The organism is Streptomyces sp. NBC_01260, assembly GCF_036226405.1.
GTDB lineage: Bacteria > Actinomycetota > Actinomycetes > Streptomycetales > Streptomycetaceae > Streptomyces > Streptomyces laculatispora.
On record NZ_CP108464.1, the window covers coordinates 8,240,955 to 8,296,657 of the forward strand.

The window sequence follows — 55,703 nt, forward strand, 5'->3', positions numbered from 1 at the left end:
GTTCAAGGACATCAGCGACCGGCTCACCGCCTACGTCAGCCCGTACGACCCGCAGACCTGGCGGGGGCCGAAGGACGCGATGGCCCAGGAGTTCTACTGCTGGGAGCGCGACACCCCGGCCTGACGAGCCTGACGACGCGGATCGCCCCGGGCCCGGCCTTGCGGCCGGGCCCGGGGCGATCCGCGTGCTGCCCGGAACGGGGGAGTCAGCCCGGGACCACGCATTCGAACGCGTGGAGGTAGGGGTTGACCGGCCGGATCTCGCCGATGAGCAGCCCGGCCTCCGACAGCCGGTCGACCAGACTCTGCCGGGTGTGCTTGGCACCGCCGACGTTCAGGAGCAGCAGCAGGTCCATGGCGGTGGTGAACCGCATCGAGGGGGTGTCGTCGATGAGGTTCTCGATGACGACGAGCCGGGCCCCCGGACGCGCCGCCGCGACGACGCTGCGCAACGCCCGGCGGGTGCTGTCGTCGTCCCACTCCAGGATGTTCTTGATGATGTAGAGGTCGGCCGCCACCGGGATGCCCTCACGGCAGTCCCCGGCCACGATGGACGCCCGGCCGGCGAGCGAGCCGCCGTCCCGCAGGCGTTCGTCGGCCCGCGCCACCACCCCCGGCAGATCCATCAGGGTGCCGCTCGCCGACGGGTGCTTCTCCAGCAGGCTCGCCAGTACGTGCCCCTGACCGCCGCCGATGTCGGCGACCACGGACACCCCGGTGAGGTCGAGGAGCGCGGCGACGTCCAGCGCGGACTGCACGCTGGACGTGGTCATGGCCCGGTTGAACACCTGGGCCGACTCGTGCGCGTCCTGGTGGAGGTAGTCGAAGAACTCCTTGCCGTGCACGTCCTCGAAGACGTTGCGGCCGGAGCGCACCGCGTCCTCCAGCCGCGGCCAGACGTCCCAGGTCCAGGGCTCGGTGCACCACAGCGAGATGTACCGGAGGCTGTTCGGGTCGTCCTCGCGCAGCAGTCGCGACATGTCGGTGTGGGTGAACGCGCCGTCCGCGGTCTCGGTGAAGACGCCGTAGCAGGACAGGGCGCGCAGCAGCCGCTGCAGCGGCTCGGGTTCGGTCTTCACCACCGCGGCCAGCTCGGCGGCGGTGGCGGGTGTCTCGCCCAGCGCGTCGGCGACACCGAGCCGGCACGCGGCGCGCACGGCCGCGGCGCAGGCGGCGCCGAACACGATCTCGCGCAGCCGCATCGCCGGCTGGGGGGTGGCAGCGGGCGGGATGGGAGTGGTGGCGGGGATGGGGGTGGTACTCAGGGTGGTCATACCGTCTCGCTTCTCCTCGTACGGGGGTGCACCGGTCAGCACATTCCGGCCGGTGCGGACGTCGTGCAGACGTTGCCGGTGAAGTTGTTGCCCGTGCCGGTGTCCTCGTTGGCGAGGTCGGCCGGCCGGTTGCCCGTGACCACGTTGCCGCTGATGGTGTTGTCGGTGTTCTTCGCTCCGACGAAGCTCTTGAACAGGACGACACCGCCCGAGAGCGGGGTGGCACCCACGTTGTCCCGGATCACGTTGGAACGCACCTCGGTGGTCTCGGCGCCGGTGAGGACGATTCCGGAGCCCTGGAGCGCGGGCAGCCGGGCGGTGGCGGCGCAGAACTTGTTGTTCCCGGTGACCCGGTTGGACCGGATGGTCATGGCGCCGGCCTTGGGCGTTCCCTCGTCGCCCACGACGAACACGCCGCTGCAGTTGGCGGTGAAGGTGTTGTCGCGGACGGTCATGTTCCGCACACGCCGTGCGGTGAGCCCGATCCGGTTGCCGGTCAGTGTGTTGCCCCGGATCTGAGTGCCCAGGGTGTTGGTGGCGCCGCCCTCCTCGTCGACGCTGTTGGCGACGAAGATGCCCGCGTCGCCGTTGTCGCGGGCGGTGTTGTCGCGGATGCCGGAACGGGTGGAGCGCTGCTGGGCGATGCCCCAGGTGCCGTTGGACCCGGAAGTCACGTCGCGGATGTCCAGCCGGTCGGTCCAGGAGGCCCAGACACCGTTCTTGGCGAACCCGGCGACGGTCAGGGACCGGACGGAGACGTCGTGCACGGTGTGCTGGGCCGTGCCCAGGACGCAGACGCCGTTGCCGGCCTTCGCGCACGCGTTGTCCGGCTGCGCGCGGCTCGTGCCCGGCACGATGACCGTACGGTCCCCGGAGCCGCGCAGGGTCAGGCCCGGTGTGCTGATCAGCACGCTCTCGCGGTAGGTGCCGGGCTGGACGACGATGGTGTCACCGGGCTTCGCGGAGTCCACCGCTGCCTGGATCGACTGGCCCGGATACACCACATGGCCGCCGGCGGCAGCGGCCGAGACGGACGGCACGGCCGCGCCCAGTCCGGCGGCCGAGACGGCTGCGATGCCCACGAGGCATTCGAAGTGTCGTTTCCTCATGAGCCGAAGCTATGGGCGATCACCCCCCGATGCCACGCAGGGTGACCGGTTGAGCGCGTGACGTGCCCGAATGGCTTACGTCATGCCCCGCGGCCCGTGTCCGCCGCGGACGCGGGGCCGCGCACTCGGGTGATACCGGCGACGGGCGCCGCGCCCGTCTCAGCCGTCGGACGGGCGGACGGGTGCGACGACCGAGCGGGCCCACCGGTAGTCCGCCTTGCCGCTGGGGGAGCGCCGGATCTGCGGGGCGATCACCAGGTGCCGTGGGATCTTGTAGCCGGCCAGCCGTGTCCGGCAGTGCGCCTGGACGTCATCCAGCGAGGGTGCCTCGGCGCCCTCGCGCAGCTGCACCACGGCGGCGACCTGGCTGCCCCAGCGCTCGTCGGGCGCCCCGGCGACCAGCGCGTCGTACACGTCCGGATGGGCCTTGAGGGCCTGCTCGACCTCCTCCGGATACACCTTCTCGCCCCCGGTGTTGATGCACTGCGATCCCCGGCCGAGCACCGTGACGATGCCGTCGGCGTCGACGGTCGCCATGTCGCCGAGCAGCACCCACCGCTCCTCGCCCTTGTGGAAGAACGTCTCCGCGGTCTTGCGCGGGTCGTTGTAGTAGCCGAGCGGCACATGACCGCGCTGCGCGATCCGCCCCGGCACGCCCGGCTCCACCGGCTCATAGGTCGCCGGATCGACCACCGCCGTACGGGAGTTCATCCGCAGCCGGAAGCCGTTCCTCGGCCCGGAGTCGGCCGTCGCGGTGCCGTTGAAACCGGACTCGGAGGAGCCGAAGTTGTTCAGCAGCATCACATTCGGCACGAGCGCCTGGAACTCCGCCCGCACCGAGTCGGACATGACCGCGCCCGAGCTGGAGACGGAGAACATCGACGAGCAGTCGGTGTCCTTCAGCGGTCCCTTCAGTGCGTCGATCAGCGGGCGCAGCATCGCGTCGCCGACCAGCGACACACTGGTGACCTTCTCCTTCTCGATCGTGCGAAGCACCTCGTGCGGCACGAACTTGCGGTGCACCACGATCCGCTGCCCGAAGTTGAAACCGATGAACGCGGTGAGCGTCGAGGTGCCGTGCATCAGCGGGGGAGTGGGGAAGAAGGTGATGCCCTCGCCGCCCGCGGCCACCCGTTCGGCCAGCTCCTGCGGGGTCTTCACCGGCTCGCCGGTCGGCGCGCCGCCGCCGAGGCCGGAGAAGAAGAGGTCCTCCTGGCGCCACATCACCCCCTTGGGCATGCCCGTGGTGCCGCCCGTGTAGATGATGAACTGGTCGTCGGGTGACCGGGGTGCGAAGCCGCGCCCCGGATCCCCGGCGGCCTCGGCCGCCGCGAACGCGACGGCATCCGGGCCCGGCGCACCCTTCGCGGGCGCGCCCACCCGGATGAGGTGGCGGAGCTTCGGCGCCTGCGGCGCGGCGGCCGCGACGCGCTCGTCGAACTCGGCGTCGAAGACGAGCGCCGCCAGGTCCGCGTCCTGGTAGAGGTAGACCAGCTCTTCCTCCACGTACCGGTAGTTGACGTTGACCGGGACGATGCGCGCCTTCAGGCAGGCCAGGACCGTCTGGAGGTACTCGATGCCGTTGTACAGGTGCAGGCCCAGATGCTCGCCGGGGCCGATCCCGGCCTCGATCAGATGATGGGCGATGCGGTTCGCGGCGGCGTCGAGCTCCGCGTAGGTGAGCCTGCGCTCGGCGCCCGTTCCGGGATGGTCGAGGTAGACGAGCGCCTCGCGTTCCGGGACAGCGTCGACCACCGATTCGAACAGGTCGGCAAGGTTGTACTCCACCGTTCCTCCTGACCCCGGTTGGTGAGTGGCTCGGCGTCATTAGAGCGCCGACCGCCACAAGTGGGAAGGGGGCCCGTGAAGAAATCTGACTGCCTGTCAGGAAACTATTGAACTGCCTCCCCAACTACTGCAACCTGTTCTAGCCTTGAGACGGGAGACAGACCATGGGCGGTACGGAACACCTCACCGTGCAGCGCGAAGGCGCCACACTGGTGCTCACCTTGAACAGGCCGCAGAGCAAGAACGCGCTCTCGCTGCCGATGCTCGTCGGCCTGTACGACGGCTGGCTGGCCGCGGACGCGGACGAGGAGATCCGCTCCGTCGTCCTCACCGGCGCCGGCGGCTGCTTCTGCGCCGGCATGGACCTCAAGGCCCTCGCCGGGGACGGCATGGACGGCGAGCAGTACCGGGACCGGATGACGGCCGACCCCGACCTGCACTGGAAGGCCATGCTGCGCCACCACCGCCCGCGCAAACCGGTCATCGCCGCCGTCGAGGGGCACTGCGTGGCGGGCGGCACCGAGATCCTGCAGGGCACCGACATCCGCATCGCCGGCGAGAGCGCCACCTTCGGCCTCTTCGAGGTCAGGCGCGGGCTCTTCCCCATCGGCGGCTCGACCGTTCGGCTGCCCCGCCAGATCGCCCGGACCCACGCGCTCGAAATGCTGCTCACCGGCCGGCCGTACGACGCCGGGGAAGCGGCCCGGATCGGACTGATCGGCCGGGTCGTCCCCGACGGCACCGCACTGGAGGCGGCCCTCGCCGTCGCCGAACAGATCAACGCCTGCGGCCCGCTCGCCGTCGAAGAGGTCAAGGCATCGGTGTACGAGACAGCGGAGATGACCGAGACCGACGGCCTCGCCGCCGAACTGAAGCGCGGCTGGCCCGTCTTCGCCACCGCCGACGCCAAGGAGGGCGCCCGCGCCTTCGCCGAGAAGCGCCCGCCCGTCTACCGGCGGGCCTGAACCAAGGAGGCAACCGTGCCCGACGTCCTCAGCGCACCGCTGGTGGTCGAATTCCCCTTCACCCGCTCCCTCGGCCCGGTCCAGAGCGCCTTCCTCACCGGACTGCGCGAACGTACCGTGCTCGGCGTACGGACCGGTGACGGCAAGATCCTGGTCCCGCCCGTCGAGTACGACCCCGTCACCGCGGAGGAGATCCACGACCTGGTGGAGGTCGCCGCCACCGGCACGGTCACCACCTGGGCCTGGAACCCGCGGCCCCGCCGCGACCAGCCCCTGGACACCCCCTTCGCCTGGGTGCTCGTACGGCTCGACGGGGCCGACACCGCACTCCTCCACGTCCTGGACGCACCCGGACCCGAAGCCGTCCGCACCGGCATGCGCGTACGCGTCCGCTGGGCCGAGGCCCGCACCGGCGCCATCACGGACATCGCCTGCTTCGAGCCGCACGAGAGCGAGCCCGGCGAACCCGTCCCGCACGAAGGCGAGTTCGCCGACCCCGTCACCGGCATCGTCACCCCCGCCCGCCTCGACTACACCTACACCCCGGGCCGCGCCCAGAGCGCCTACCTCGAGGCGTTGGAGGGCCGGCGCGTCGTCGGCGAGCGCTGCCCGTCCTGCCGCAAGGTGTACGTACCGCCCCGCGGCGCCTGCCCCACCTGTGGCGTCGCCACCGACGAACGGGTCGAGGTCGGACCGCGCGGCACGGTCACCACCTACTGCGTCGTCAACATCAAGGCGAAGAACCTCGACATCGAGGTTCCCTACGTCTACGCGCACATCGCCCTGGACGGCGCCGACCTCGCCCTGCACGCACGGATCGGCGGCATCCCGTACGACCAGGTGCGGATGGGCCTGCGCGTCGAGCCCGTATGGACCGAGGGCAGCCGCCACCCCGACCACTACCGGCCGACCGGCGAACCGGACGCCGACTACGACGTGTACAAGGAGCTGGTCTAGATGCGGGACGTAGCGATCGTCGCCTTCGCGCAGACCGACCACCTGCGGCGCACCGACGAACTCTCCGAAGTCGAGATGCTGATGCCCGTCCTGCACCAGGTCCTCGACACGACCGGCCTCAGGACCAGCGACATCGGCTTCACCTGCTCCGGCTCCAGCGACTACCTGGCGGGCCGCGCCTTCTCCTTCACCATGGCGCTCGACGGCGTGGGCGCGCACCCGCCGATCTCCGAGTCCCATGTGGAGATGGACGGGGCCTGGGCCCTGTACGAGGCCTGGGTGAAGATCCAGACCGGTGAGGCGGACACCGCACTCGTCTACGCGTACGGGAAGTCCTCACCCGGCCAGGTGCGCGACGTACTCACCCGGCAGCTCGACCCGTACTACACCGCCCCCCTGTGGCCCGACTCCGTCGCGCTCGCCGCACTCCAGGCCCAGGCGCTCATCGACGCGGGCGACACCGACGAGGCCGCGCTCGCGGCCCTCGCCGCCCGCAGCCGCGAGGCCGCGTCGGACAACCCGCACGCCCAGCTCAGCGGCGCCGTGCCGGCCGGTGACTACCTCGTGCGGCCGCTGCGCACCGGCGACTGCCCGCCCATCGGCGACGGCGCCGCCGCCGTGATCCTCGCCGCCGGGGACACCGCGCGGGCGCTGTGCGAGCGGCCCGCCTGGATCCGCGGCATCGACCACCGCATCGAGGCCCACGGCCTCGGGGTGCGCGAGCTCACCGAGTCCCCGTCGACCCGGCTCGCCGCCGAACGGGCCGGGGTCTTCGAACGGCCCGTCGACACCGCCGAACTGCACGCCCCGTTCAGCTCCCAGGAAGTGGTGCTGCGCAAGGCGCTCGGGCTCGACGACCGGGTCCGGGTGAACCCGTCGGGCGGCGCGCTCGCCGCCAACCCGCTGATGGCCGCGGGGCTGATCCGGCTCGGTGAGGCCGCCGCCCGCATCCACCGCGGCGAGTCCGACCGGGCGCTCGCCCACGCCACGTCCGGCCCCTGCCTCCAGCAGAACCTGGTCGCCGTCCTCGAAGGGGAGAGCACTCATGCCTAAGGAACCCGTGGCCGTCGTCGGCATCGGCCAGACCAAGCACGTCGCCGCCCGCCGCGACGTCTCCCTCGCCGGACTCGTCCGCGAGGCCGCCGTCCGCGCCCTCCAGGACGCCGCGCTGACCTGGGCGGACATCGACGCCGTGGTCATCGGAAAGGCCCCCGACTTCTTCGAGGGCGTGATGATGCCGGAGCTCTACCTCGCCGACGCCCTCGGCGCGGTCGGCAAACCGATGCTGCGGGTCCACACGGCCGGATCCGTCGGCGGCTCGACGGCGCTCGTCGCCGCCAACCTCGTCGCCGCACGCGTGCACCGCACCGTCCTCACCCTCGCCTTCGAGAAGCAGTCGGAGTCCAACGCGATGTGGGGCCTCTCGCTGCCCATCCCGTTCCAGCAGCCGCTGCTGGCCGGTGCGGGCGGCTTCTTCGCCCCGCATGTGCGTGCCTACATGCGGCGCACCGGGGCGCCCGACACCGTCGGCTCCCTCGTCGCCTACAAGGACCGGCGCAACGCGCTGAAGAACCCGTACGCGCACATCCATGACCCGGACATCACCCTGGAGAAGGTCCAGTCCGCACCGATGCTCTGGGACCCCATCCGCTACTCCGAGACGTGCCCGTCCTCGGACGGGGCCTGTGCGATGATCCTCACCGACCGCACCGGCGCGGACCGTTCGCCGCATCCGCCCGCCTGGGTGCACGGGGGCGCGATGCGCAGCGAACCGACCCTCTTCGCGGGCAAGGACTTCGTCTCGCCGCAGGCCGGCAAGGACTGCGCGGCCGATGTCTACCGGCAGGCCGGGATCAGCGACCCGCGCCGGGAGATCGACGCCGTCGAGATGTACGTCCCGTTCTCCTGGTACGAGCCGATGTGGCTGGAGAACCTCGGCTTCGCCGACGAGGGCGAGGGCTGGAAGCTCACCGAGGCCGGAGTCACCGAACTCGACGGCGACCTGCCGGTGAACCCCTCGGGCGGGGTGCTGTCCACCAATCCCATCGGCGCCTCCGGAATGATCCGCTTCGCCGAGGCGGCTCTCCAGGTGCGCGGACGGGCGGGGGAGCACCAGGTGGACGGCGCACGCCGGGCGCTCGGCCACGCCTACGGCGGCGGGGCGCAGTTCTTCTCGATGTGGCTGGTCGGGGCCGAACCGCCCACGCGCTGACCGCACCCCTCCCGGACGGGCCGCACCACCGCGGCCCGTCCGGGACCGGTACTGCTCACGGCCACAGCAGCTCGCGCACCCAACCACCAGGATGGGAGCGGTAGTTGAGCCGGGTGTGCCTACGCTGCGGATCTCCCTGCCAGAATTCCACGCTCTGCGGCCGCACGGTGTGCAGCGTCCAGTCCGGCGGTACGAGATCCGGCTCCCGCTCCAGGCGTTCCAGCGACCGCCGTACCGCCGCGTCGCGCTCGGCGGGACCACTCAGCGGGCTGCTCTGCCGGCCGGTCAGCGTCTCCGCCCTCGCCCCCGCTCCACGGGCCCGGAAGTCGGCGGCGCTCAGTTCGGCGCTCTCCGCGACCACCGGGCCGCGCACCCGGACCTGCCGGGCCAGCGGTGACCAGTAGAAGGTGAGCGCGGCATAGGGCCGGGCCGCGAGATCGCGTCCCTTGACGCCGCCCGAGTCCGAGGCGAACTGCCAGCCCTGGGCGGTGACGTCCTTGAGGATGAGGGTGCGGGCCGTCGGATTCCCGTCCGCGCCCGCCGTGGAGAGGGTCATCGCGTGCGGCTCCCGGACCCCGGCATCCAGTGCGTGCAGCAGCCACTGGGTGAACAGCTCGGCCGGGTCCTCCGGCGCCGCCCGCGGATCGAACACGGGCAACTCACCCTCGAACACCTCGATGTCGCGCAGCAGCTTCCGCAATCCGGTCATGCCGTCCTCCCTCGCGGTGCCCCCGGACCGCACACCCGGCAGGAGCGGTCTTCGGCTAATGGTAGGGCGTGACGCTACCATTAGCGTGTGACCGACAGTCGCATGACCAACAGCCGTGAGCCCGACAGCCGGCTCGCGCTCGACCTCGCCCTCACCATCCGCCACGACGGGCGGGGCGGCGTCGCCGACGACCTGGACAGCCCGGCCGGCCTGACCCGCTGGGTCCGTGATCGGCCCGCCCTGCTCGGCCGGGTCGCGGCCCCCGACCTCTGGACGGCCGACGGCGCGGACCTCGCCGCCGTACGGTCCTTGCGCGCCGCCGCGCGAGCGCTCTTCGCCCGCGCCGTGCGCCCCGGCGAGCCGAGCCCCGCCGACGCCGCACGGCTGATCCCCGTCGAGGCGGCGCTCGGCCGGCTGAACGAGGCGGCCGCCGCCGTTCCCGCCGCGCCGCGCCTGGACTGGCCGCGGGACGGCGAACCCGTCGTCCGTGACCACCCTGCCGGGGGCTCGGCCGCGGACGCGCTCCCCGCCGCGCTCGCCCGCGCCGTCATCGGATTCCTGACCGGGCCCGACCGTACGGCCCTGCGGGCCTGCCACGCCCCTCGCTGCGTGCGCTACTTCGTCAAGGAGCACCCGCGCCAGGAGTGGTGCAAGCCCTCCTGCGGCAACCGCGCCCGCGTCGCACGCCATCACGAGCGACACCGCACGCCGTAGGTAGCGTGGGGGTGTGACCGCCGAGAGTGATCTTCGAACCCTGCTGAGCGACCTGCGCCCGGAGCTGCACCCCGGCCGCTACGTCTTCGCGACCGTGCCCGACGGCGTGGTGCCCGCCGAAGCCGCCCCCGTCGTCACGGTCAGTGAGACCGAGGGGCTCACGCTGGTGCTCCCCGAGGCCCAGGCCGTGGCGGCCGGACTGGACCACTCCTACCCGGCGGGCTGGATCACGCTCCGTGTGCACTCCTCGCTGGACGCCGTGGGGCTGACCGCCGCGGTGTCCCTCGCCCTCACCGACGCGGGGATCAGCTGCAATGTGGTGGCCGGATTCCACCATGACCACCTCTTCGTCCCGCACGGCCGCGCCGCCGAGGCCGTCGCCGTACTGGAGACGCTGGCCTCGGAGTCGGACGCGGGGTGACAGGATGCCGGAGGATCACCGTGTGCCGGGGAACGGCCGCGTACCCGTCCGGCGTAGCGGGACATCCGGGCGGGCGTGCGCCTCCGGCGCCGTCCGGGCCCCTGTGGGCCCGGCTCCGCGACGTGAGCCCGGCCACGTAACATGTCTCCATGTCCTTCCTCCGCCGCCGTAGCGCCGCCACACCCGCGGGCCCCGACTTCGACGTCCTGGCCATGGACCCGGGGGACTGGCCCGGCAACCTCGGCGCCGGTCTGCTGCCCGCCCCCGACGGGAGCTGTCAGGGCGTCTTCCTCCGCTACGACCTGTTCGGCGGCCGCGGCCCCGCGATGATCATCGGCAATCTCCCGGAGGGCTCGCCCGCCCGCGAGACCGAGGAGGGCCAGGTCCCCTTCGAGGTGGCCCAGCTGCTGCTCGCGCTGGAGAACGACGAGCCGGTCGAGGTCACCGGGACCGAGGACATGCCCGTGATGCAGGGCGACAACCTGCTGATCGTCCGCCGGGTCAAGCTCTCCGAGAGCCGGATCGCCTGTGTCCAGTTCGACCGCAGCGACGGCGTGCTCGTCACCATCGCCAGCTGGGACCGTCCGATCACCGACGATCTTTACACCCTCCTGAAGCCGCTGCCCGCGGAGCTCTTCCAGCAGGGCTGAGCCGCACGCGCGGCCGGCCCGCCGCGCGGCCCGCGCTGTCCGGCCCGGTGGCGGCACTTCCGTCCAAGTACACACGGCCTCTGTCCAAGAGGCCGCTTTGTCATGCGTCTTGTCCTGGGAGTCGTCGGACCTCTAGCGTCGTTCGGCATGACATCCGGGATGACGCGACGCACCACAGTGAAGACAGCGATCGGCGCAACAGGGGCTCTGGCGCTGGGAGTTCCGGCTCTCGCCGGCACGGCAGCCGCCGTCGGTACCTCCGATGAATCGGCGAAGCTGAGAGGCAAGAAGGCGCTACCGAACCCGGTACTCCACTACCTCGCCCCCGCCGCCGGCTGGGAGCGCGAATCCCTGCCCATCGGGGGCGGGGCCCTCGGTGCGAGCGTCCATGGCACGCTCGCCACCGAACGTCTCACCTTCAACGAGAAGACCTTGTGGTCCGGCGGACCCGGCTCGGCCGAGGGATACGACTTCGGGAACTGGACCGCCCCCAGGCCCGACGCTCTCGCCGACGTCCGCAGGCGCCTCGACAGCGAGGGCGCCCTCGGCCCCGACGCCGTGGCCGCCGAACTCGGACAGGGGCGCCGCGGCTACGGCGCCTACCAGGTCTTCGGGGACCTGCTCCTCGACGTGCCGGGCGCCCCGGCCGCCCCCGACGCCTCCTACCGACGCAGCCTGGACCTGCGCACCGCACTCGCGACCGTCGGCTACACCCGGGAAGGGGCCGCCCACAGCAGGGAGTACTTCGTCTCGCACCCGGGCGGGGTCATCGGCGGACGGCTCACGGCGGACCGGCCGGGACGGGTGACCTTCACCCTGCGCTACACCTCGCCGCGCAGCGACTTCACCGCCTCCGCCGCCGGGGACCGGCTCACCGTCCGCGGAGCGCTCAAGGACAACGGGCTCCGCTTCGAGGCCCAGATCCGGGTCCGCACCAAGGGCGGCACCCTCACCGCCGGCGCCGACGGCAGCCTCACCGTCACCGGCGCCGACAGCGCCTGGTTCTTCCTCGCCGCGGGCACCGACTACGCGGACACCTATCCGGCCTACCGGGGCGCTGACCCGCACGCCAAGGTAACCGCCGCCGTCGACGCCGCGGCCGGCACCACGTACGAACGCGTCCGCGACACCCACACGAGCGACCACCGCGCCCTCTTCGACCGGGTGGCGCTCGACATCGGCCAGCAACTGCCCGACCTGCCCACCGACCAGCTGCTCAGCGGGTACACCGGAGGCAGCAGCCCCGCCGACCGGGCCCTGGAGGCGCTCTTCTTCCAGTACGGGCGCTACCTGCTGATCGCCTCCTCGCGCGAGGGTTCGCTGCCCGCCAACCTCCAGGGCGTCTGGAACAACTCCACGACCCCGCCCTGGTCGGCCGACTACCACAGCAACATCAACCTCCAGATGAACTACTGGCTCGCCGAGGTCACCAACCTCGCCGAGACCACCGCTCCCTACGACCGCTACATCGAGGCCATGCGCGAGCCGGGCCGCAGGACGGCGAAGGAGATGTTCGGGACCGCCGGCTGGGTCGTGCACAACGAGACCAACCCGTACGGCTTCACCGGTGTCCACGACTACTCCACCGCGTTCTGGTTCCCCGAGGCCGCCGCCTGGCTCACCCAGCAGATGTACGAGCACTACCGGTTCAGCGGCTCCACCGCCTATCTGCGCTCCACCGCCTATCCGGCGATGAAGGAGGCCGCGGAATTCTGGCTGGCCAATCTGCGCACCGACCCGCGTGACGGACTCCTCGTCGTCACCCCGAGCTACTCACCCGAGCACGGGGACTTCACCGCCGGTGCCGCGATGTCCCAGCAGATCGTCCACGACCTCCTCACCAGCACCCTGGAGGCCGCCCGCACCCTCGGCGACGCGGCAGCCTTCCGCGGCAGGCTGGAGACGGCCCTGGACCAGCTCGACCCCGGCCTGCGGATCGGCTCCTGGGGCCAGCTCCAGGAGTGGAAGGCCGACCGGGACGACCCGGCCGACGACCACCGTCATGTCTCCCACCTCTTCGGCCTCCACCCCGGCCGGCAGATCGAGGCCGGCAGCGGCTGGGCCGAAGCGGCCAAGGTCTCCCTCGGCGCCCGCGGCGACGGCGGCACCGGCTGGTCCAAGGCCTGGAAGATCAACTTCTGGGCGCGGCTGGGCGACGGCGACCACGCCCACAAGATGCTCTCGGAGCAGCTGAAGAACTCCACCCTGCCCAACCTCTGGGACACCCACCCGCCGTTCCAGATCGACGGGAACTTCGGTGCCGCCTCGGGCGTCGCGGAGATGCTGCTGCAGAGCCAGCACGACACCGTCGAGATCCTCCCCGCGCTCCCGGCCGGCTGGCCGGACGGATCGGTGCGCGGCCTGCGCGCCCGGGGCGGATTCACCGTCGACATCGAGTGGGCCGCGGGGACGGCCCGCCGTGTGGTGCTCAAGGCGAGCCGCACCCGCGAGGTGACCGTCAGCGGCACCCTGTTCGCCGGCGGCGAGAAGACCTTCAGGGCGCGTGCCGGAAAGAGCTACACCCTGACCCCCGAGAGCTGAGCGAACAGCGAGGTCACCCGAGCCGCAGAGGTACCGGGCCCCGTGGGACCACTCAGGTGCCACGGGGCCGCCGTGCCCCGCCGCAGATCCTCCTCGCGGTAGCGCCGGCAGCCCCGGTGCCAGATCAGGATGCCCGCGAGCCAGTGCTTCAGCTCCCGCACATAGCCCGCGAGGATCTCCCTCGCCTCGTCGTCCAGGTCGAAGTCGTCGTACAGCAAGGGAAGTTCGTGCTCCGCGACATGCAGGAACTGCCGCAGTCGCGACTTCATCAGGTCGTACACGAGCCGCATCCCGGTCGGATAGTCCACCCCGAAGAAGTTCTGCACCACCAGGACGCCGTTGTGCACCTCACCCTCGTACTCGATCTCCTTCTGGTACGAGAACAGGTCGTTGAGCAGTGCGGCATAGTCCGCTGCGGCGTTCTCCAGGGAGCGCAGCGGGCCACTGGCGTAGATCTCCGCGGGCACCTTCCTGCCGTGCCCGAGCCGGCACAGACTCATCGTCAGATCCGAACCGAAGGTCATGCGCCGCATCTCGACATAGTCCACCGGATCGGGAATCCGGTTCTGCGCCTGGTTCGCCAGCTCCCACACCCAGCTCGCCGTCATGTCCTCGATGCAGGTGCGGAAGGCGCGCCTGCCGCTGTCATCCATCGGCGCCGCCGTGCGCTCCCACAGATCGGCGAGCCCGCGCTCCAGCGCGTTCACCGGCTCGGGCGCCGCCGCCCCGTCCAGCGGCATGAACTGCGACAGGCGCGCATTGGCCACCTTGGCCCCGGTGAGGTCACGGGCCCGCCCGTGCACCACCGGGAACCAGTCGTCGCCGTAGGTCCCCCAGGCCAGCCACTGCGAGGACAGGTCGAGCTCGTCCGGGGTGGCGTCAGGGTGAATCCCGGCCGCGCACAGCGGCAGGTCGATCGCCAGCAGCCGTTCCTCGTCCCAGATGTGCGAGCCCGGCACCCCCGGCTGCGCCTCCAGGATGCCCATGCGGGACGACCAGCCGACGAGCCGCACCCGGGCCCCGGCCAGATGCGGACTGAGCGTCGTGCCGAACGGCAGGTCGAAGTCGGGCAGCAGGGACGGGCCGACGTGCTGGTAGGGCAGATAGGTGTGGCTCCGCAGCCTGGCCGACTCCGACCGGGGAGTGAACCGGATCGACGCGGCCGCCATACCGAACCCCGGAGTCGCCTGCTGGGCCCCTCCGTCGTTCATGTAGCGGCTGGAGCGCATGTGCCACTCATGGCCGCCGGACTGCCAGTCCTGGAGGCCCTTGACATAGGCCAGGACCGCTGCGGTCTGCGCGGGATCCAGCCCCTTCTCGGAGCAGAGCGGACCGAGTTCGGTGAGCGCGGTGTTCTCGAACTGCTGGAGCCGCGACGTCAGCAGATCGTTCACCGCCTCGGCGGCCTCCTGTGTCGAGCAGCCCAGGAAGTGCTCAAGGACCAGCACACCGTTGCTGTTCTCGCCCTCGTCCTCGACCTCACGCTGGTAAGAGAAGAGGTCGTTGCGCAGATGGACACCGTCGGAGAAGGCGTCGCGCAGCACTCGCAGCGCCCGCTCACCGGCCACAGCGTCGGGTACCTCGGCGCCGGCCGCGTACTCCACCAGCCCTGCCGACCACGGGGCACCGCCCACCTTGCGGCGCATCTCGATGTACTCGACGGGGTTCGCGATGCGGCCCTCGTCGATGTTCGAGAGCTCCCACATCGACTCGTTGAGCAGGTTCTTCGTCGCCTCGGCGAACCGTGCCCGCCATCCGTCGGACATGCCCGGCACGGTCCGCGCCCACAGATCGGCCAGCCCGGCTTCCACCGGGTTCACCGGCTCGGGCGTCGGCGCACCGCGCTCCATCGGCATGAAGGCGGGCAGCCGGTCCAGATACCGCTTACCGCCCTTGCGGTCCGGGGTGCGCTTGAACAGCTCCAGGAAGTGGTCGTCGAAGAAGAAGACCCACACGTACCAGTCGGTCACCAGCGACAACGCCTCGGCCGAGCAGTCGGGGTGGGTGTACGCGCACAGCAGCGCGTAGTCGTGGGAGTCGAGGTCCTTCTCCTCCCAGATACCCGATCCCTCCAGCATCCCTATGGTCCGCGCCCACACCTTGGTGTGCTGTCGGGCCTCCTCGACATGAGGATTGAGCCGCGCCGGATACGGAACATAGAAGTCCGGCAGGGTGAAGGGCTGAGCCATGTGCGTCCGGCCTTTCCGAGAGCCTTCCGCGTGAGCGTCACGCGGTTCGGTCGTGTCCGCGCGAGCACTACCCTTCGGCCGTTCGGGGCACGCACAACCGCGATTAGTCACACAAGAAGTGCGCTCGTTCGAGGAGTGTTCCGCCGTTTCGCCGGCAGGCCGGCGGCTCCGTAAAACTCAGGTAACGCGGCACCGCCAGAAAGCCGTTGCCCATTGCCCTTCGCAGGTCAGCGACCCTGCCAGTGGTCTGGTCCACTGGCTCGACCCGCGGCCACCGCAGCGCTCTTGACGTGCTCTCACCTCAGGTCACAGAGTGTGCGCGCACAGCGGAACGCAGAGATCGGAACACGAACACCTCGCGATACGAACGGCTCAGAACACGCACAGCTCCAAGAAGGGTTGTCATGACGTCCAAGCAGAGGACCGGACTCGCGGTCGCGTTCACCACCGTCGGCGCGCTGAGTCTCGCGCTGCTCAGCCCCGGGGCGCAGGCCGGCGCGGACGGGGTGCGGCCGGAATGTCCGCGCGGCCTCGGATGCGACTGGGTCCCGGCCGCCTACCAGCAGACCGGCGACCCGGCCGACAAGGAGACGTACGGCAACTACGACACGGCGGACCGGCCGCACAGCAACAAGATCAAATTCATTGTCCTCCATGACACCGAGGAGGACTTCGACACCACCCTGAAGATCTTCCAGAACCCGCTGAAGCAGACCTCGGCCCACTACGTGGTGCGCTCCGGCGACGGCCACGTCACCCAGATGGTGAAGAACAAGGACGTCGCCTGGCAGGCCGGGAACTGGTACGTCAACTCCAACTCCATCGGCATCGAGCAGGAGGGCGTCGCCGTCGACGGCGCCAAGTGGTACACCCCCGAGATGTACCGCTCGACGGCCGCACTGGTGCGCTACCTCGCCGCCAAGTACGACATCCCGCTCGACCGCCAGCACATCATCGGCCACGACGGGGTGCCGCCCACCAGCGCCGCCGGCGCCGCGGGCATGCACTGGGACCCGGGCACCTACTGGGACTGGAACCGCTTCATGGCGCTGCTCGGCAGGCCCACTGTGCCGACAGCCCGCAAGAGCAGCGAACTCATCACCGTAAGCCCGCGGTTCAAGGACAACAAGCAGGCCTTCCGCGACTGCGAGAAGGGCGTCGATCTGCCCGTGCAGGGCTCCAGCGCCGTCCCGCTCCACACGGAGCCCGCCACCGACGCACCGCTCTTCTCCGACCCGGGGCTGCATCCGGACGGTTCGCCCGGCACCAACTGCGCCGCCGACTGGGGGAGCAAGATCAGCGCCACTCAGCAGGCCGTCGTCGCCGGTCACGCGCCCGGCTGGACGGCGATCTGGTGGTCCGGCCGGAAGGCCTGGTTCGAGACCCCCGCCCGCACCCGCACCACCACCCCCACCGCGGGCCATGTCGTCAGGCCGAAGGCGGGCAGGGCCGAGGTGCCGGTGTACGGCGTGGCGTACCCGGACAAGTCCGAGTACCCCGCCGGCTTCGCGGACCAGCGGGTGGGCACGCCGCTCCAGTACACGATCAAGGCCGGCCAGTCCTACCCCGGCGGTGGGGAGGCGCCCACCGGGTTCTTCTACGCCCCGACGATCGATGCCTCCTACCCGCTGGACCACTCGTTCTTCCGGGGCAAGGAGAAGTACGTGACGGTCCAGATCGGCCATCGCATCGCCTTTGTGAAGGCTGCCGACGTGGACATCGTCCGCACGCACTGACGACGCGCCCGTCCGGCGGCGGGCGCGTCCTCAGTGCGCTGCGGGTCCGGTGTGTCGGCACCGGACCCGCAGCGCGCATCCCCGGTGGAGGGTCAGCGAGTGCCGACCGCGGCTCGTACGGCCCGCCGGGCCATCGCGCAGTCGTCGTGCAGCCGGCGCAGCAGCAGACGCTGCTCCTCACCCGACGACAGTGCGCCCGGCCGGTCCTGACCGGTTCTGGGGCCCGCGGTGTCCCGTATGGCCCGCTGCACGGCCGTCTCGTACGTACGGATCTCCCGTGTCAGTACGAGCATCAGGTTGACCAGGAACGCGTCCCGCGCCGCCGGGCCCGTGACCTGAGCGAGCTGGCTGATCTGACGCCGGGCCACCGGCGCGTCACCCAGCACGGCCCACAGCGTCGCCAGGTCGTATCCCGGCAGATACCAGCCGGCATGTTCCCAGTCGACCAGTACCGGGCCGGTGGGCGACAGCAGGATGTTGGAGAGCAGTGCGTCACCGTGACAGAACTGCCCCATCCCCTGGCGGCCGCCCGCGTGGGCCAGACCGTGGAGGAGCTTCTGCAGGTCACCCAGATCACGGTCGGTGAACAGACCCAGCTCGTGGTAGCGCGAGATGCGCGCCGCGTAGTCCAGCGGGGCGTCGAAGAGACCGGCCGGCGGCCGCCAGGCGTTGACCCGGCTGACCGCGCCGAGCACCGCCCGCAGGTCGGCCCGCGGCGGCGCCTCCGACGGATGCCTGGTCAGCGCCGCAACCCGGCCGGGCATCCGTTCGATGACCAGGGTGCAGTTCTCCGGGTCCGCCGCGATGAGCCGGGGAACCCGTACCGGCGGGCGGTGCCGGACGAACGCCCGGTATGCCGCTATTTCGTGGCGGAACCGCTCCGACCACGCCGGCGAGTGGTCCAGTAAGCACTTGGCGACCGCGGTCGTACGTCCGGTGGAACCGACGAGCAGTACCGAACGGCCGCTGCGCCGCAGCACCTGGACCGGATTGAACTCCGGGCAGATCCGGTGCACCGAGGCGATGGCCATCCTCAGCTGCGCGCCCTGGGGACCCGACAGGTCGAGTCTTCCGCTGAGCGATTGAGTGCCTGGCCCCGCCATGCGCCGGGCCCGACCCATGCCGGGCGCCGGCACTGCGGCGCGGGGGTCGAGATACGGCCCGCCGCCCGCCCCGAGGGGACGGAGCGGCCGGGGCGGGGCGGACACGGAGGACGATGCTGTGTACATGGGCGAGACAGATCCCTTCGTGCGCCGACAAGTTGCGTGCGCCGCCCCGGCCGGCGACCGTTCGGCACCCTGGGGAGTACCTAGGGCTGCCGGGCGGGGTGGCGCTTTCCTACCTGACACCGGAGCGCGGGTGGCAGACCATGTGGCGGACCCTGGCGAACCCTGGCGAATAGTCGCAGGGCATCTGACAGGGGGTTACTGTCAACACAGCCGAGAACCTGGGGGCTTGACGTGACCGGAGAACCCAACACCCGCCTGTCGGACCTGTTCGGCCTTGCCGGCTGGTCCAAGGGCGAACTCGCGAGAATGGTGAACAGGCAGGCGGCGGCCATGGGCCACCCCCAGCTCGCCACCGACACCTCGCGGGTGAGGCGCTGGATCGATATGGGGGAGTCCCCCCGTGATCCTGTGCCCAAAGTGCTGGAAGTCCTGTTCACCGAGCGGCTCGGTCGTGTCGTGACCATCGAGGACCTCGGGTTCGGCCGGCGCGGGCGTGTGGGGAAACGGCGAGAGACCGGGACGGAAGACAATCCCGACCAACTCCCCTGGGCGCCCGAGCGGACGGCAGCGGTCCTCACCGAATTCACGGGAATGGACCTCATGCTCAACCGACGCGGCTTGGTGAGCGCGAGCGCCGCGCTCGCCGCCGGCTCCACCATCGCCGGCCCCATGCACGACTGGCTGCACACCGACCCCGTACTGGCGGCCGACGCCCCACGCATCGACGACCCCGTGCACGCGGACCCAGCCGGTTTCGACCGGTACGAGGCCGCGCCCATCGGTTCGGAGGAGATCGAGGCGCTGGAACGGTCCGTGGAGGTGTTCCGCGCCTGGGACGCCTCCCGGGGCGGCGGCCTCCAGCGCAAGGCCGTGGTGGGCCAGCTCAACGAGGTGGGCGGCATGCTGGCCTACCGCCACCCCGACCATCTGCAGCGCCGCCTCTGGGGCGTGGCTGCCAACCTCGCCGTACTCGCGGGGTGGATGTCCCACGACATCGGCCTCGAACCAACGGCCCAGAAGTACTTCGTGATCGCGGCTCACGCGGCGCGCGAGGGCGGCGACCGGCCGCGCGCGGGCGAGGCCCTGTCCAGGGCGGCCCGCCAGATGGTCCACCTGGGCCGTCCGGACGACGCGCTCGACCTCATGAAGCTCGCCCAGTCCGGCTCGGGAGACATGGTCCTGCCGCGCACCCAGGCGATGCTGCACACCATCGAGGCCTGGGCACAGGCCTCCATGGGACGGGGCCAGGCCATGCGGCGCACCCTCGGCAGGGCCGAGGAACTCTTCATCTCGGACAAGGGCGATGTCCCACCCCCCAGTTGGATGCAGATGTTCGACGAGGCGGATCTGCACGGGATGCAGGCACTGGCGTTCCGCACACTGGCCGAGCACGAACCCTCGGCGGCCGCCACGGCCCAGCGCCACGCGAAGCAGGCACTCGAACTGCGGGTCAACGGGCGCCAGCGGTCCAAGATCTTCGACTACATCTCGCTCGCCTCGGCATGCTTCATCGCCGACGACCCCGAGCAGGCAGACCGCTACGCCCGGCTCGCCCTGGTGACGATGGGGGAGACCTCCTCGCACCGCACCTGGGACCGGCTGCGCGAGATGTACCGGCTGACGGGCCAGTTCGCCGGCTACGCGAAGATCGAGGACCTGCGCGAGGAGATCGAGCGCTCGCTGCCGCAGAGTTCCCTCATCAAACAGCGGACCAGGAGTTCCGAGATCTGACCCCAGGGCGCCACCAGGAAGAGGCGCCGTTCCTCAACACCTGTCCGGACAGCGCACCATGGGCCGCCGGGCGTTCTCGTACCAGTGCCGTGTGTTCTCCGTGTGCCCTTGCCTCCGCGCGCGGTGTGTCTGTGCCCTATGCCCCGATGCGGGCGATCAGCACACATGCGTCGTCCAGTCGCCGGGTGCCGCCGAACTCCTCGGCGACGGTCCGTACACAGTCCTGTGCCGTGCGGGCCTCGGCGAAGCGCGGCGCAAGTCCGAGCAGTGCTTCCGTGCCCGGACGGAGGCCGTTGCGCCCGTCGTTGGTCCGGGCCAGTCCATCGGTGTGGAGCACCAGTACATCGCCGGGCAGCAGGTGCGCCTCGTCCTGCTCGTAGGCGATCCCGGAGGCCGCTCCGAGCAGTACGCCGTCGGGCTGAGGGAGCGGGCGCCCGGTTCCGTCGCGGAACAGCAGCGGTGCGGGGTGTCCGGCCTGCGCCCAGTCCAGGGTGCGGGTCCCGGGGTCGAATCGGCAGCACACCGCGCTGCCGAGAGCGGGCTGGATCGATGTCTCCAGCAGCTGGTTCAGATGCCCCATCAGGGCCCCGGGGTCGATGCCGGCCACCGCCATGCCGCGCAGCGCACCGAGGATCATCGCCATGGCCGATGTGGCCTGGATGCCGTGACCGGTCAGATCGCCGACCGTGAGCAGCATCCTGCCGTCCGGCAGCTCCATGGCGTCGTACCAGCCGCCGCCGATCAGGTCGTTGGACTCGGAGGGCAGGTAGTGGGCCGCGATGTCCAGCGCTCCGGGCCCCTGGTCCGGGAGGCGCAGCGAACCTCGCCACGGCGGGAGCACGGCCTCGTGCAGCTCGACCGCGAGCCGGCGTTCCGTCCGGTCGATGTGCTGCTGACGACGGAGCGAGTCATGGGTGCGGTGCACCACCTGCTGGCTGCGCCGCAGCTCGCTGACGTCGCGCAGGACCGCCCACATGGAAGCGGTGCAGCCGTCCGCGTCGAGGACGGGCTCGCCCGTCATGTGCAGCGTCCGCGTCCCCCCGTCGGGGCGCTGGATCCGGAACTCGCCGTCTATCGGCTTCCCGTCGACCAGGCAGTCCGTCACCAGCGCGGTGAGTACGGCCTGGTCCTCGGGGAACAGCACGGAAGGGAGATCATCCAAGGAGAGCGGTCCGGCCTGTGCGGTCCGGCCGAAGATCTGGAGCAGTTCGTCGGACCAGCTGACCGCGTCCGTCAGCAGATTCCACTCGGCGCTGCCCACCCGGCCGATCAGCGAACCCGCGCGCTCCTCGTCGGCGGTCTCCTGACCTGCTCCCAGCGACAGCTCGGCCACGAGCTGTTCCGCGGCCTCCGGCGGCAGACCCTCCTTGAGCTGTCCCAGGTGCGCGCCGAGATCATCCAGGTGATGGACCGCCAGATCGCAGAGCGCGCGCTGCCAGCGCAGCTGCGGATCGTCCTCGTCGACCAGCACGGAGTCGCGCCGCACCGCGTCCACATCGCCGCGCAGCCGCCGCGTCCGGTTGATCAACGCGTCGACGGCATCGCGCTCGGGCGGCTGGGGGGCGGGGCGGTCCGCGGACAGATGGGACGGCATGACGTACTCCGATACAGGCGCGGTACAACCAGGTCTGAGGGTGGACCGAATACGACTGTCGCACAGCCGACTGGGGCCCGTAAGCGGTTTGGCAACACTCGATGCGTTCTTGCAGCTGGCATATGCCAGCGGCTGAGTGCCGCCGCGATCTTTCGAACAGCCTTGCTTTTGGAGGGTGTTGACGCAAGAAATCCGGCGCGCGGAGACGTTCGGTGCGCCTGTTCTGCGCGGGTTGAGCCGAACGCGCCGGGGCATGTGCGGGCCGGAAGTCCCACGGAGGGCGAGGGCTTCGGCCCGGGTGCTGCTGGATGTCGAGGCGGTGCCGCCGCGCCGCGTCAGCTGGCGGCGATACGGCCGTACGAACCCACCTTCCAGGTCCACTTGAGGGTCTCGCCGCGGAAAGTGGTCCAGCACTGCCTGCCGGGGCCGTTGTCGATGGCCGGCTTGATGTACATGTTCCGGCCGCAGTTGCTGGTCGTGTTCTTCAGGCGCATGGGTCACGTTCCTCGGGCGGTCGTTCGCAGTGCCGGGCACTGCGGTCAACGATCGTGACGGCCTCGCGTGACGGCTCGCCGAGGAGTGCCGGACGTGCGTCGGCCCGCTCCGGGGCCCCGGCCCGAACCGGGCGGGAATGCCCCCGGACACTCCGGCGTTGCACCGGCAGAACGAAAACGAATCCCGTTCCCATCAAGGGGAGGATTCGGTTCACGAGTACGGAGGTTGCCATGGCCCGAAGTGAAGCCCGTCCTGTCGTGACGCTCCGCTCGACCGCGGGGACGGGGCAGAGCTATGTGACGCGCAAGAGCCGTCGCAACAGCCCCGACCGGCTGGTCCTGCGCAAGTACGACCCCGCTGCCGGGCGGCACGTCCTCTTCCGCGAGGAGCGCTGACCGACGAGCCGTTCGCGGTTCGAGGGGGGGGCGGTCGTCCGTCCCCCCTGTGCCCTCGGTGACAAGGAAGGTACGCACAATGAAGTCCCGTATTCACCCCGTCTCCCGTCCGGTGGTCTTCCGTGACCGTGCCGCGGGGGCGGCCTTCCTCACCCGCTCGACCGCCGAATCCGGGCAGCGAGTGGTGTGGGAGGACGGCCGGAGCTATCCCGTCATCGATGTGGAGACGTCGTCGGCGAGTCACCCGTTCTACACCGGAGCGCGGCAGGTCCTGGACACCGCCGGCCGGATCGAGCAGTTCAACCGCCGCTACGGCAGTGGGGCGCCCGTCGGCGAGAAGTGACGCGCACCACCGCGCGACCTGCACGTCCGTGCCCTGGATCACAGTCCGGGGCACGGATTCCCGGGAACACAAGTTGGTGGTTTATCGTTCACCTATATGTGATGACGTGCTGAGCGTCCACACCAAGAACCGCCCCGGCTGGATTCCCCCGATCCGGCCGGGGCTTCCCCTTTGCCGGGACGCGGCACCCCCGTGCCGGCTCACCGCCGCCGCGGTACGGCCTCCACCAGCAGCGCCGCCGCCGCGAGAGCGGCTGCCGCCACGGCCCCGGTGTCCGGCCGGCCGCGCACGGCGAGTGCGGCCGCCGCGGCGCCCGCCACCACGGCGACCAGCCGGCCGACCACCCAGCCGTCACCCCGTCGCCACGCCCCCATGGCCAGCCGGCCGACGAGTGACGTCAGCGTTCCGGTGAAGTAGTTCGTCGGCGTGGCACGGATCCGGCCCTGGATCCCCATCGCGAGCCCCATGAGAGCCAGCAGGCCCAGCCGGTCCGCGTCCGACGTGATCAGATCCAGCCCCCACAGCACCGCACCCGCGGCGAGCAGTACCACCTCGACCGTCAGCATGACCGGCAGCCGCCGCCATACCCGCTCGCCCGTCACCGCACCCCAGGCCACCCCGCAGCCGTACGAGACGAGCGCCGTCACCACGCGCAGCGCCACCCCCTCCTCGCCCGCCCCGGCGGCCGAGGCCCCCAGCAGGACCAGGTTTCCCGTCATCACCCCGGCGAAGACCTGGCCGACGCAGATGAAGACGAACGCGTCCGCCGCCCCGGACGCCGCCGACAGGAGCAGCAGGGCCGCATGGCCGCGCGGCCCGTCCACGGAGTCACGGCCGGCCGGGTCGGTGGATGCGGTGGAAGTCGGCATGGCCGCATTTTCGCTGGCGTGCGGCCCGGCGGGGCGTGTTGTCCCCGGTGCGGCGTGCCGTGCCCGCCGTCCTGCGAGGGGGCGCGTCCGCGGAACTCACTCCAGACCGCGCGCCTGCCTGAACCGCGTCAGTCCGTCGGCCAGTTCCACCACCGGAGCCGGATACTCCAGGCGGGCGCGCTCCGCACCGCGCAGCTTCCACGGCTCGTGCACGGCGGGTCCGGCCAGTGCCGCCAGCTCCGGGACCCACCGTCGCACGTAGTCGCCGTCCGGGTCGTAGCGCTTGGCCTGGAGCACGGGATTGAGCACCCGGTTGGGGCGGCTGTCCGTCCCCGTCCCGGCCATCCACTGCCAGTTGAGCTGATTGTTGGCGACGTCACCGTCCACCAGCAGATCCAGGAAGTGCCGTGCGCCGACACGCCAGTCCACGTACAGGGTCTTGGTCAGGAAGCCCGCCGTGAGCAGCCGTCCCCGGTTGTGCATCCAGCCCTCGTGGCGGAGCTGGCGCATGGCGGCGTCGACCACGGGGTAGCCGGTGCGTCCCTGCCGCCAGGCCTCGATGTCCTCGGCGGCACCGGCCTCGGACCGCCAGTGGTCGTGCCGGGTGCGGTAGTCCAGCCGGGCCGCCGTGGGCCTGGCCGCGAGGACCTGGTGGTGGAACTCCCGCCAGCACAGCTGCCGGACGAACGCGTCGGCTCCGGCGCCACCTGCCGCGCGTGCCCGGTGGATCAGTTCCACGGGGGACAGGGTGCCGAAGTGCAGATGCGGCGAAAGGCGGGACGTCGCGTCTCCCGGCAGGTCGTCGTGCCGTTCCTCGTACGCCGCGAGCCCGTGGCGCCGCCAGGCCGTGAACCGCTTGCGGGCCTCCTGCTCACCGCCCTCGGCGAGCCCCGCCGAGACGCCGGGCACCGCGGCGCGGACCGGCACGTCCTGGGACCCCGGACCGTCCGGCACCCGCACCGCACGCGGCGCACCGAAGGCATCACGCACCCGCTCCCCTGACCAGCGCCTGAAGTACGGGGTGAACACGGCGAAGTGGTCCGAGCCGGCGGGGGTCACGGCACCGGGCGCGACCGCGGTGACCACGCCGTCGTGGACGTGCAGCCGTCCCCCGCCGGACTCCAGCGCCGTCCGCAGCCGTTCCTCGCGGCGACGGGCGTAGGCGCTGGCCCCCGCGGCCAGATGGACGTCGCCCGCACCGGTCTCGGAGACGATCCGGCACACCTCGGCGACCACATCGCCCGAGCGGATCACCAGCCGGCCGCCCCGCTCACGCAGCCCCGTGTCGAGATCCCGCAGACAGTCGGCGAGGAAGGCGCGGCGGTTTGGGGCGCCGAACCCCACCGCGTCGATCCCCGTGTCGTGGACGAACAGGGGCACGATCTCGTCCGAGGACGCGAGCGCGGCCCGCAACGGCGGATGGTCGTGCAGACGGAGATCGGCGGTGAAGAGGACGACCGCTACGGTCATGGCGCAACTCCCGGTCGGGGGCATGGACGTGCTCCTGTTCCGTCCGCAGGCCCTCGGCGGATGCATTGGTCACCGGGACAACGCGCCGTGTTCTCCCGCTCCCGAGGAAGACGGCACCGCCGCGGCAGCCCGGGCGATATTGCGGGCCATCCCGCCGAACACGATCGCGTGGAACGGCGACACGCTCCACCAGTACGCATGGCCGAGCAGCCCGCGCGGATGGAACAGGGCCCGCTGCCGGTAGTGCGCCCGGCCCCGCTCGTCCCGTTCCGCGTACATCTCCAGCCACGCCAGGCCGGGCAGCCGCATCTCCGCGCGCAGCCGCAGCAGCCGACCGGGCTCGATCTCCTCGACCCGCCAGAAGTCCAGGGAGTCACCCACCCGGAGCCGGTCGGTGTCCCGCCGCCCTCGGCGCAGGCCCACCCCTCCCACCAGCCGGTCGAGCCAGCCGCGCACGGCCCAGGCCAGCGGGAACGAATACCAGCCGTGATCGCCGCCGATTCCCTCGATGACCTTCCAGAGGGCCTCCGGCGACGCGTCCACATCGAGTTCCCGCACATCCGAGTACAGACTGCCGCCGGCCCAGTCGGGGTCGGTGGGCAGTGGGTCGCTCGGTACCCCGGGCACCGACGCCGAGGACCACCGGGTGGAGACCTGGGCCTCGCGCACCCGCTGGAGGGCCAGCCGCAGCGCCCTCTCGAACGTGAAGGGCTGCCCCGGCCCGTCGGGCACGTACTGCGTGATGTCGTGCTCCTGGCACACGACCTCGTACCGCAGCGACTCGGCGAGCGGCCGCGCGATCGACCGGGGAACGGGCGTGACCAGCCCGATCCAGTGGCTGGACAGCCGTGGCGTCAGCATCGGGACGGGCAGGATCAGCCGGTGCGGGAGGGCCGCGATCTCCGCGTACCGCTGCATCATCTCGCGGTACGTGATGATGTCCGGCCCTCCGATGTCGAAGACACGGCTCGCCTCCCGGGGCATCCGGGCGCTGCCGACCAGGTAGCGCAGCACGTCCCGGACCGCGATCGGCTGGATCCGGGTGGACACCCAGCTCGGCGTCACCATGACCGGCAGCCGCTCCGTGAGATAGCGCAGCATCTCGAAGGAGGCCGACCCGGATCCGATGATGACCGCTGCCCGCAAGGCGGTGGTCGGGACCCCGGAATCCAGCAGGATCCTGCCGACCTCGGCTCGCGAGCGCAGATGCGGCGAGAGTTCCCGCTCGGGTACGCCTGGTGGCGTGAGGCCGCCGAGGTAGACGATCCGGCCGACGCCGCGCGCGCGGGCCGACTCGGCGAAGACCGTGGCCGACCTCCGGTCCGTGTCCTCGAAGTCCGCGCCGGTCGTCAGCGCGTGCACCAGGTAGTAGGCCACGCCGATGTCCGCCATGGCCGACGCGACCGTGGCCGCATCGGTGACATCACCCCGCACGACCTCGACATCCCCGGCCCATGGGTAGTCCCGCAGCTTCTCCGGGCTGCGCGCCATGCAGCGGACCCGGTGCCCGGCCTCCAGGAGTTCCGGCACCAGCCGGCCCCCGATGTATCCGGTGGCCCCCGTCACCAGGCAGTGCAAGGGCTTCTCCGTGCTGTTGCTCCTCATGGGATCTCCGCATCGGCTGGGGTGCTGCTCGGTTCACCGTGCCTCGTTGTCGCGCGTCGCGCTCCTTGAGGCGCCCGGATGCGGTGACGGGACTCCGGTTCACCCCGGAGACGGCGGAGGCGGTGACGCTGTGGACGCGGTGCCCATGCTCCCATCCGCGCATCTTCGGAGCACGATGCGTCGATTGTGCATCGGTCATCGCTCGGCACCGGTCATCGCTCGCAGCCGGCCACTTCGCCGTGCCGGGTGCTCGGGTGCTCGGGTGCTCGGGTGCTCGGGTGCCGCTCCGTTGCGGTCACCGCTCCGCGTCGCGGCCGGACATCGAACGCCGGATCCGGCGCAGCGCGCGGCGCACATGGCTCTTGACCGTGCCGAGCGGGAGCCCTGTCAGCTCGGCGATGCGGGTCTGGGGGAGACCGTCGTAGTAGGCCATGCGCAGGATGCGGCGCTGTACCTGGGGCAGCTTCCCCAGCTCCGTACCGACCAGGACCCGGTCCAGGGCCGACTCCGGACGTCCGGCCGCGCCGGTCTCGTCGAGCTGCAGCCGCGCCGCCGTCGCAGCGGCCAGTTCGCCGCGGCGGGTGCGGGCGGCGAGCGCGTCGGCGATCTTGCGACGGGTGATGCCGACCAGCCAGCCGGGCAGCGGGCCGCGCTCGGGGCGGTAGCCGAGCCTGCCGCGCCAGGCGGCCATGAAGACCTGCTGGGTGACGTCCTCGGCCTCCCGGCTGTCGCCCAGGGACCGGGCCGCCAGGGAGTGCACGAGGGTGCCCCACCTCCGGTAGGCAGCGGCGAAACAGTCCTCGCTGCCGCGCAGCAGACCGGCGGCCAGCTCCTCGTCGGCGAGGTCCGTCGCGACGCACGGTCGCGGGCCCGGCCCGCCGGGCAGCGTGTCCTGCGGTGCGAGCGCGGTCATGGCTGTCCTTCCTCCGGGCGGCCCGGCCCAGGAGCGGGGTCTCCCGCTGCGGCCGGCCGGAGTCGTCCGGTGTGCTCTCCGGGGCCCCTCCGACGGACGCCCCGGCCAGGAGCGTTCCAACAGGGGACTCGCCGGGACAACCTGCGTCGATTCTGCGTCGTATGATCAAACGCATGCCGTCCTCCACGGAACGCGCTCGGGTGGGCACCACCGGCCACGGCCTGACCACCGGCACAGTGGCACGTCGGCTCGGCGTCGCGCCGACGACACTCCGGACCTGGGACCGGCGCTACGGCATCGGCCCCGCTCGCAGGCACGGTGGCAGGCACCGGCGGTGGACGCCCGAGGACATCGCCGTACTGGAACGCATGTGCGAGCTGACGAGTTCCGGCGTGCCCCCGGCGGAGGCCGCCCGCACGGCGCTGAACGGAACTCCCGACCCTCAGGCCCCGGCTGTCACACCCCATGTGCTCCCGGCGTCCTCCGGCACGAAGCCGGACGGGCTCGCCGCGGACGTCGCACGCCAGGAACGCCGAGGGCTGACGCGCGCGGCACTCCGGCTGGACGCGTGGACCATCGACGACCGGCTTGCCGCCGTGATCGGCCGGTACGGACTCCTGGCCGCCTGGGACCAGGTGATCATGCCGACGCTCCACGCGGTGGGACGCAAGTGGCAGACGTCGGGTGAGCGCTACGTCGAGGTCGAGCACCTGCTGTCCTGGCACGTCTCCAGCGCCTTGCGGCGGGTGGCCGCACAGCCGGCCGCCACCGACGGTGCCGGGCTCGCCCTGCTGGCCTGCACACCGGGCGAGACGCACACCCTTCCGCTGGAGGCGCTTGCCGCAGGTCTCGCCGAACGGGGCCTGGGCGTCAGGATGTTCGGCGCGTCGGTGCCGGGCGAGGCACTGAGTGAGGCCGTGCGCCGGATCGGCCCGTCGGCCGTGGTGCTGTGGTCCCAGTCGCGGAACACGGCGGCGCGCCCGCTGGCGCACCACGTGGCATCGATCGAATGGGGTGTACGGGGCGCCCGGACCCGCCCGGCGGTGCTGATCGCGGGCCCCGGCTGGGCGGGCGCCCCGCTGTCCGGTACCCACCACCCCCAGGGACTCGGTGAGGCGATCAGGCTTCTCACCGGATTCTGCGAACCATGAGACGCGCGCTCGCCGGGATGCCGCGCCGGACCGGCTTGAACTGGGAACATGCGCGGTGAGGCCGGACCGCCCCGGGCGTACGGTCCGTTTCCCGGCCGGGTCCCAGCCACGGTCACCAGCCCGTGCGAAAGGCGAATTCCATGGCGAACCCTGCGGGACCCCGGCCCGATGCCATCGTGATCGGAGCAGGAGCGGCGGGCCTGGCCTGTGCGACCGATCTGGCCGCCGCCGGTCTTTCGGTCCACCTCCTGGAGGCGTCGGACGAGGTGGGCGGCCGGATGCGTACCGACCGGCGGGACGGCTTCCTCCTCGATCGCGGCTTCCAGGTGTTCAACACGTCCTACCCGCAGGTCAAGAAGCGCCTGGCACTCCGAGACCTGCGTCTGCATCCCTTCACGCCGGGCGTGCTCGTGCAGACCGGGACCGGTGGCACCGGCAGAGTCCGGTTCAGCGACCCGACCCGCCGCCCGGGTGCCGTCCGTGATCTGTTCCCCGGACGACTGGCCTCCGGCCGCGATCTGATGGCGCTCGCGGTGCTCTCGGCCCGCGACATGTTCGGCCCGGTGAGCGGAATCAGACGGCGCCCCGACCGTACGACCCTCACCGAACTGGCCGACGCGGGTATCTCCGACGAGCTCGTCCGGACCCTCTTCCAGCCGTTCCTGTCGGGTGTCTTCCTGGAGGACGAGCTGGAGACCTCCTCCCGCGTCTTCCATCTCGTCTGGCGCAGCATGCTGCGCGGCAGCCTCTGCCTGCCCGCGGCCGGGATCGGAGCCGTTCCGGCAGCGCTGGCCGCAGGGCTGCCGCCGCGATCACTGTTCGTGGACACCCCCGTGCACAGCCTGACCGACGACGGTGTGCTCGGCGAGGACGGATCGGAGCGTCCCGCGCCCGCGGTGGTGGTGGCGACGGGCCCCGAAAGGGCCGCGCATCTGCTGCCCGGCCTGACGGTTCCGGGGACCCGCACCGTCACGACGTACTACCACGTGGCCGGTTCACCCCCGCTGCGGGAACCGACCCTGCTCGTCGACAGCAGGCGGCGCTTCCTGAACACAGTGGTACTCAGCGAGGTCGTTCCGGCCTGTGCACCGACCGGGTACGCCCTGGTTTCGACGTCGGTGCTCGGCCCCGACACCCCGGGCAGGGAAACGCGGATCCGCCGGGATCTGGCGGAGGTCCACGCCACCGACACCGCCGCCTGGGACCTGCTCGCCACGTACTCGGTGCCGGGAGCTCTGCCCGCCATGCCGCCCCCGTGGCCGTTGTCCCGCACCTCACGGGTCGGCCCGGGCCGGTACGTGTGCGGGGACCACCGTGCGACCGGATCGGTGCAGGGAGCGCTCGCGTCCGGGGCACGCGCGGCCCGGGAGGTGCTTGCGGACCGGGTCTGAGCGAGGGTCCCGGCTGCTTCGTCGTACGGGTTCAGCCTCACGGCGTCGAAGGGAGCGACAAATCCGCGCAGACTCAAGCGGCCAGGTGTGGTCCGACCGGACGGGGGCACTCGTCGCCCATGAACGCAGAGGCTGAGAGTGGTGCGCAGAGCGGAACGCGGCGTAGAACGTGGGGAAGCGTTCTCCTGCAGGTGACCTTCCTGGTACTGGCCTTCCTGGCCATGGTCGGTTTCTCGGTTGTGCTGGCGAAGGTGACGCTCACGCCGTCGCCGGCCTCGGAGGAACTGGTGAAGTCGAACCTGCGGCCCGGCCGCTCGCTGCGGCAGTACGCCGAGGACTACACCTTCCTCGCCGCCTGTAAACAGGCGGGCGGAAACCTGGTGCTGGGGATGCCGTTCGGCGTACTTCTGCCCATCCTCGTGCCGCGCCGCCTTCGGATGATCCGCATGGTCCTGCTGACCGTCATGGTCATCGCGATTGTCGAACTCGTGCAGGGAGCACTCGTCGCGGGACGGGCCTTCGACGTCGACGACGTCATTCTCAACACGACCGGAGCGCTCCTTGGCTATCTGCTCCTGGGGCGTCGCCTGAGCCACCGCTACCACGTGCTCGCGGACGGACCGGAACCGGAACCGGCTCCTGAGCGCGCCCGTGCGCCGAAACCAGCCGGGCCCGGCGCGGCCGGACGCGACGGGCGCGGGACGGCGTCACGCCGGCGGCCGTGGCAGGGGACATGGGCGAAGACCACGGCACCGACGAAGCCGGCGACGAAGGCCGGGGCGGACGCGAAGCCCCGGCCCAAGCCGAAGCCGAAGGCCGATACGACGTCCAAGCCGAAGACCTCTACGAAGCCCAAGCCCAAGGCCACCACCGATACGAAGCCGAAGCCGAAGGCCGGCGCGAAGCCCGAGGCCGCGGCGAAGGCCAAGTCCTCGGCCGCAGGCGGCAGGACCGCGCGCGACGACCGGGGCCGCAACGGTCCGGGCCGTGCGCTGCTGGACCGGTTCCGCAGCCGCTGACCGGGTCCGGGCCGGCCCCGGTCGTTCCCCGGAGCCTCTCCCCGGCCGTGCTCGGACGGCCGGGGAGAGACGGAGAGACAGGGCGGCGGGGCAGCGCGCCGGGTGGACGTTCTTCACCGTCGGGTCGTACATCCGGTCGAAGTCCTTGCCGTAGTCACTCGGGATCTCCTTGCCGGAGCAGTCGGACTCGTCCGGGGGCTCATCCACACGTACGCGTCGATCCCGGTCTCGGGGGCGGCATGGCGGGCGTTCGCCGAGACCCGCGCTCTACTGCTTGCATCAGTTGCCCAGGGGGATACGCCGGTCGTAGCGGCCGCCGTCCACGTAGGTGTCGACGCTGGTGTTCGCGCCCGGACCCGACGGCCGGTCCGCACCGCGCGAGCCGATGCGTGAGGTGTCGATCAGCATGCCGATGCCCGGGCCGAAGCCGACCGGGAGGAGCTGACGGCGGAAGCCCTGCGCCAAGGACAGCTCGTCCGTGCAGCGGTTCCAGTCGCCCACTTCATGACGCGGTCGACGGACGCGTGCGAGCAGGTGTTCTCGCCGATCTCACCTGCTACGAGAGGAACTTCGGCGGCGCCCGGCGCGCGCGTGGAGTTCCAGCAGTCCTCGTTCGCGCAGGTGTTGAAGTGGCAGACGTGCCATGCGGCGGCGCGATTGTCTGCCGGGTCGTCCGGCCGGCGGCCGAGCCACCGGCCGAGGCCGTTGGAGTACGCGAGACCGCCGGTCAGGAGCAGGTTCCTGGCGCCGGTCGCCCGTACGGCATCGACCAGGTCCTCCGGACGGCTGTGCGCTGTTCCCCCTGTGCGAAGGGGCCGCCGGGCCCGGACCGGCGGGCACCCGATCGGCCCGCGGCCGTTTGCGGGCCGCCTTCCCCGGCCCGAGCGTGAGGAGACGCCGAGTGCGCAGAGGGCGTACGGATCACCTGTCGAAGGGGAGCGCCATGGCCGACGCCCAGTGGAGCCCGGGGCGAAGGGCGGGGGACGCGGACGAATTCCTGCCCGTGCTGGACCTCGTCGAGCCCGCACGTCAGCGTCGGCTCACCGTCTTCTTCCGTCTGCTCCTGCTGATTCCGCATTTCTTCGTGCTGCTCGTCCTGGAGATCGCGGCCTTCTTCACCGCCGTGTTCGGCTGGTTCGCCGCCCTTGCTCTGGGCCGGCTGCCCGAGCCCGTCTTCCGCTTCCTTGCCGGTGTGCTCGGCTACCGCACGAGGGTCGCAGCGAGCGGCATGCTGCTCATCGACCGCTATCCGCCCTTCGCGCTGAACCCGCCGCCCGGCTATCCGGTCCAGATCGACGTCCGCCCGACCAGGCTGAACCGGCTGGCCGTCTTCTTCCGGCTGATCCTGGTGATTCCCGCCGCCATCGTGCAGAGCCTCGTCACATCCGGCTGGTACGTCCTGGCGATCGTGTGGTGGCTGATCACGCTGATCCTCGGACGTATGCCCCGCTCCCTCTTCGAGGCCACGGCGGCCACGCTGCGCTACGAGATGCGCGTCTTCGCCTACGTATCGATGCTCACTCCCGCCTACCCCAAGGGTCTCTTCGGCGAGGACGCGCTCTCCGTACCGGAGGGGCAGGGGCGCTCCGCCACCCGGCCGCTGGTCATGAGCAGCGCGGGCAGGGCGATGCTGGTGCTCTTCCTGGTGCTCGGGCTCGCGAGTGCCGTCACGGCATCCGTCACCAGGTCGTCGTCCGACGACACCGACATGTGGATGCAGACACAAAGGGCTCGCGTGGCGCACCCGTCAACAGGCATGATCGCGCGATGACGTGGACAGCACCTGAAGCAACGCGTACCGGCGGATCACTCGTCGCGGGTGAGCGCGAGATGCTCACCGGATATCTCGGATGGTTCCGCGGCACCCTCCTGCACAAGTGCGCCGGTCTGACCGGCGAGCAACTCGCCGAGCGGACCGTGGAACCGTCGAACCTCTCGCTCCTCGGACTCGTACGCCATATGGCCAAGGTCGAACGCACCTGGTTCAGGCAGCGCTTCGCCGGGCAGGTGATTGAGTCGATGTACGACCCGAAGAAGGGCAAGGACGCGGACTTCGAGGACCTCGATCCGGCCGCCGCCGCCCAGGACTACGCCCGCCTGGTGGAGGAGTGCCGGCTGGCGGACGAGGTCGTCGCCGGTGCCTCGTTCGACGAGACCTTCACCCATGACGGCGAGGTCTACTCCCTGCGGATGGTGCACATCCACATGATCAGCGAGTACGCCCGCCACATCGGCCACGCCGACCTGGTGCGAGAGCGGCTCGACGGCGTCACAGGGGCATGAGGGCGGGCCCGGAACCGGCCCGGCGCGATCGAGCCGTCTGTATCAACGTACGGAATCGGGCGGAACCGCGGCGGCCGGCGGAGTGAATCCGGGCGGCCGGGTCACACGGGGAGTATGACCTCCACCGACTTACCGACAGACGTACCGGGCAAGCCCGGCGAACCAGCGGGCGGCGGCCACGACAAGGGCCCCCGCCACACCCGCCGATGGGGGAGGGCGGCCGCGCTCTGCGCGGTCGCCGTCGCGCTGCTCCTCCTCGGCACGCGGCTCAGCCTGCTGCCGGGGCTGGGCGACATCTTCGGCGAGAAGACCCAGGACCGCTCGGGTCCCGCCGTGCTCAAGTCGATTCGTGACATGAGCCGATACGAGGCGGCGGCGGGCAACTTCCAGGTCGTCGTCGATCTGGAGAAGGACACGAAGTTCCTCCCGGACGCGATCCGCGGCTCCCGCACCCTGTACGTCGGCGCGGGCACGGTAGGTGCCTCCGTCGACCTGGGCGACGTCACGGACGGCGGAGTCGTCGTCAACAAGGACCGGACCACGGCCGAGCTCCGGCTGCCGCACGCCGTCCTCGGGAAACCGGCGCTCGATCCGGACCGCTCCTACGCGGTGTCCAAGCAACGCGGCCTCTTCGACCGGATCGGGGACTTCTTCTCCGACAATCCCGGCAGCGAGCAGGCGGTGAACAAGCTGGCGGCCCAGCACATCGGCGAGGCGGCCAAGGAGAGCGGCCTGACACGGCGCGCCGAGAAGAACACCACCGCCATGCTCCAGGGGCTGCTCGGCTCGCTCGGCTTCAAGGAGGTCACGGTCCACTACGGTGACGCCGGCCGGTAGGCGAGGCCACCGAGCCGGCTCAGCTCCGTTCCTCAGCTCCGTTCCTCGACCCTTCTCCGCAACTCCCTTTCGATGCAGCACCCTTGACGGCTACGCCTCGATAGGTGTGGTCTAGTCCAAGTGCAGGGACGGCGCCGGGCACCCGTATTTCCCGGGGTATGTCCGGTCATGGATCCTGCCGTTCCCTTCGCGCCTCTTGGCCCCACACTCGAGAGGCTGGACTGCCGCTGTCGGGCTCCCCACACTCCGCCCGCGCGCAGCGATGCCTCATGTGAAGGAGAAGCATGCACGCGAAAAGGAAGACCGCCGTAGCCGTCGGTGCCGTTCTCGCACCGGTACTCGCCCTGACCCTTCCGGCGGGCCCGGCCAGCGCCCACGGCTACATCTCGTCACCCCCGAGCAGGCAGGCGCAGTGTGCCGCCGGAACGGTCAGCTGCGGTGACATCAGGTACGAGCCCCAGAGCGTGGAAGGCCCCAAGGGGCTGACCAGCTGCAGCGGCGGCAACAGCCGGTTCGCCGATCTCGACGACGACGCCAAGGGCTGGAAGGTCACTCCGGTGAGCGCCAGCACCTCGTTCCAATGGGTACTGACGGCCCGTCACTCCACCAGTACGTGGCAGTACTTCGCGAGCGGACAGAAGATCGCCGAGTTCAACGACAACGGCGCCCAGCCCGGTGCGACCGTCACCCACCAGGTGAACTTCGGCAACCTCAAGGGCCGGCAGAAGGTCCTCGCGGTCTGGAACATCGCCGACACGTCCAACGCCTTCTACGCGTGCATCGACGTCAACGTCAGCTGAGCCCGCACGCACCACCCGGCCCCGCCGGACGGCTGTGGCCGGGCACAGCGCCACCATCGGCGGGCAGGTAGGAGAGAGGACCCCCGCCCTGCACAGGGCGGGGGTCCTCGCTGTGGCATCGCGATCCGGCCCGTCGCACCGCGACGCGTGACGCGGCGGGCCGGACGGGGTCAGGGGCTTCGTCGACACGGACCGGCCCGGTGAACCGGCCAAGCGGTACCCGGATGGTCGGCCCCGTCACCCGCCTGCTGTCCGTGCCGCGCCGATTCGGCCGGGCACGGCAACGCTGAGTCCGTCACCGCGTCTGCAGAATCGGGATCAGCATGCTCATATCGAACCGCCCCGGACCGGGCCTCCGCTCGCTGAGCCGTTCACGTCGCGGATACGCCCTCGCGGCCGCGCTCACCGCGGCGGTGTGCGGGGCAGCGGCGCCGGCCGCGGCCGGGATGGCGTCCCCCACCGCACCGGGCGAGGACGGAGGCGTCAGGCCCACGGTGGTGCTGGTGCACGGCGCGTTCGCCGACGCGTCGAGCTGGAACGGCGTCGCCGAGCGTCTGCAGCGTCGCGGATACACCGTCGTCGCCCCGGCCAATCCACTGCGCGGGCTGGCAGTCGACTCCGCCAGTACGGCCGAGGTGCTCAGGCGGATCGCCGGCCCGATCGTCCTGGTCGGCCACGCCTACGGTGGTGCGGTCATCAGCAGCGCGGCGGCAGGCAACCCACAGGTCAGGTCGTTGGTCTACATATCCGCGTTCATGCCGGACAGGGGCGAGGCACTCGGCCCGCTCGGCTCCCGGTTCCCGGGCAGCGAGCTGGGTACGGCGCTCAGACGCATGCCCGTCCGAAACGCGGACGGCGGCCAGGGCACCGACCTCTACATCCAGGACAGCAAGTTCCATGACATCGCTGCCGCCGACCGGCCCACGGCCTCAGCCGCGGTGATGGCAGCCTCCCAACGCCCCGTGAGCACTTCGGTATTCGAGGAGAAGGCCACGGCAGCGGCCTGGCGAACCCTTCCGTCCTGGGTGCTGGTCGCCGGCCGGGACAAGGTCATCGCCCCCGATCTGGAACGCTTTCAGGCCAGGCGTGCCCACGCGCACACCATCGAGGTGAACTCCTCGCACATGGCCATGGTCTCCCGCCCCGAGACGGTCACCCGCCTCATCCTCGCCGCTGCCGGTGACCCCTCGACCGCGGACGGGCCGCTCGCCTCGACGGGAGCCAGGACGCTGGTGCTCGCGGTGATCGGGAGCGCCGCGGGACTGACGGTGTTCGTGGGCGGCGGCCTGGTGGCGGCCGCACGCGTACGCAGCGGCTTCGGACGCTGACACCGCCGCTGACACCACCCGGCGCGACACGTCGGCCGGGGTGGGATTTCAGGGCGGCCGATGCGGTTGAAGCCATGATGAGGAACTGCGGCCGATGAAGTGTCACGGCCGGATCGTCGACGATGGGACAGAAGTCATGCCTCTCCAGGGTGAGTACGAGCCGAGCCCCGCCCAGTGGGTTCGGGACCAGGTCGAGCAGTACGAGAGTTCAGGCGGAACGGAGGGGACGACGATGCGGGACATGCCCGTCATCATTCTGACCACCCGGGGAGCCAAGAGCGGGAAGATCCGCAAGACGCCGCTCATGCGCGTCGAGCACAACGGGGCATACGCCGTGGTCGCCTCACAGGGCGGAGCCCCGAAGCACCCGGTCTGGTACCACAACCTGACCGCCCACCCGCGCGCCGAACTGCAGGACGGGCCGGTCCGCCAGGACATGAACGTCCGGGAGGTGACCGGGGACGAGAAGGCGATCTGGTGGGAACGCGCTGTCGAGGCGTTTCCCGACTACGCCGACTACCAGAAGAAGACGGACCGGCAGATCCCGGTCCTCGTCCTGGAACCGGCGGAGACCGACCACTGATCAGTCCGGCACGGTAGGAGGACGAGCCGTCGCCGTACCGCTGAGCGCGCCTCGGAGGCTCCACCGGTTCCCTTGGAACGGTGGGGCCTCCGGCTGTCTCTCCGGCCGGCCGGGAACAACTGCTCAGCAGCCCCGCACGCAACGGCGGACACGGCCGGGCGATGAGCTGCTATGGGGCAGGGGACGCGGCGGGATACTCTCCAGCACGGCCCCTTGAGGTGCGGGGCCGAGTGGGAAGGATCCAGAACCTGATGACAGACAATTCCTACCTGGTCGCGTTCGTCCGGGCGCGTCTCGACGAGGAAGAAGAGATCGCACGAGTGGCCGGGGGCGAGGGGTGGCGGTGTCCGGCCGAGGTGCCGGGCGAGATCCACGACCGGACCGGCGCGATCGCGTTCAGCCTGAGGACGCACGGCTACAACCACCACATCGCCCGGCAGGATCCCGCGCGAACCATTCAGCGCATCGAGACGAGCCGCGTTCTCCTGGACGAGTACGCGGAGGTCGCCGAACTGGACACCGACCGTCCCGACCGGGACTTCGCCTCGGGGCGTGCCTTCGGGCTGGGGTTCGTGGTCCGGCAGATGGCCGCGGAGCACGCGGGGCACCCCGACTACCAGGTGAAGTGGCTCCCGCGGTTCACGCAGTAGTGCCGCGGCCCGGTTTCCGTGCGACGTACGGGCCTGGCCGGCGCACGCCGGCCGGGCCGCCGATCCGGCCGGCCGCCCCCGCCCGTATCCACCGCACCCCTCGAACGGCCGCCGCCGGATCTCACGAGGCGCGCTCAGAGGGGATTCATGCCGCCGTCACCCTTGGTGCTCACCTGATCACTCCGCTCCTTGAGGCGGCGCGCCTTGTCCTGGAGCCGCTCCCGCTCCTGTGGGTCGGAGGCCCGCTCGGCCGCCTCCTGCATTTCCTGCGCCTTGGCGCGAATACGCTCGGCGCGGCCTCCGGATTCATCCGCAACGCTCATGATCACTCCTGGATCTCGGGGGAGAGCCGACGCCACCAGCGAATCAGCGCTCCCGCGTACCTGCATCTCGAACGGTGACCGACTGCTACGGGTACGCGGCGGGCGAGTATGCCGCCGGGGCGAAAACCACCCGCCCGGTGTCGTGGTTGTTCAAGACGGTCCGGACGAACGCTCCTGGGCTCGCAGCACGGGAAACATGGTTCTGCTGACGGGTGTCCTGCCCAAGGCCGGTGATGTCATCGAGGGCGTGGGCGCCGACCAGTTGGGCCTCCGGACCGTCATGGGGCACCTGACGCATGGCTGGGACCTGGCGACCGCCACGGGGCAGCCGATTCCGTTCACCGAGCAGGAGGCCATGGAGACACTCGCCCGGGCGGAGGCCACTCTGCCACCGCAGTACCGGGGCGAGCACATGCCCTTCGGCCCCATCGTTCCCGTGGCCGAGAACGCTTCGGCCGTCGACCGGATGGTGGCATCCATGGGGCGTGAGCCGGGGCCGGCGCCGAGGAATTCCTGAACCGGTGCGCCACGGCGAGCACGGCGGGACAGCGGGCCGGGCCGGGCGGTGGTCGGGGCACCCGCCGAAATGGCGTACGGTGGTGATCACAACGACGCGGGGTGGAGCAGCTCGGTAGCTCGCTGGGCTCATAACCCAGAGGTCGCAGGTTCAAATCCTGTCCCCGCTACTTTCGAAGCAGGGCCCGGAACCATACGGTTCCGGGCTCTGCTGGTTTCTGCCGTCGGCCGTCGCGGCTTCGGACGGCCTGCCGGCCAGTCGGCCCGGCCGCGGCGCATGTGCTGATCAACAACACCGACGCGTTCACCGCTCTCTTTGCCCGGCCGATGGCCCGGCCGGGTCACCGCTGGGACGACCGGCTACCGACGACGGGCAGGAGCTTGTCGTGGCTCTTGCTGCCGGGGGTGGCGGTGCAGAGAAGGAGGGCCTGTGCCTGGTTGGCGTCGTGGAGAACCTGGCACTGGAGTTCCAGGACACCGAAGTCAGCGTGCTGGATGCGCCTGCGATCCCCTTCACGGCGCACGCCGGTCCCGTGCGCTTTCCACGGGGCGGCGAACTCCTCGCTCTCCGCGCGCAGGCGTCCACCACCTCGGCGACGCGGGGGTCGGCTCCGCATGGCGTCCCTAGTCCGCAGGATCAGGGGCGATCCTGTCCGCCGCGGTGTCGATGACCTGCTCCAGGACTTCACGGGAGCGGAGCAGGTCGTCGACCGTCCGGTCGATCCGGTCCCGCTCGGCGGTGAGTTCGGCGACCAGTTCCGGGGTGGCGCGCACCGAGGGGCCGCCGTCCTCGTCCCGCATGCACGGCAGGATCCGCACGATCCTTGAGCTGTGCAGCCCGGCTGCGTAGAGCTCCTGGATGCGGATGACGCGATCGACGGCGCCGTCGGAAAAGTCCCGGTGGCCGCCGGGCGTCCGATTCGCTGCCAGCAGGCCCTGTTCCTCGTAGTAGCGCAGTGAGCGCTCGCTGACACCTGTGCGTGACGCCAGTTCCCCGATGCGCATGCCTCACCTCATGACTTGAACCTGACATCAATGTCACGTTCTACGTTACCGGCATGACGAACACACAGCAGGCCCCCGCCGTTTCCCGGCTCTTCGAGACCGCCCGCCTCGGCAACCTGGAACTGTCCAGCCGACTGGTGATGGCGCCGCTGACCCGTAACCGCGCCGGGGCCGACGGGGTCCCGGGCGAACTGATGGTCACCCACTACGCGCAGCGCGCCTCGGCCGGTCTGATCATCGCCGAGGCCACGACGCCGAACGCCGTCGGCCGGACCTACCCACACATCCCCGGCATCCATGAGTCCACGCAGATCTCCGGCTGGCGTCGGGTCACCGACGCGGTGCGCGCCGCTTCCGGCAGCCGGATGTTTCTCCAGTTGCAGCACGGCGGCCGGGTCGGCCATCCCGACACCAGCGGCCACATCCCGCTCGCCCCGTCCGTCGTACGGTTCCCCGAGGCGCTGCACACCCCGAGCGGGCTGCAGAGCGCCGTCGCGCCCCGTGAGATGACGGTCCGGGACATCAGGTCCACCATCGCCGACTTCGCCACCGCCGCCCGAAACGCCGTCGAGGCCGGCTTCGACGGTGTGGAGGTGCACTCCGCCAACGGCCATCTGCTGCACCAGTTCCTGGCGAAGAACACCAACCGCCGGACCGACGGGTGGGGCGGACCGGTGGAGGGGCGGATCCGGTTCACCACCGAGGTGGTCCAAGCCGTCGCCGAAGCCATCGGCCCGGACAGGGTCGGCGTACGGATCTCGCCCGGACTGGGTGTCAACAGCATCGAGGAGGGCGACACCGAGGACATCTACCGGGCGCTTCTTCCCGCCCTCGCGCGCATCGACCCGGCCTGTCTGCACCTGATCCACGCAGACCCGGACAGCGCGCCCTTCGCGGAGATCCGCAAGGCCTGGCCCGGCACGCTGATGGCCAACCCGGTGCTCTCCCGCGAGGAGGTCGCGGCCGACGGCGGCAAGCGCAAGGGCGAGCGCCTGCTGGCCGAGGGCGCCGACCTGATCGCGCTGGGCCGGGGCTTTCTCGCCAACCCCGATCTCGTCGAGAGGCTGCGTACGGGCGCGCCACTCAACGACATCCGCCCGGAGTTCCTGATGCACGTGCACGGGGCGGAGGGATACAACGACTACCCCTCGCTGGACCGGCCGTGAACCCGTGCGGACCGGATCACGGCTGCTCTTCACAACGGGCGCCGGCGGCCCGGGGCTCAGGGCCGCGGAAGGTGTTGCGACAGGCCCGTGGCGGGACACCCAGCGTGGCCTGGAAGTGCGGGCGCAGCGAAGCACCGGTCCCGAAGCCGGACTCGGCTGCGATCTGGTCGACCGCGAGATCCGTCTCCTCCAGTAGCTGCATCGCTCGTTGAAGGCGTTGCTGGGCGAGCCACTGGCCGGGTGTGGTCCCGCACTCCTGACGGAACCGCCGGTTGAAGAACCGCACACTCATCGACGCGGTGCCGGCGAGCTCCCGCAAGGAGAGGGGGCGTCCGAGGTTGTTCAAGAGCGGGCATCCGGGCGGCAGCGGTCGAGGAGTCGCTGGGGCCCGCGACGGGGCCCTGGATGTACTGGGCCTGCCCTCCCTCGCGGTGCGGAGGTGCGACCTCGGAGCGGGCGACCGCGCTGGCCACCGAAGCGCCGTGATCGGTACGGATCATGTGCAGACGCAGGTCGGCACCGCTTGCCACGCAGTGCGTGGTGGTCCGCCGCCCGGCGAGCGGACCCGCCGCGGCGAGGACGAAGGAGCCGGTGCAGATGGACGCGATCCGGCAGTGCGCCGGGATGCGGTCCAGCGCCCGCTTCAGCCGAGGGTCCAGCCCGCCGCGTGTCCGGGTGCCGTAGTCCTCCTGAGCCGCGGGCACGACGACCGTGCTTGCCCACGTCCCCTAGGTACCTACGACACGGTGTGGATCACCCTCGGAGCCCTCTGCCCATGGCCGCGCCGCTCTCCCTCGTCATCCCCGAGTGCTGTCACCCAGGGATCGCCGGCCGGTGGCGAGGCTGCCGCGCCCGGAGCCGATCCGTCAGCGCAGGTCGAGCCGCATCAGGATCCGGGGATGACCGGCGAGCACCGAGGTGGTGTCGGCGGCGTGGGTGAACCCGGCGCGCTCGAAGTTCTTCCGGAGCCCGGCGTACGCCATCGTCAAGTCGACCTTGGCGTCACCGTTGTCGAGGGGATACGCCTCGATCGCCGGTGCGCCCTGGGCGCGGGCGAACTCCACCGCACCCGCGATCAGCGCGTGCGAGATCCCCTTCTTGCGGTGACCGGGGCGCACACGGACGCACCAGAGGGACCAGACCGGCAGGTCGTCGACGTGCGGAATCCTACGGCTGTGAGCGAACGAGGTGTGCGAGCGCGGAGCCACGGCGGCCCAGCCGACCGGTTCCCCGCCGTCGTGGGCCAGTACCCCCGGAGGGGGCTGCTCACGGCACAACTCGGCGACGTACTCACCTCGGGCCGTCCCTCGAAGCTCGTTGTTGAGCTTCGAGGGGATCCGGTGGCTCAGGCACCAGCAGACGTTGGACCCGGGCGACTTCGGGCCGAGCAGCGTACGGACATCCCCGAAGACCGAAGCCGGGCGAACTTCAATGGTCATGCCACCACAGTGCCACGGGCCGTGTGACGAGGCTGCCGTGCAGCGCCGCGGCTCAACACTCCGGCGGCCCGGACTCCCGTGCGCGGGGCCGGCCGTCAGCGGGGCTGATGCGTTCCTGGGGTGTGCCCGAAGGCGCGGCGGAAGACATCGATGAACGCGCTGGCGGACGACCAGCCGCACCGATGGGCCACGGTGGTCACCTGGATGTTCTCGGCAAGCAGGACCAGGGCGTGGTACAGGCGCAGTTGGGTGCGCCACTGCGGGAACGTCATACCGAGATCGGACTTGAAGAGGCGGGAGAGGGTGCGGTCGCTGGCGCCGACCTCCCTGCCCAGGGCCGCAAGGGTGCGGTCATCGGCCGGATTGGTGCGCAGGATTTCGCACACCGCCCTCAGCCGAGGGGTGGTCGGGGTGGGCAGGTGCAGGGGCTCCTGGGGTGAGGCCCGCAACTGGTCGAGCAACACGGCCCGCAGCCTGCCGCGTTCAGGGGATTCGTCGTACGGGGTGCGCGTGTGGACGAGGATCAGTTCACGAAGGAGGGGGCCGACCGTCAGTACGGTCGGCTCGTCCAGGCCGAGCGGATTGTCACTCGCGGGCAGGCCGACCAGATGCAGTTCGAGTTCCCCGTGCGCCTGGTGGGCGTGCACGGTGCCGGCCGGTACCCAGATGGCGCGTGTGCCCGGCGCGATCCACGTGCCCGTGCTGGTTGTCACGGCCAGCACGCCCCGGCCCGCGTAGACGATCTGGTGGTCGTCATGGCGGTGGGCGTCTATGGCGGCTCCGGGCGCCAGCCACTGAGTGCGGGTCGGCGCCACGGGCTCGTGGCGGATTTCCGTCATTGGCTGGCAGCATATCGGAAGCGCGTCAAGCCGCCCGGCGATGAACATGGCCATGTGCCCAGGAACAAGACCATCATCATGCTGTCGGTCGGCCACGCCTGCGTGGACATCTACCAAGGCGCTGTCGCGTCGCTCGTCCCGTTCTTCGTCGCCGAGCGCGCCTACAGCTATGCCGCGGTCTCGGGTGTCGTGCTCGCCGCGTCCCTGCTGTCCTCGGTGGCTCAACCGGTGTTCGGCGTGCTCACCGACCGCAGGGCGATGCCCTGGCTCCTGCCGGTGAGCACGCTCCTCGGCGGACTGGGTATCGCCCTGAGCTGCCTGAGCGGTTCCTACGCCTTGACGCTGACGTTCGTGGCGGTGTCCGGTGTCGGCGTCGCCGCCTACCATCCCGAGTCCGCCCGCGTAGCGCGGCTTGTCAGCGAGGGCAGCCATTCCGCGATGGGCTGGTTCTCCGTCGGCGGCAACGTCGGCTTCGCCGCCGCACCGCTCATGGTCACCGCTGTCGTCGCTTCCGGCGGTCTGCGTCTGGCGCCGCTGTTCGTGGTGCCGGCCCTCGTCGGCAGCGTCCTGTGCCTGCCCGTGCTGCGCGCGCTGGAGAAGACGGAACGCGGTGGCTCCGGCGGTGCGGCCGGGACGGGCACCGACGACAAGCTCTCGTTCGTGAAGCTGTCGCTGGCCGTGGTCTGCCGGTCCATCGCCTTCATCGGCCTGAGCACATTCATCTCGCTCTACGTCAAGCAGCGTCTCGGCGGCGGTACGGCGGCGGGCACCGCGGCACTGTTCGTGCTCTATCTCGGCGGCGCGGTGGGCTCCGTACTGGGCGGCAGCCTGGCCGGCCGCTGGAGCCGGGTCGCCGTCGCCCGCTGGTCGTACCTCGTCTCGGTCGCCGCCGTCGCGGGGGTCGTCTTCGTACCCGGCCCGGCGATCTACGTGTTCGTGGTGCTGACCTCCGCCGGCCTGTACGTCCCCTTCTCGCTCCAGGTCACGCTCGGCCAGGACTACCTGCCCACCCGCGTCGGGACCGCCAGCGGGATCACCCTCGGGCTGACCGTCAGCATCGGCGGCCTGGCCGCCCCCCCCTCATCGGCAGTGTCGCCGACGCGACCTCCCTGCGCACCGCCCTGACCCCCCTGATCCTGATGCCCGCTCTGTGCTGGCTGCTGTTCCGCACACTGCCCGAACCCGCCGCGCCGAAGCTCTTGGCGGCGGCGCGGCAGACCGGAGACGACACGGATGCCGAACTCTCGCCCTCCCGCGATCACCGCTGACGCGGCGGACCAACCCGCACGTCCGGCGGCCGGACGGCCGAAGCGGGCCGAAGACGTGAACGGTTCGTCGGGTACGCCGTCGCAGGACACCTGCCCCCTCCAGGACCGGGGCTGCCAGGCTGCTCGGCGACAGCCTTCGTGGCAGTTGCTGTCGAGGCACTCGACGTCGGCAGGTGAGGTCGAGTACTGCCGGTGCACCTGTGACGCGGTGGTAGTCCTTCGGGAGGGCGAACTCGCGGCATTTAAATCTGGCGGTGCCTGTCCTACCTCTGAACAGCACAACGGAGAGCCCGGAATCCACAGGACCCGCGACTCGGGAACGGTCCTGTCCGGGCGCCTGAGGCGATGCCGCGGTTTCGGCTTCGTCCCGCCGGGTGAGCGCTCACTGATGCCCCGAGGAGGAAGCCCTCCCGGCTGTCGCTCCACCCGCGAAGTGGCCCGGCCAGGACACATCGGCGTCGCCGTGATCGATGACACTCCGCGAGATCTGCCCAGCCGGGTCGCCGGTCCACCGACCCGGCAACTCGTAGGAGCCGATAGATTCCGGAGCATGATCGTTGAGGCCGAGATTGTTCACGAGACGACCGATGAACTGGTGGAGGCGTTTGCCCGTCTTCTTCCGCAACTGTCCTCCAGGGCCGTTCCTCTGGACCATGAGGCAGTGAGGACCTTGACGGACTGCAGCACCAATACGTTGCTGGTGGCCCGGGGCGAGGGCGTGATCGTCGGGATGCTGACGCTGGTGATGTCACCCTTGCCGTCCGGTCTGCGGGCTCACATCGAGGACGTGGTGGTCGACGCGGGCGCACGTGGCCACGGCGTCGGCAGGGTTCTCATCGACCGGGCCCTCGAATCGGCGGCGGACGCAGGAGCGCGGACGGTCGACCTGACGTCGCGTCCATCGCGCGAGGCAGCGAACCGACTCTATGAACGAGCGGGATTCCAGCAGAGGGATTCGAAGGTCTTTCGATTCACCCTGGACTGATGGTCCTGCGTCTCAACCGATACGAGAGAGGGGGAGCGGGACGACCTCAGCAGAACCGCATTACCAGGAGCCGAGGTCACGGGCACACCGAGTCCTGGTGCGTACCTTCAACCCACCACACCGACCGACGGCTTCCCGCCCGTCACAGGCTCCTGCTCCCCGGGCTGCCTCGCCGACCGGGCAACCGGACACCTCGTTCTCCGCATGGCCGACCGGCTCTGCGATGCGTCGGCGGCAGCGGCAGGCGATTCGGCCCCGCGTCGTGGCGTGCAGTCAGGGCGCGGAGACGCTGAAGTGCCACGGATCGCTCAGCAGTTGCGGCTGCGGCCGACGCCCTGGCGGCTCGCGGCGAAGCGGGACGGGGGCAGGCCGAAGGTGCGCGTGAAGGCCGCGGTGAACGCGGCGGGAGAGGCGTAGCCCAGACGGCCACCGACCTCGCTCACCGACGCGGTCCGCAGCAGCGGAACGGCCGCGAGCAGCCGGGCGCGGGCCCGCCAGACGGCAGGGCTGTCGCCGGCCTCGGAGCGGAAGCGCCGGGTGAAGGCCCGTTCGCTCATGGCCGTCCGTGCGGCCCACGCGGCATTGGTGACACCCGCGTCCGGGGCGGCCAGATACGCGCGGCAGAGCCTCGCGAGGTCGGCGGAGGCGGGAAGCCCGACATGGAACGGGAGCGGGGCGCGCTCGGCGATCTCGTGGAGGAGGAGCGCGGCGATGGCTCCCTCCCGCCCGGACAGGCCGTAGTCGATCTCGAACCCGACAGCGACCAGGAGCAGCTCGCGCAGCAGCGCCGAAACGTCTACGACCGTGCAGGTCACGGGCCACCACGGGACGGCATCCGGCTCGATGTACAGACTCCTGGTGCTCACTCCCAGCATGTGGACCCGATGACGGGTGGCGGCCGGGATCAGCACGGCGCGTTCGGGCGGAACGGTCCAGGTGCCCTCGGCGGTGTCGACGATCATGACCCCGGTGGCGCCGTAGAGGAACTGCGCGCGCCGGTGCTCGTGCCAGTCCAGTACGTGGCCGGGCGGGTAGTCGGTGCCGATCGGCAGGACGGCCCGGTCGGCGTGGTCGACGTCGGCAAGGGGGACGTTCTTCACCCGTCCATCCTACTGGCCGGGACGCGAAGGAATCGTGCTGACCATCGAATGCGAGCAGCCCGCCCGTGCTGGTGGAGTGGGGCCCATGGACGTTGTGGCATTGACAGGGATCGGACTCCTCACAGGGATGACGACGGTGTTGTTCGGCTTCGGCGGCGGATTCGTCGCGGTGCCGGTCGTCGTGTGGGCGGACGCCGCACTCGGCGCGGACGCGATGCGGGTGGCGACGGCCACCTCGGCTCTGGTGATGGTGGTGAACGCGGGCTTCGCGACCGCAGTCACACCGCGGCGGGTGCTCCGCACGCTCCGCGGCAGCGGCACGCTGCTCCTCCTCCTGGCAGTCGGCGCCTCGGCCGGAGCGGTCGCCACTCGGGTCGCCCCGGCCGATCTGGCCCGGTGGGCCTTCGTCGCGTACGTCGCTCTCACCATCGCCGACCTGCTCCTGCGCCCGGGATTCCTGCGCCCGCACACGGGAGGCGAGGCGGCCCCCGGCGCTCCGCGTCCGCTGCCCGCCGTCCTCGGCGCGCCGGTCGGGGCGGTCGCGGCCTTCCTCGGCGTGGGAGGCAGCGTCATGACCGTCCCCGCGATGCGGCGGGCCGGGCACACGATGCAGGTGGCGACCGCCCTGGCCAACCCCCTCACCCTCGCCATCGCGCTCCCGGCCACCGCGGTGTCCCTGTGCGGCGCCGTGGTCCCCGCCGCCATGGACGCGCATGTGCACCTGGCCGGTCTCGTCGACCTCCGCGCCGCCTCGGCTCTGCTTCTCGGAGCACTGCCGGTGATCGCGGTGCTGCGGAGGCGCCCGCCACGGATCCCCGACCGTACCCATGCCTGGGCGTACATCGGGCTGCTGGCCATGGTGACGGTCGCGATGCCGCTCGCGGCCTGAGCCAAGGCTGTTCCGTAATCCCGTGGGGAGTTCGTGCGCCCCGTTCGCCGTCAGCCAAGCCGGTCGCGACCGGCGGTGGGGCAGCTACAGGATGCCCGTATGCAACCGATCTTCGTACTCGTGCACAGTCCGTCCGTGGGTCCCTCCACCTGGAACCCGGTGGCCGAACGGCTGACCGCCAAGGGACATCAGGTACGCGTGCCGTCCCTGCTGCACGTGGGCGCCGGTGAACCACCGTTCTGGCCGCGGGCTGCCGAAGCCGTCCGGGCCGGCCTCCAGGGCGTCCCCACGGATCACCCTCTCATCCTGGTGGCGCACAGCAACGCGGGTCTGTTCCTCCCGTCCGTCCGCTCGGTGCTGGACCATCCGGTGACCGGCTCGGTCTTCGTCGACGCCGCGCTGCCGGCCCGCACCGGGCCGACTCCCGTTGCCCCGCCCGAACTGCTGGATTTCCTCCGTCCGATGGCAGTGAACGGCACACTGCCGCGCTGGACCGACTGGTGGGACGAGGCCGACATCGCGCCCATGTTCTCCGGGCCGGCGATGCGCCGGAAGGTCGTCGCCGAGCAGCCCAGGCTCCCGCTCGCCTACTACGAGCAGCACATCCCGGTCCCCGAGGGCTGGGACGACCACCCCTGTTCGTACCTGCTGTTCGGCCCCCCGTACGAGGACATGGCCACCGACGCCCATGAACGCGGCTGGCGGACCGCGCACCTGCCCGGAGCTCATCTGCACCAGATCGTCGACCCGGTCGGGACGGCACGGCAGCTTCTCGAACTGACCGTCGGAGAAGCCTGACAGCTATGCGACCCCCGTCCTCTCCGGTGAGGCTCGTTGGTTTGCCCCGCCCCCTCGCTCGGGGGCGGGGCAAACCTGCCTGCTGATTCCCCATTCACCGGGCGATCTCCTTCGGGTTCAGGCCATCGAGCGCAACTGGTCCAGTTCGCTGCCAATCGCATCCCGCAACACACCGTGCTGCGGACCGAGCCTGAACCGCTCGTCTCTCCACCGGTCACGCGGATAAAGCCACACCGGCGCACCCACCCGATCGGCAGTCTCCCACTCGAACCGCGGCCAGACATGGGCGTGCAGGAACGGGTCCGTGTTCCCCAGGATTTCCAGATTGACCCGACGAAAGGCCGGGTCCAGCCGTCGGCAGGCCCGCTCAACCGCTTCGCCCAACTGGTCCATGCCGGACAGGAACGACAGCCGCTTGGCCTTCGGCAGGTCGGACAGCCGTTGAACATTCGGTTCATCCACGAGGAGAACCGAATAGCCCGGGAGGAACTGAACGTCGCCGATCACCGCAAACCCCGACTCAAGCCGCCGCAGCACAGTGGGGTTCTCGCCCCGCAGCGCAGTTCCGATGCGATCCGTTCGCCAATCACCAGTCACAGCCGAAACCTAACGAGCTCGAGCACGGAATGGGGCGAGACGCCGAGGGTCCCGGCGGGGCTTGGTGTTCACATCTGCCTTACCGGGATCAGGTCCAGGGTCTGCTGATGGGAGAGTAAGCCAGCGATGGCCTGGACGATGTCGCTCATGTGCTCTCGGCGACCGAGACGCGGGCCACAGACCGCCAGTTCTTCAGATGGGCAATGCCGTGGTCGAGGACTCCAACGCCGTGCTCACACCAGTCACGCCAAGATCACTCCCCACGCGGCCGGTCGTGTTGGAACCGGTCTCCGGGCCCTGGGATGAAGGCGGGGTCGATGCCAAGCGCAACAACGCCTGCGCGTACGGAGTGTACGAAACGCTTGATCTCGTCCACCAGGAGATCCCAGGCGACGGGAGAAGTCCGCACGCCTGGCTCAAGGCTGGATCCGACGTTCCACCCCTCTTCGGACCGCACGATCCAGATCAGCCCGGGATCCGCGGACATCGAGCGGCCGACGCCCCACGCATCGCCCACGCGCATGGCCACACGTACGGCCGGACACACCGCCGCAACCCTCTTCGCCGCCTCCGGAGCCGCTCCATAGACATCGATTTCCATACGTGTGGCAGCGCGGTGCCAACGGCCTGTGGTCTCCTGGCCCACTGCGTCCACGGTCCTTGTCATCTGGTCCCGGGTCTCCCGCGGGTGCAGAGGGGGGACGTTCCCCATACGCGGACGACGCGGCGAGGCAGAACTCATCGGCCGTTCGGGCGGAACCCGTACCCGCACCACCAACGGCGGGCCTGCAAGGGCACGTTTCGAGGGCCTGGCGGACCGGAGCCGCCATCGGCAGCGCTGCGCGAACACGAACACACGGAGAGTCCGTTGTCCTCGCCGCGCCACCGACGGCCACGCACAGCCCTCAGTCAGGACGTGCGGCGAGACCCATGGACGAGAGGCGTTCCGGGTCATTCACCGTAATGATCTCGACGATCCGGCCATCGGCCACGGTGCACGCGATCACGCCCAGCAGCTTGCCGTGCGCGTTCCACACCACGACCCCGGGGCGACCGTTGACGAGGGCGCGGCGCGCAGTCGCCACGGCACGGGCGCCGCGCTGGACCCTGCGGGCCACCTCGGCCGCCCCCGTCCTGACGACCACGCCACGCGGGGTGTGCGAGCTCAACGTCACGTCCGGGTCGAGCACCCGCAACAGCGCCTCGAAGTCTCCGCCCCGCGCCGCCGCGAGGAACGCTTCGACCACGGGGCGCTGCTGCTGCCGCTCATCGGTTGGACGAGGCGTGTCCTGCACCTTCCGACGGGCCCGGCTGGCGAGCATCTTGGCGGCGTCCGCGGATTTGCCGATGATCTGCCCGATCTCCTCGAACGGCACCGCGAACATGTCGTGGAGCACGAACGCCAGCCGCTGGGTGGGATGGAGCGTGTCGAGCACCACCAGCAGCGCCAGCCCGACCGATTCGGCGAGCAGCGCGTCGTCCTCGGGCGCTCCGTCTCCGTCCTCCATCACCACCAGTTCGGGCAGCCGGTCGTCGTACGACGCCTCGGGCCGGGTCTTGCGCGAGCGCAGCGCGTCGATGCAGACCCGGCCGACCACGGTGGTCAGCCAGCCGGCGAGGTTGTCGATCGAGGCCGGGTCCTGGCGGGACAGCCTCAGCCATGCCTCTTGCACCGCGTCCTCGGCGTCGGCCCGCGATCCGAGCATCCGGTGGGCCACTGCCACGAGGCGCCCGCGCTGCTGCTCGAAGGCTCCTGCCAGGGCTTCGTCCGGAGCTGGTCCGGTCATGTTGCTGCCTCCCTCAAGCGAGTTCCGTCATGGCTATGACGAGCCCGGAGGGGCCGAGGTAACCGATGTACGAGCAACCTGATCGAACCACGCACGACGAACCGGCTCAAGGCTCCGCGGCACCGAGCAATGGCAGGACCGCTGCCGTCGAGGACCAGGCTGCCGCCGACGGTTCAGTGACTTGCTCGCCTCGGTGATCGCGAGATTGCGGATCGCCGTGTAGTCGATGCCGTAGTAGCGCTCGTACAGCGTGCTGCCGAGCAGTTCGGCGGCGACCCGCGCCGCCGCGAGGAACTTCGGTGTGAAGGTGCCCATGAAGATGTCCGGGGCCAACTCCTCGACCAGCGGCGCTCCGGCTTCGGCCTGCCGGGTGAGCACGCTGAGTTCGCGGATCAGCGGGTCGGGCAGGATGGTGCCGGGGAACGCCCGCACGGCCAGTTCGCCGAGCTGACGGAGCGCGGAGAGGGCAGGCTCGTGATCCTGATCGGCGACGCGGTCTGCGGCGACCGCACGGACCCAGGGCAGTTCCTCGACGTGCACCTGCCTTTCGAGGCTGAGCAGGAGCAGCGAGCGGCGGTTGCGCAGCGCCCGGTAGTTCGCGGCCATCAGGGTGCGCAGTGCCCCGTCCTTATACGCCCGCGCATGGGTGGAGGCGACCAGCTGCGGCACCAGTTCGGCCAGTACCTCCGCCGAGGGCACCACACCGCGTTCCGCGAACGTACTGATCGGAGCGCTCGGAGCCGCCTCCACGACGCGCCGCTCCGCCGCCGGGACCACCGTCCCCGCAGGCAGCCCGGTCCTCCAGGGCGTCGCGCGTGGAGTCGTCCGCGATCAGCGGTGCCACATCGGCCGCACCGGTCTGCTGCGGAAGTGCGGACAGGCGGTGCAGCACCGGCTCGGCGAGCACGTGGTGCGAGGGCTGGACAGCCTGCGCCGCCTGCCGGGCGCGCAACTCGCGGTGCCGCACGGAGCCCGGACGGTCGCGCCGGCGAACCATGGATTCCGCCGCGTGACGCAGCAGCCCGAGCCGGCGCGCGTCCAGAGGCCGGCCGGCGACGCGGCCTCGCGCTCGTACGGCTGGAGCGGGCCCTCGGCACTCGCTGCGGAGATGGCGAACCCGCCCCGTACGACTTCCGGAGTCACCCAGGCGGGAAGCCCCGCCACCCGGTGCGCGATCCGATGCTCAGGCGGCCCTCGGCCACTGCGGAGAGCACTGCTCGCCAGCGGGCCAACTGGTTTGCGGCGCGGGCTCGGATGTCGGCCTCGCTATGGGGCGGCGAGGTCAGGAGGGCCTGGGCCGGCACGGGCCGGGGAGAGGGCATGGATTCGCCGGAGTGGGCGGAAGGCTGCTGCTCAGCGTTGTCGTTCGCAGGCCGGCGTGGCAGGTTCCGCCCCTGCGCCCTCCGGGTCCCGAGCCCGGTGCTCTGGATGCTGAGCTACACACCGATGGAGGCGAGAGCAGACGTCTGTCCGGAGCCCGTACAAGCACATTTCCAGGGCCCCGGACAGGCTCCGGGTTCAGGCTGTCCGGGACCGGACCGGGAGCCAGGGCGCGGGCAGGAGCGGCACGATGTCGTACTGGTAACACGGCGCTGTGATGCATTGCTTGGGCGCGGGGACACAGGCATAGCCGATGGGCGCGACGACGGTGGCGCACGGGTTCGCCCGCGACACCGCGGAGCTGTCCGCAGCGTGTGCGGGACCGGTCGAGGTGAGAGGCAGGGCGGCGAGGACGATCGCCGTCCCAGCGCGTAGCAGGTTCTTGATCACGGGCAACAGGCATAGCGGCTCCGCCAACCAGGGGGAAGTCCATGGAAGGCCAAGTCACCCGTCTGGCCGAGCGGTCAGCGTTTTCGGTGGGCACGCAAGCCGACGACCGATCAGGCCGCGCCGGGCCCGGCTTGCAGCACGGTCAGCACCGGACCTGACCGTGCCGTATCGTCGACCAGCCGTTCCACTGAGGCACGTTGAGGTCGCCGGGCGCCGGGCCACCGTCCCGGGCATCGGCGGCAGGCGTCACGAACCAGCATTCCGAACCCCTGGCCCGCACTGCGGCGGACCCACGGCGTCCCCGCTTGTCCGCAGCCCGTCCAGGCTCCTGGAGGATCAGGCGAAGGCCCTGTTCACGTCCGGCGAGTACCCGGTGAGCGGCCAAGTTCGAGGCACATTGCGAGACCGGTCCACCCAGGAGCCGGCCCGGCGATAGCGTGACCGACATGATGGCTGAGGACGAGCCGGACATCGACTTCGACCTGGCGGCCCCGGGACGCCCCCTCTGGGACGTCGCCATGACCGCCCGCTACTGGGCTCCCATGCTCGATCCCGCATCTGCCGCCGCCCTCTACCCCCCAGGTTTGGACGCACCCGCACGGCTGCGGATCCTCGCCGACAGCTACGGCCTCTCCCGGCGGGAACGCGCCGAGCTGCCCGGTGTCATCGAACAGGCCACCCAGACCTGCCGGGACTTCGTCGCCGACCGTGTGGCCGACGGTGACCCGATCTACGTCCAGACGCCGACCGAGCGCGGTGGCTGGGAACGCTGGGACCGCATGCAGGCCTGGTTGGTCACCCACCGCGAGACGTTCACAAACGCCCTGCTGCGCTGACCGACTGAGACCTTGAAGAACAAGTCCAGAGAGCGTTTTGTCCTGGCAGGGGCGTTTGAGAAGCAGTCGGTCAGGCGTGAGTTCCGGCAACACTTCCACACGCGAAATCTGGAGCTCGGTGACCGCGCACGGCTTTACGGAACTCCGGGCCAGCAGGAGCGCTCGTGTCCGCGCTGCCCGGCGCTGCGGACTTCCCCAGACCGCGGCCCCGGTTGATCGAGGTCGCCCGCAACCTCTCCGAGCGCACAAGGAGCCAAGATGAATGGTTGGCTCGGCGAGATCCCAGGACTCCAGGTCAGTCTCATCAAGGCCAACGAGAAGCTTGCTGCCCCGACCGCAGCTTGGAACGGTCACGCAGCAACGGCCAGAGCGGACCCACCGACCTCGGCATGCCCGTCAGCACCAGACCGCGATGACGGGTCTACTCAAGCCCGCGCCTGCCGACTCGGAGGAGTTATGCGAGAAATTCCTGCCAGAAGGCGACGGTTGCTCTCGGGTTCCAATCGTCAGGGGCATGAGCACTGAAATCATCGAACTCGTGGTTGACGTAGTCGGCCAGGTCAACACCGTAATAGATGATGTCGGTCCCCCAGATCGACAGAACCGGGTGGCCGTGAGACCCGTGGCCGGCAGGCAGGAATCGATGCGCGTATACGGGAACGAGCCTCGGCACCCGGGCCAGCTTTGCCCTGGCCTCACGGACCGCTTCATCGGCATCTACTGGGCGCTGTCCCCATCCTGAGTGCCAGTAGCCATGCTGAACCGCCATGACGATGCCTTCGACCGGCCATTCAAGATGTTTCCGCAGTTTCGCAGGATCGCCATGACGCCAGTCAGGCCACGGATTCTCCCAGGTGGCGCCTTCCTCAGGCGGCTCACTCACCGGCAACCCGGCTGCCAGGAAGGCGCGGTGGTCGTCGGCAAACTCAAACCCGTACTCCTCTTCGACGCACCGCAATTCAGCGTCGCTCAGGCCGGGCTCTATCTCACAGCAGTCGGCGGTGGCCAGCAGATGCGCGGCCTCTGCCCCCAGCTTCATCCCCGCAGGTGTCATCACGCTTCGCACGGTAGCTTCCCGAGGCTCTTGAGGTCAGGCGGATATTTATGGGCTGTGACCTGGCGTGATGCCGACTCGGTGCCGCTCTGCGCTGCATGCAGGAGAACGTCCTGGCCCCCGCCACTGCCCGTTGTCCGGATAGTCGTTGCTCATCGCCCTGAACACAACGCCCGGCCTGCGCAGCAAGTTCGGGGCAGCCGAGGTTGCCACCTGCTCGTCGCGGGTGGGTTCACCCACCTGCGGGCCTTGTCCACCGTGGTCACCTTATCGAGGACATGGCCGGCCAGCGTGCCATCGGCTCCGCCGCCACAACGATGCGCTTCGCGCGTGGTGCTGTTGACTGCCGCGATCGGCGACCCCGGAAAACGGTTCGACGGCTTTGCGGATCCTTGACACCGTGGCGCACCATGACGAACTTCGAGCTTGTGACCGCCGCGGACGTGCAGCTCATGCAGGGACTGGCGCAGCGTGTCACCGTCACCCGCCCGGACCTGGTGAACAGCGACGCGACGTTCGGCGAACTGGCCTGGAACTGGGGCAGGGGGCACGCAGGCGACGGCGCAAGCTGGCCGCGTCGGCTGTGGTTCTCTGGCGGGGACCTGGTGGCGTGGAGCTGGGCCTGTCTTCCGCACCAGGTGAGGCGGAGCGACGGGTTGGTGAAGGACGTCACCGGCGCCTATCTGGCGTATCAGGTCCATCCCGACCACGCCGGGCTGGTTGACGAGGTGATCGACTGGTACGACGGTACGGCGGCGGACATCGAGCGTACGGTGATGCCGAGTGCCGCCGATGAGTTCGCCCTGAAGCGATGGGCGGCGCACGGCTATGAGACCGACCCGGCCTCGCTCGGCGACGCCGGGTCCTGGACCCAGCTCAACGAGCGGGACCTCATCGACGTGGAACAGCCGGTACTGCCAGACGGATTCCGGTTCCGTACCGCCGACGAGGCCGGGCCGAAGGCCGCGGTCCAGGCTCATCTGGACGCCTGGGCTCCCTCGACGTACACGGCCGAGGGCTACCGGGGCGTCCGGCAGACGGCGACGTATCGCGGCGACCTGCACATCCTGGTGGAGTCGCCGGACGGAACGATGGCATCCTCGACGATCATGTGGCTCGACGAAGCGAACAGGACCGCTGAGTTCGAGCCGGTCGGGACGCATCCGGACTACCGACGTCTGGGGCTGGCAAGGGCGATGCTTCTGCACGGGATGCATCTGGCGCGGGCGGCCGGGGCTACGCATATGACTGTGGCCTGCCTGGGTGCGCCGGGGCATCCCCAGGCGCGCGGGCTGTACTACGGCCTCGGGTTCCGGGAGTTGACGCGGGACGCGCCGCTCATCAAAACCAGGACCGCGGGCTGAGGGCTGGTCGTTCGGG

Annotated in this window: 50 protein-coding genes, 2 tRNA genes and 6 pseudogenes (1 of these 58 only partly in view); 32 read left to right on the forward strand and 26 right to left on the reverse strand. The window is 70.6% G+C overall.

The window, feature by feature from the left end:
- Nucleotides 1-124, forward strand: partial view of a TcmI family type II polyketide cyclase gene (locus tag OG322_RS36665; RefSeq protein WP_123466897.1) — the 3' portion only. The gene continues 209 nt to the left of window position 1, outside the view; only the last 124 of its 333 coding nucleotides appear in the window; its start codon lies beyond the left edge, outside the window; its stop codon occupies nt 122-124.
- An 82-nt stretch (nt 125-206) separates the two neighbouring features.
- Here OG322_RS36665 and OG322_RS36670 read toward each other — a convergent pair whose 3' ends face one another.
- The 3 genes from OG322_RS36670 to OG322_RS36680 all read right to left on the reverse strand — a co-directional run bounded on the left by OG322_RS36670 (nt 207) and on the right by OG322_RS36680 (nt 4,171).
- Entirely contained in the window at nt 207-1,274 is a 1,068-nt protein-coding gene (locus OG322_RS36670) for a methyltransferase (protein WP_123469506.1), read from the reverse strand.
- Nucleotides 1,275-1,309: 35 nt separating this feature from the next.
- Nucleotides 1,310-2,383: a right-handed parallel beta-helix repeat-containing protein gene (locus OG322_RS36675; RefSeq protein WP_123466895.1), complete on the reverse strand. Its 1,074-nt coding sequence runs from the start codon at nt 2,381-2,383 to the stop codon at nt 1,310-1,312.
- Between the two features lie 159 nt (nt 2,384-2,542).
- Nucleotides 2,543-4,171 (reverse strand): acyl-CoA synthetase, encoded by a 1,629-nt coding sequence (locus OG322_RS36680; RefSeq protein ID WP_123466893.1) that lies wholly within the window; start codon nt 4,169-4,171, stop codon nt 2,543-2,545.
- Between the two features lie 164 nt (nt 4,172-4,335).
- Here OG322_RS36680 and OG322_RS36685 point away from each other — a divergent pair, with 164 nt between their 5' ends.
- Genes OG322_RS36685 through OG322_RS36700 form a run of 4 tightly spaced genes read left to right on the forward strand, consistent with a single transcriptional unit; the run spans nt 4,336 to nt 8,305 of the window.
- On the forward strand, nt 4,336-5,136 hold the full coding sequence (locus tag OG322_RS36685) for a crotonase/enoyl-CoA hydratase family protein (RefSeq protein WP_123466891.1): 801 nt from the start codon (nt 4,336-4,338) through the stop codon (nt 5,134-5,136).
- A gap of 15 nt (nt 5,137-5,151) precedes the next feature.
- Nucleotides 5,152-6,093, forward strand: a complete 942-nt coding sequence (locus OG322_RS36690; protein WP_123466889.1) for a Zn-ribbon domain-containing OB-fold protein — start codon at nt 5,152-5,154, stop codon at nt 6,091-6,093.
- Complete coding sequence (locus OG322_RS36695; protein ID WP_123466887.1) at nt 6,094-7,146, forward strand: thiolase domain-containing protein; 1,053 nt, start codon at nt 6,094-6,096, stop codon at nt 7,144-7,146. It abuts the gene before it with no gap.
- The gene (locus OG322_RS36700; RefSeq protein ID WP_207316893.1) at nt 7,139-8,305 is read left to right on the forward strand and encodes a thiolase domain-containing protein; all 1,167 of its coding nucleotides are present in this window, start codon (nt 7,139-7,141) and stop codon (nt 8,303-8,305) included. The genes OG322_RS36695 and OG322_RS36700 overlap by 8 nt, the downstream gene beginning before the upstream one ends.
- Nucleotides 8,306-8,360: 55 nt before the next feature.
- Here the strand turns inward: OG322_RS36700 and OG322_RS36705 are convergent, their stop codons facing one another.
- On the reverse strand, nt 8,361-9,014 hold the full coding sequence (locus OG322_RS36705; RefSeq protein WP_329307508.1) for a pyridoxine/pyridoxamine 5'-phosphate oxidase: 654 nt from the start codon (nt 9,012-9,014) through the stop codon (nt 8,361-8,363).
- Nucleotides 9,015-9,116: 102 nt separating this feature from the next.
- Here OG322_RS36705 and OG322_RS36710 point away from each other — a divergent pair, with 102 nt between their 5' ends.
- From OG322_RS36710 to OG322_RS36725, 4 genes are all read left to right on the forward strand, one after another.
- On the forward strand, nt 9,117-9,728 hold the full coding sequence (locus tag OG322_RS36710) for a CGNR zinc finger domain-containing protein (protein WP_123466881.1): 612 nt from the start codon (nt 9,117-9,119) through the stop codon (nt 9,726-9,728).
- 13 nt (nt 9,729-9,741) lie between these two features.
- The gene (locus OG322_RS36715; protein ID WP_123466879.1) at nt 9,742-10,149 is read left to right on the forward strand and encodes an ACT domain-containing protein; all 408 of its coding nucleotides are present in this window, start codon (nt 9,742-9,744) and stop codon (nt 10,147-10,149) included.
- 149 nt (nt 10,150-10,298) lie between these two features.
- Nucleotides 10,299-10,799, forward strand: a complete 501-nt coding sequence (locus OG322_RS36720; protein ID WP_073738907.1) for a hypothetical protein — start codon at nt 10,299-10,301, stop codon at nt 10,797-10,799.
- Nucleotides 10,800-10,958: 159 nt separating this feature from the next.
- Nucleotides 10,959-13,340 (forward strand): glycoside hydrolase family 95 protein, encoded by a 2,382-nt coding sequence (locus OG322_RS36725; RefSeq protein ID WP_123466877.1) that lies wholly within the window; start codon nt 10,959-10,961, stop codon nt 13,338-13,340.
- Here the strand turns inward: OG322_RS36725 and OG322_RS36730 are convergent.
- A complete protein-coding gene (locus OG322_RS36730; RefSeq protein ID WP_124286385.1) occupies nt 13,316-15,529 on the reverse strand; it encodes a terpene synthase family protein in 2,214 nt (737 codons plus the stop codon). The two genes, OG322_RS36725 and OG322_RS36730, sit on opposite strands and share 25 nt — an antisense overlap.
- A 404-nt stretch (nt 15,530-15,933) precedes the next feature.
- On the opposite strand from OG322_RS36730, the gene OG322_RS36735 reads away from it, so the two are divergent.
- Nucleotides 15,934-17,265 carry an N-acetylmuramoyl-L-alanine amidase gene (locus tag OG322_RS36735; RefSeq protein WP_123466872.1) on the forward strand — a complete coding sequence of 444 codons (1,332 nt, stop codon included), beginning with the start codon at nt 15,934-15,936 and terminating at the stop codon, nt 17,263-17,265.
- Nucleotides 17,266-17,357: 92 nt separating this feature from the next.
- On the opposite strand, the gene OG322_RS36740 is transcribed toward OG322_RS36735, so the two are convergent.
- Nucleotides 17,358-18,494, reverse strand: a complete 1,137-nt coding sequence (locus tag OG322_RS36740; RefSeq protein WP_123466870.1) for an aminoglycoside phosphotransferase family protein — start codon at nt 18,492-18,494, stop codon at nt 17,358-17,360.
- A 231-nt stretch (nt 18,495-18,725) separates the two neighbouring features.
- Between OG322_RS36740 and OG322_RS36745 the strand changes: the two genes are divergently transcribed.
- Nucleotides 18,726-20,225: a DNA-binding protein NsdB gene (locus OG322_RS36745; RefSeq protein WP_123466868.1), complete on the forward strand. Its 1,500-nt coding sequence runs from the start codon at nt 18,726-18,728 to the stop codon at nt 20,223-20,225.
- Nucleotides 20,226-20,361: 136 nt separating this feature from the next.
- On the opposite strand, the gene OG322_RS36750 is transcribed toward OG322_RS36745, so the two are convergent.
- Entirely contained in the window at nt 20,362-21,819 is a 1,458-nt protein-coding gene (locus tag OG322_RS36750) for a PP2C family protein-serine/threonine phosphatase (protein ID WP_329307509.1), read from the reverse strand.
- A 335-nt stretch (nt 21,820-22,154) separates the two neighbouring features.
- Nucleotides 22,155-22,313, reverse strand: coding sequence for a hypothetical protein (locus tag OG322_RS36755; RefSeq protein ID WP_164494570.1), 159 nt, complete (start codon nt 22,311-22,313; stop codon nt 22,155-22,157).
- A gap of 231 nt (nt 22,314-22,544) precedes the next feature.
- Here OG322_RS36755 and rpmG point away from each other — a divergent pair, with 231 nt between their 5' ends.
- Together rpmG and OG322_RS36765 are read left to right on the forward strand one after the other, a co-directional pair.
- Entirely contained in the window at nt 22,545-22,709 is a 165-nt protein-coding gene (gene rpmG / locus OG322_RS36760; protein WP_123466864.1) for a 50S ribosomal protein L33, read from the forward strand.
- Between the two features lie 79 nt (nt 22,710-22,788).
- Entirely contained in the window at nt 22,789-23,052 is a 264-nt protein-coding gene (locus OG322_RS36765) for a type B 50S ribosomal protein L31 (RefSeq protein ID WP_123466862.1), read from the forward strand.
- Between the two features lie 88 nt (nt 23,053-23,140).
- Here OG322_RS36765 and OG322_RS36770 read toward each other — a convergent pair.
- The 4 genes and pseudogenes from OG322_RS36770 to OG322_RS36785 all read right to left on the reverse strand — a co-directional run bounded on the left by OG322_RS36770 (nt 23,141) and on the right by OG322_RS36785 (nt 27,909).
- A pseudogene (locus OG322_RS36770) lies at nt 23,141-23,846 on the reverse strand (YoaK family protein).
- A 171-nt stretch (nt 23,847-24,017) separates the two neighbouring features.
- Complete coding sequence (locus tag OG322_RS36775) at nt 24,018-25,391, reverse strand: cryptochrome/photolyase family protein (RefSeq protein WP_124286387.1); 1,374 nt, start codon at nt 25,389-25,391, stop codon at nt 24,018-24,020.
- Nucleotides 25,392-25,460: 69 nt separating this feature from the next.
- Nucleotides 25,461-26,996: an SDR family oxidoreductase gene (locus tag OG322_RS36780; RefSeq protein ID WP_329307510.1), complete on the reverse strand. Its 1,536-nt coding sequence runs from the start codon at nt 26,994-26,996 to the stop codon at nt 25,461-25,463.
- Nucleotides 26,997-27,291: 295 nt separating this feature from the next.
- Nucleotides 27,292-27,909: a sigma-70 family RNA polymerase sigma factor gene (locus OG322_RS36785; RefSeq protein ID WP_123466856.1), complete on the reverse strand. Its 618-nt coding sequence runs from the start codon at nt 27,907-27,909 to the stop codon at nt 27,292-27,294.
- Nucleotides 27,910-28,082: 173 nt separating this feature from the next.
- On the opposite strand from OG322_RS36785, the gene OG322_RS36790 reads away from it, so the two are divergent.
- The 3 genes from OG322_RS36790 to OG322_RS36800 all read left to right on the forward strand — a co-directional run bounded on the left by OG322_RS36790 (nt 28,083) and on the right by OG322_RS36800 (nt 31,470).
- Nucleotides 28,083-29,060, forward strand: a complete 978-nt coding sequence (locus OG322_RS36790; RefSeq protein WP_266412897.1) for a MerR family transcriptional regulator — start codon at nt 28,083-28,085, stop codon at nt 29,058-29,060.
- Between the two features lie 140 nt (nt 29,061-29,200).
- Complete coding sequence (locus tag OG322_RS36795; protein WP_123466854.1) at nt 29,201-30,451, forward strand: NAD(P)/FAD-dependent oxidoreductase; 1,251 nt, start codon at nt 29,201-29,203, stop codon at nt 30,449-30,451.
- Nucleotides 30,452-30,570: 119 nt separating this feature from the next.
- On the forward strand, nt 30,571-31,470 hold the full coding sequence (locus OG322_RS36800; RefSeq protein WP_443066578.1) for a VanZ family protein: 900 nt from the start codon (nt 30,571-30,573) through the stop codon (nt 31,468-31,470).
- A gap of 117 nt (nt 31,471-31,587) precedes the next feature.
- Here OG322_RS36800 and OG322_RS41775 read toward each other — a convergent pair.
- Nucleotides 31,588-31,965, reverse strand: a pseudogene (locus tag OG322_RS41775) (glycoside hydrolase family 6 protein); the annotation flags it as partial.
- A 2-nt stretch (nt 31,966-31,967) separates the two neighbouring features.
- Nucleotides 31,968-32,249, reverse strand: a pseudogene (locus tag OG322_RS41780) (glycoside hydrolase family 5 protein); the annotation flags it as partial.
- Between the two features lie 164 nt (nt 32,250-32,413).
- Here OG322_RS41780 and OG322_RS36810 point away from each other — a divergent pair.
- The 7 genes from OG322_RS36810 (at nt 32,414) to OG322_RS36840 (ending at nt 37,951) form a co-directional block, all read left to right on the forward strand.
- Entirely contained in the window at nt 32,414-33,241 is an 828-nt protein-coding gene (locus OG322_RS36810; protein WP_329307511.1) for a DUF4389 domain-containing protein, read from the forward strand.
- The gene (locus tag OG322_RS36815) at nt 33,238-33,753 is read left to right on the forward strand and encodes a DinB family protein (protein WP_123466849.1); all 516 of its coding nucleotides are present in this window, start codon (nt 33,238-33,240) and stop codon (nt 33,751-33,753) included. The genes OG322_RS36810 and OG322_RS36815 overlap by 4 nt, the downstream gene beginning before the upstream one ends.
- A 114-nt stretch (nt 33,754-33,867) precedes the next feature.
- Nucleotides 33,868-34,590: a DUF4230 domain-containing protein gene (locus OG322_RS36820; RefSeq protein WP_123466847.1), complete on the forward strand. Its 723-nt coding sequence runs from the start codon at nt 33,868-33,870 to the stop codon at nt 34,588-34,590.
- Between the two features lie 284 nt (nt 34,591-34,874).
- On the forward strand, nt 34,875-35,390 hold the full coding sequence (locus OG322_RS36825) for a lytic polysaccharide monooxygenase auxiliary activity family 9 protein (RefSeq protein ID WP_123466845.1): 516 nt from the start codon (nt 34,875-34,877) through the stop codon (nt 35,388-35,390).
- A 323-nt stretch (nt 35,391-35,713) separates the two neighbouring features.
- Nucleotides 35,714-36,718 carry an alpha/beta fold hydrolase gene (locus OG322_RS36830; RefSeq protein WP_164494571.1) on the forward strand — a complete coding sequence of 335 codons (1,005 nt, stop codon included), beginning with the start codon at nt 35,714-35,716 and terminating at the stop codon, nt 36,716-36,718.
- A 136-nt stretch (nt 36,719-36,854) separates the two neighbouring features.
- Entirely contained in the window at nt 36,855-37,301 is a 447-nt protein-coding gene (locus OG322_RS36835; RefSeq protein ID WP_123469501.1) for a nitroreductase family deazaflavin-dependent oxidoreductase, read from the forward strand.
- Nucleotides 37,302-37,552: 251 nt separating this feature from the next.
- The gene (locus tag OG322_RS36840) at nt 37,553-37,951 is read left to right on the forward strand and encodes a DUF6221 family protein (RefSeq protein WP_123466843.1); all 399 of its coding nucleotides are present in this window, start codon (nt 37,553-37,555) and stop codon (nt 37,949-37,951) included.
- A gap of 134 nt (nt 37,952-38,085) precedes the next feature.
- Here the strand turns inward: OG322_RS36840 and OG322_RS36845 are convergent, their stop codons facing one another.
- The gene (locus tag OG322_RS36845; protein WP_123466841.1) at nt 38,086-38,274 is read right to left on the reverse strand and encodes a DUF6381 family protein; all 189 of its coding nucleotides are present in this window, start codon (nt 38,272-38,274) and stop codon (nt 38,086-38,088) included.
- A 196-nt stretch (nt 38,275-38,470) separates the two neighbouring features.
- Here OG322_RS36845 and OG322_RS36850 point away from each other — a divergent pair, with 196 nt between their 5' ends.
- Both OG322_RS36850 and OG322_RS36855 read left to right on the forward strand, forming a co-directional pair.
- Nucleotides 38,471-38,791, forward strand: a complete 321-nt coding sequence (locus tag OG322_RS36850) for a hypothetical protein (RefSeq protein ID WP_266412901.1) — start codon at nt 38,471-38,473, stop codon at nt 38,789-38,791.
- Between the two features lie 95 nt (nt 38,792-38,886).
- A tRNA-Met gene (locus OG322_RS36855) sits at nt 38,887-38,960 on the forward strand.
- 171 nt (nt 38,961-39,131) lie between these two features.
- On the opposite strand, the gene OG322_RS36860 is transcribed toward OG322_RS36855, so the two are convergent.
- Complete coding sequence (locus OG322_RS36860; protein WP_329307512.1) at nt 39,132-39,407, reverse strand: MmyB family transcriptional regulator; 276 nt, start codon at nt 39,405-39,407, stop codon at nt 39,132-39,134.
- Nucleotides 39,408-39,414: 7 nt separating this feature from the next.
- Nucleotides 39,415-39,795, reverse strand: a complete 381-nt coding sequence (locus tag OG322_RS36865; protein WP_207315934.1) for a MerR family transcriptional regulator — start codon at nt 39,793-39,795, stop codon at nt 39,415-39,417.
- A gap of 53 nt (nt 39,796-39,848) precedes the next feature.
- Here OG322_RS36865 and OG322_RS36870 point away from each other — a divergent pair, with 53 nt between their 5' ends.
- Complete coding sequence (locus tag OG322_RS36870) at nt 39,849-40,961, forward strand: alkene reductase (RefSeq protein ID WP_124286393.1); 1,113 nt, start codon at nt 39,849-39,851, stop codon at nt 40,959-40,961.
- Between the two features lie 16 nt (nt 40,962-40,977).
- On the opposite strand, the pseudogene OG322_RS36875 reads toward OG322_RS36870, so the two are convergent.
- From OG322_RS36875 to OG322_RS36885, 3 genes and pseudogenes are all read right to left on the reverse strand, one after another.
- Nucleotides 40,978-41,680, reverse strand: a pseudogene (locus tag OG322_RS36875) (GlxA family transcriptional regulator); the annotation flags it as partial.
- Nucleotides 41,681-41,827: 147 nt separating this feature from the next.
- Nucleotides 41,828-42,400 carry a GNAT family N-acetyltransferase gene (locus OG322_RS36880; protein ID WP_124286394.1) on the reverse strand — a complete coding sequence of 191 codons (573 nt, stop codon included), beginning with the start codon at nt 42,398-42,400 and terminating at the stop codon, nt 41,828-41,830.
- A 95-nt stretch (nt 42,401-42,495) separates the two neighbouring features.
- Nucleotides 42,496-43,239 carry an AraC family transcriptional regulator gene (locus tag OG322_RS36885; protein WP_266412906.1) on the reverse strand — a complete coding sequence of 248 codons (744 nt, stop codon included), beginning with the start codon at nt 43,237-43,239 and terminating at the stop codon, nt 42,496-42,498.
- A 54-nt stretch (nt 43,240-43,293) separates the two neighbouring features.
- On the opposite strand from OG322_RS36885, the pseudogene OG322_RS36890 reads away from it, so the two are divergent.
- Together OG322_RS36890 and OG322_RS36895 are read left to right on the forward strand one after the other, a co-directional pair.
- Nucleotides 43,294-44,507 (forward strand): annotated as a pseudogene (locus OG322_RS36890) (MFS transporter).
- A gap of 550 nt (nt 44,508-45,057) precedes the next feature.
- A complete protein-coding gene (locus tag OG322_RS36895) occupies nt 45,058-45,492 on the forward strand; it encodes a GNAT family N-acetyltransferase (protein WP_329307513.1) in 435 nt (144 codons plus the stop codon).
- Between the two features lie 308 nt (nt 45,493-45,800).
- Here OG322_RS36895 and OG322_RS36900 read toward each other — a convergent pair whose 3' ends face one another.
- Entirely contained in the window at nt 45,801-46,592 is a 792-nt protein-coding gene (locus OG322_RS36900) for an AraC family transcriptional regulator (RefSeq protein ID WP_123466823.1), read from the reverse strand.
- A gap of 85 nt (nt 46,593-46,677) precedes the next feature.
- Here OG322_RS36900 and OG322_RS36905 point away from each other — a divergent pair, with 85 nt between their 5' ends.
- Both OG322_RS36905 and OG322_RS36910 read left to right on the forward strand, forming a co-directional pair.
- Complete coding sequence (locus tag OG322_RS36905) at nt 46,678-47,481, forward strand: sulfite exporter TauE/SafE family protein (RefSeq protein ID WP_266412908.1); 804 nt, start codon at nt 46,678-46,680, stop codon at nt 47,479-47,481.
- A gap of 99 nt (nt 47,482-47,580) precedes the next feature.
- Complete coding sequence (locus OG322_RS36910; RefSeq protein ID WP_123466819.1) at nt 47,581-48,279, forward strand: alpha/beta hydrolase; 699 nt, start codon at nt 47,581-47,583, stop codon at nt 48,277-48,279.
- A 117-nt stretch (nt 48,280-48,396) separates the two neighbouring features.
- Here OG322_RS36910 and OG322_RS36915 read toward each other — a convergent pair whose 3' ends face one another.
- The 4 genes from OG322_RS36915 to OG322_RS36930 form a co-directional block, all read right to left on the reverse strand.
- Nucleotides 48,397-48,876 (reverse strand): HIT family protein, encoded by a 480-nt coding sequence (locus tag OG322_RS36915; protein WP_123466817.1) that lies wholly within the window; start codon nt 48,874-48,876, stop codon nt 48,397-48,399.
- A gap of 905 nt (nt 48,877-49,781) precedes the next feature.
- Nucleotides 49,782-50,663: a sigma-70 family RNA polymerase sigma factor gene (locus tag OG322_RS36920; RefSeq protein WP_329307514.1), complete on the reverse strand. Its 882-nt coding sequence runs from the start codon at nt 50,661-50,663 to the stop codon at nt 49,782-49,784.
- A 33-nt stretch (nt 50,664-50,696) separates the two neighbouring features.
- On the reverse strand, nt 50,697-51,413 hold the full coding sequence (locus OG322_RS36925; protein ID WP_124286399.1) for a hypothetical protein: 717 nt from the start codon (nt 51,411-51,413) through the stop codon (nt 50,697-50,699).
- Between the two features lie 623 nt (nt 51,414-52,036).
- Nucleotides 52,037-52,109: transfer RNA gene (locus OG322_RS36930), tRNA-Pro, on the reverse strand.
- Nucleotides 52,110-52,903: 794 nt separating this feature from the next.
- Between OG322_RS36930 and OG322_RS36935 the strand changes: the two are divergent.
- A pseudogene (locus tag OG322_RS36935) lies at nt 52,904-53,269 on the forward strand (aminoglycoside phosphotransferase family protein); the annotation flags it as partial.
- Between the two features lie 454 nt (nt 53,270-53,723).
- Here OG322_RS36935 and OG322_RS36940 read toward each other — a convergent pair.
- The gene (locus OG322_RS36940; RefSeq protein ID WP_329307808.1) at nt 53,724-54,323 is read right to left on the reverse strand and encodes a hypothetical protein; all 600 of its coding nucleotides are present in this window, start codon (nt 54,321-54,323) and stop codon (nt 53,724-53,726) included.
- 410 nt (nt 54,324-54,733) lie between these two features.
- On the opposite strand from OG322_RS36940, the gene OG322_RS36945 reads away from it, so the two are divergent.
- Nucleotides 54,734-55,687, forward strand: a complete 954-nt coding sequence (locus OG322_RS36945) for a GNAT family N-acetyltransferase (protein WP_123469499.1) — start codon at nt 54,734-54,736, stop codon at nt 55,685-55,687.
- Nucleotides 55,688-55,703 lie beyond the last annotated feature (16 nt).

Coding starts and splice junctions, on each gene's coding strand:
- OG322_RS36885 (WP_266412906.1), bottom strand. CDS start 43,239: ATGACGGAAATCCGCCACGAGCCCGTGGCGCCGACCCGCACTCAGTGG.
- OG322_RS36750 (WP_329307509.1), bottom strand. CDS start 21,819: ATGCCGTCCCATCTGTCCGCGGACCGCCCCGCCCCCCAGCCGCCCGAG.
- OG322_RS36775 (WP_124286387.1), bottom strand. CDS start 25,391: ATGACCGTAGCGGTCGTCCTCTTCACCGCCGATCTCCGTCTGCACGAC.
- OG322_RS36710 (WP_123466881.1), top strand. CDS start 9,117: ATGACCAACAGCCGTGAGCCCGACAGCCGGCTCGCGCTCGACCTCGCC.
- OG322_RS36850 (WP_266412901.1), top strand. CDS start 38,471: ATGGTTCTGCTGACGGGTGTCCTGCCCAAGGCCGGTGATGTCATCGAG.
- OG322_RS36695 (WP_123466887.1), top strand. CDS start 6,094: ATGCGGGACGTAGCGATCGTCGCCTTCGCGCAGACCGACCACCTGCGG.
- OG322_RS36920 (WP_329307514.1), bottom strand. CDS start 50,663: ATGACCGGACCAGCTCCGGACGAAGCCCTGGCAGGAGCCTTCGAGCAG.
- OG322_RS36825 (WP_123466845.1), top strand. CDS start 34,875: ATGCACGCGAAAAGGAAGACCGCCGTAGCCGTCGGTGCCGTTCTCGCA.
- OG322_RS36910 (WP_123466819.1), top strand. CDS start 47,581: ATGCAACCGATCTTCGTACTCGTGCACAGTCCGTCCGTGGGTCCCTCC.
- OG322_RS36725 (WP_123466877.1), top strand. CDS start 10,959: ATGACGCGACGCACCACAGTGAAGACAGCGATCGGCGCAACAGGGGCT.
- OG322_RS36785 (WP_123466856.1), bottom strand. CDS start 27,909: ATGACCGCGCTCGCACCGCAGGACACGCTGCCCGGCGGGCCGGGCCCG.
- OG322_RS36835 (WP_123469501.1), top strand. CDS start 36,855: ATGCCTCTCCAGGGTGAGTACGAGCCGAGCCCCGCCCAGTGGGTTCGG.
- OG322_RS36820 (WP_123466847.1), top strand. CDS start 33,868: ATGACCTCCACCGACTTACCGACAGACGTACCGGGCAAGCCCGGCGAA.
- OG322_RS36685 (WP_123466891.1), top strand. CDS start 4,336: ATGGGCGGTACGGAACACCTCACCGTGCAGCGCGAAGGCGCCACACTG.
- OG322_RS36740 (WP_123466870.1), bottom strand. CDS start 18,494: ATGTACACAGCATCGTCCTCCGTGTCCGCCCCGCCCCGGCCGCTCCGT.
- OG322_RS36765 (WP_123466862.1), top strand. CDS start 22,789: ATGAAGTCCCGTATTCACCCCGTCTCCCGTCCGGTGGTCTTCCGTGAC.
- OG322_RS36860 (WP_329307512.1), bottom strand. CDS start 39,407: ATGCGGAGCCGACCCCCGCGTCGCCGAGGTGGTGGACGCCTGCGCGCG.
- OG322_RS36905 (WP_266412908.1), top strand. CDS start 46,678: ATGGACGTTGTGGCATTGACAGGGATCGGACTCCTCACAGGGATGACG.
- OG322_RS36815 (WP_123466849.1), top strand. CDS start 33,238: ATGACGTGGACAGCACCTGAAGCAACGCGTACCGGCGGATCACTCGTC.
- OG322_RS36730 (WP_124286385.1), bottom strand. CDS start 15,529: ATGGCTCAGCCCTTCACCCTGCCGGACTTCTATGTTCCGTATCCGGCG.
- OG322_RS36755 (WP_164494570.1), bottom strand. CDS start 22,313: ATGCGCCTGAAGAACACGACCAGCAACTGCGGCCGGAACATGTACATC.
- OG322_RS36810 (WP_329307511.1), top strand. CDS start 32,414: ATGGCCGACGCCCAGTGGAGCCCGGGGCGAAGGGCGGGGGACGCGGAC.
- OG322_RS36940 (WP_329307808.1), bottom strand. CDS start 54,323: ATGACACCTGCGGGGATGAAGCTGGGGGCAGAGGCCGCGCATCTGCTG.
- OG322_RS36720 (WP_073738907.1), top strand. CDS start 10,299: ATGTCCTTCCTCCGCCGCCGTAGCGCCGCCACACCCGCGGGCCCCGAC.
- OG322_RS36670 (WP_123469506.1), bottom strand. CDS start 1,274: ATGACCACCCTGAGTACCACCCCCATCCCCGCCACCACTCCCATCCCG.
- OG322_RS36840 (WP_123466843.1), top strand. CDS start 37,553: ATGACAGACAATTCCTACCTGGTCGCGTTCGTCCGGGCGCGTCTCGAC.
- OG322_RS36800 (WP_443066578.1), top strand. CDS start 30,571: ATGAACGCAGAGGCTGAGAGTGGTGCGCAGAGCGGAACGCGGCGTAGA.
- OG322_RS36705 (WP_329307508.1), bottom strand. CDS start 9,014: ATGACCGGATTGCGGAAGCTGCTGCGCGACATCGAGGTGTTCGAGGGT.
- OG322_RS36700 (WP_207316893.1), top strand. CDS start 7,139: ATGCCTAAGGAACCCGTGGCCGTCGTCGGCATCGGCCAGACCAAGCAC.
- OG322_RS36675 (WP_123466895.1), bottom strand. CDS start 2,383: ATGAGGAAACGACACTTCGAATGCCTCGTGGGCATCGCAGCCGTCTCG.
- OG322_RS36830 (WP_164494571.1), top strand. CDS start 35,714: ATGCTCATATCGAACCGCCCCGGACCGGGCCTCCGCTCGCTGAGCCGT.
- OG322_RS36735 (WP_123466872.1), top strand. CDS start 15,934: ATGACGTCCAAGCAGAGGACCGGACTCGCGGTCGCGTTCACCACCGTC.
- OG322_RS36880 (WP_124286394.1), bottom strand. CDS start 42,400: ATGACCATTGAAGTTCGCCCGGCTTCGGTCTTCGGGGATGTCCGTACG.
- OG322_RS36845 (WP_123466841.1), bottom strand. CDS start 38,274: ATGAGCGTTGCGGATGAATCCGGAGGCCGCGCCGAGCGTATTCGCGCC.
- rpmG (WP_123466864.1), top strand. CDS start 22,545: ATGGCCCGAAGTGAAGCCCGTCCTGTCGTGACGCTCCGCTCGACCGCG.
- OG322_RS36945 (WP_123469499.1), top strand. CDS start 54,734: ATGACGAACTTCGAGCTTGTGACCGCCGCGGACGTGCAGCTCATGCAG.
- OG322_RS36780 (WP_329307510.1), bottom strand. CDS start 26,996: ATGAGGAGCAACAGCACGGAGAAGCCCTTGCACTGCCTGGTGACGGGG.
- OG322_RS36895 (WP_329307513.1), top strand. CDS start 45,058: ATGATCGTTGAGGCCGAGATTGTTCACGAGACGACCGATGAACTGGTG.
- OG322_RS36870 (WP_124286393.1), top strand. CDS start 39,849: ATGACGAACACACAGCAGGCCCCCGCCGTTTCCCGGCTCTTCGAGACC.
- OG322_RS36790 (WP_266412897.1), top strand. CDS start 28,083: ATGCCGTCCTCCACGGAACGCGCTCGGGTGGGCACCACCGGCCACGGC.
- OG322_RS36795 (WP_123466854.1), top strand. CDS start 29,201: ATGGCGAACCCTGCGGGACCCCGGCCCGATGCCATCGTGATCGGAGCA.
- OG322_RS36865 (WP_207315934.1), bottom strand. CDS start 39,795: ATGCGCATCGGGGAACTGGCGTCACGCACAGGTGTCAGCGAGCGCTCA.